The organism is Rhodobacter flavimaris (assembly GCF_021378075.1).
GTDB lineage: Bacteria > Pseudomonadota > Alphaproteobacteria > Rhodobacterales > Rhodobacteraceae > Rhodobacter > Rhodobacter flavimaris.
Window position 1 is genome coordinate 54,336 of record NZ_JAJUOS010000012.1, and the last position, 48,078, is coordinate 102,413.

47 protein-coding genes and 2 pseudogenes (1 of these 49 cut by a window edge) are annotated in these 48,078 nt (G+C 65.3%); 32 read left to right on the forward strand and 17 right to left on the reverse strand.

The window, feature by feature from the left end; genetic code table 11:
• Positions 1-1,435, reverse strand: the 5' end (the start) of a protein-coding gene (locus LZA78_RS14625; protein ID WP_233677662.1) for a monovalent cation/H+ antiporter subunit A. It extends 1,493 nt beyond the left edge of the window; the window shows 1,435 of its 2,928 coding nt (coding positions 1-1,435); it begins with the start codon at positions 1,433-1,435; its stop codon lies beyond the left edge, outside the window.
• Between the two features lie 461 nt (positions 1,436-1,896).
• Here LZA78_RS14625 and LZA78_RS14630 point away from each other — a divergent pair, with 461 nt between their 5' ends.
• From LZA78_RS14630 to LZA78_RS14645, 4 genes are read left to right on the forward strand one after another with little or no spacing between them, the layout of a single operon-like run.
• Positions 1,897-3,522, forward strand: a complete 1,626-nt coding sequence (locus tag LZA78_RS14630) for an OpgD/OpgG family glucan biosynthesis protein (protein ID WP_233677663.1) — start codon at positions 1,897-1,899, stop codon at positions 3,520-3,522.
• The gene (locus LZA78_RS14635; protein WP_233677664.1) at positions 3,519-3,734 is read left to right on the forward strand and encodes a hypothetical protein; all 216 of its coding nucleotides are present in this window, start codon (positions 3,519-3,521) and stop codon (positions 3,732-3,734) included. The genes LZA78_RS14630 and LZA78_RS14635 overlap by 4 nt, the downstream gene beginning before the upstream one ends.
• 4 nt (positions 3,735-3,738) lie before the next feature.
• Positions 3,739-5,526, forward strand: coding sequence for a glucans biosynthesis glucosyltransferase MdoH (gene mdoH, locus LZA78_RS14640; RefSeq protein WP_233677665.1), 1,788 nt, complete (start codon positions 3,739-3,741; stop codon positions 5,524-5,526).
• Positions 5,519-6,733, forward strand: coding sequence for an OpgC family protein (locus LZA78_RS14645; RefSeq protein ID WP_233677666.1), 1,215 nt, complete (start codon positions 5,519-5,521; stop codon positions 6,731-6,733). Before mdoH ends, LZA78_RS14645 begins: the two co-directional genes overlap by 8 nt.
• Here the strand turns inward: LZA78_RS14645 and LZA78_RS14650 are convergent, their stop codons facing one another.
• On the reverse strand, positions 6,734-7,651 hold the full coding sequence (locus tag LZA78_RS14650; protein ID WP_233677667.1) for a LysR family transcriptional regulator: 918 nt from the start codon (positions 7,649-7,651) through the stop codon (positions 6,734-6,736).
• An 80-nt stretch (positions 7,652-7,731) separates the two neighbouring features.
• Here LZA78_RS14650 and LZA78_RS14655 point away from each other — a divergent pair, with 80 nt between their 5' ends.
• From LZA78_RS14655 to LZA78_RS14710, 12 genes and pseudogenes are all read left to right on the forward strand, one after another.
• Positions 7,732-8,304 (forward strand): FMN-dependent NADH-azoreductase, encoded by a 573-nt coding sequence (locus LZA78_RS14655; RefSeq protein ID WP_233677668.1) that lies wholly within the window; start codon positions 7,732-7,734, stop codon positions 8,302-8,304.
• Positions 8,305-8,541: 237 nt separating this feature from the next.
• The gene (ffh, locus tag LZA78_RS14660) at positions 8,542-10,050 is read left to right on the forward strand and encodes a signal recognition particle protein (protein WP_233677669.1); all 1,509 of its coding nucleotides are present in this window, start codon (positions 8,542-8,544) and stop codon (positions 10,048-10,050) included.
• A gap of 3 nt (positions 10,051-10,053) precedes the next feature.
• A complete protein-coding gene (locus tag LZA78_RS14665) occupies positions 10,054-10,590 on the forward strand; it encodes a GNAT family N-acetyltransferase (RefSeq protein ID WP_233677670.1) in 537 nt (178 codons plus the stop codon).
• Positions 10,587-10,883, forward strand: coding sequence for a chorismate mutase (locus LZA78_RS14670; protein WP_218629906.1), 297 nt, complete (start codon positions 10,587-10,589; stop codon positions 10,881-10,883). Before LZA78_RS14665 ends, LZA78_RS14670 begins: the two co-directional genes overlap by 4 nt.
• Before the next feature lie 42 nt (positions 10,884-10,925).
• Positions 10,926-11,279, forward strand: coding sequence for a 30S ribosomal protein S16 (rpsP, locus tag LZA78_RS14675; RefSeq protein WP_218629907.1), 354 nt, complete (start codon positions 10,926-10,928; stop codon positions 11,277-11,279).
• A gap of 77 nt (positions 11,280-11,356) precedes the next feature.
• Entirely contained in the window at positions 11,357-11,866 is a 510-nt protein-coding gene (rimM, locus tag LZA78_RS14680) for a ribosome maturation factor RimM (protein WP_233677671.1), read from the forward strand.
• A complete protein-coding gene (locus tag LZA78_RS14685) occupies positions 11,863-12,672 on the forward strand; it encodes a hypothetical protein (protein ID WP_233677672.1) in 810 nt (269 codons plus the stop codon). The genes rimM and LZA78_RS14685 overlap by 4 nt, the downstream gene beginning before the upstream one ends.
• Positions 12,669-13,538 carry a tRNA (guanosine(37)-N1)-methyltransferase TrmD gene (gene trmD, locus LZA78_RS14690; RefSeq protein ID WP_233677673.1) on the forward strand — a complete coding sequence of 290 codons (870 nt, stop codon included), beginning with the start codon at positions 12,669-12,671 and terminating at the stop codon, positions 13,536-13,538. The genes LZA78_RS14685 and trmD overlap by 4 nt, the downstream gene beginning before the upstream one ends.
• 234 nt (positions 13,539-13,772) lie before the next feature.
• Positions 13,773-14,144 (forward strand): 50S ribosomal protein L19, encoded by a 372-nt coding sequence (gene rplS / locus LZA78_RS14695; RefSeq protein ID WP_233677674.1) that lies wholly within the window; start codon positions 13,773-13,775, stop codon positions 14,142-14,144.
• Positions 14,145-14,155: 11 nt separating this feature from the next.
• Entirely contained in the window at positions 14,156-14,377 is a 222-nt protein-coding gene (gene rpmE / locus LZA78_RS14700) for a 50S ribosomal protein L31 (protein ID WP_218629912.1), read from the forward strand.
• A gap of 112 nt (positions 14,378-14,489) precedes the next feature.
• Positions 14,490-15,010, forward strand: a pseudogene (locus tag LZA78_RS14705) (GFA family protein).
• A 135-nt stretch (positions 15,011-15,145) separates the two neighbouring features.
• Entirely contained in the window at positions 15,146-15,955 is an 810-nt protein-coding gene (locus LZA78_RS14710; protein WP_233677676.1) for a division plane positioning ATPase MipZ, read from the forward strand.
• A 6-nt stretch (positions 15,956-15,961) separates the two neighbouring features.
• Here LZA78_RS14710 and LZA78_RS14715 read toward each other — a convergent pair whose 3' ends face one another.
• Positions 15,962-16,126: a hypothetical protein gene (locus LZA78_RS14715; RefSeq protein ID WP_233677677.1), complete on the reverse strand. Its 165-nt coding sequence runs from the start codon at positions 16,124-16,126 to the stop codon at positions 15,962-15,964.
• A 134-nt stretch (positions 16,127-16,260) separates the two neighbouring features.
• A complete protein-coding gene (locus LZA78_RS14720) occupies positions 16,261-17,634 on the reverse strand; it encodes an aminotransferase family protein (RefSeq protein WP_233677678.1) in 1,374 nt (457 codons plus the stop codon).
• A gap of 168 nt (positions 17,635-17,802) precedes the next feature.
• On the opposite strand from LZA78_RS14720, the gene LZA78_RS14725 reads away from it, so the two are divergent.
• Positions 17,803-18,351, forward strand: a complete 549-nt coding sequence (locus LZA78_RS14725) for a cupin domain-containing protein (protein WP_233677679.1) — start codon at positions 17,803-17,805, stop codon at positions 18,349-18,351.
• Here LZA78_RS14725 and arsJ read toward each other — a convergent pair.
• From arsJ to LZA78_RS14760, 7 genes are all read right to left on the reverse strand, one after another.
• Positions 18,348-19,586: an organoarsenical effux MFS transporter ArsJ gene (gene arsJ, locus LZA78_RS14730; RefSeq protein ID WP_368861023.1), complete on the reverse strand. Its 1,239-nt coding sequence runs from the start codon at positions 19,584-19,586 to the stop codon at positions 18,348-18,350. The genes LZA78_RS14725 and arsJ overlap by 4 nt on opposite strands.
• Positions 19,583-20,581: an ArsJ-associated glyceraldehyde-3-phosphate dehydrogenase gene (locus LZA78_RS14735; RefSeq protein ID WP_233677680.1), complete on the reverse strand. Its 999-nt coding sequence runs from the start codon at positions 20,579-20,581 to the stop codon at positions 19,583-19,585. Before LZA78_RS14735 ends, arsJ begins: the two co-directional genes overlap by 4 nt.
• Complete coding sequence (locus tag LZA78_RS14740; RefSeq protein WP_233677681.1) at positions 20,578-21,387, reverse strand: arsenate reductase/protein-tyrosine-phosphatase family protein; 810 nt, start codon at positions 21,385-21,387, stop codon at positions 20,578-20,580. Before LZA78_RS14740 ends, LZA78_RS14735 begins: the two co-directional genes overlap by 4 nt.
• Before the next feature lie 92 nt (positions 21,388-21,479).
• Complete coding sequence (locus LZA78_RS14745; protein WP_233677682.1) at positions 21,480-22,154, reverse strand: hypothetical protein; 675 nt, start codon at positions 22,152-22,154, stop codon at positions 21,480-21,482.
• A 15-nt stretch (positions 22,155-22,169) separates the two neighbouring features.
• The gene (locus LZA78_RS14750; protein WP_233677683.1) at positions 22,170-22,556 is read right to left on the reverse strand and encodes a phage holin family protein; all 387 of its coding nucleotides are present in this window, start codon (positions 22,554-22,556) and stop codon (positions 22,170-22,172) included.
• 78 nt (positions 22,557-22,634) lie between these two features.
• Positions 22,635-24,341 carry a SulP family inorganic anion transporter gene (locus LZA78_RS14755; RefSeq protein WP_233677684.1) on the reverse strand — a complete coding sequence of 569 codons (1,707 nt, stop codon included), beginning with the start codon at positions 24,339-24,341 and terminating at the stop codon, positions 22,635-22,637.
• A 65-nt stretch (positions 24,342-24,406) separates the two neighbouring features.
• The gene (locus LZA78_RS14760; RefSeq protein ID WP_233677685.1) at positions 24,407-24,676 is read right to left on the reverse strand and encodes a helix-turn-helix domain-containing protein; all 270 of its coding nucleotides are present in this window, start codon (positions 24,674-24,676) and stop codon (positions 24,407-24,409) included.
• A gap of 314 nt (positions 24,677-24,990) precedes the next feature.
• Here LZA78_RS14760 and LZA78_RS14765 point away from each other — a divergent pair, with 314 nt between their 5' ends.
• A complete protein-coding gene (locus LZA78_RS14765) occupies positions 24,991-27,195 on the forward strand; it encodes an NADP-dependent isocitrate dehydrogenase (protein ID WP_233677686.1) in 2,205 nt (734 codons plus the stop codon).
• A 52-nt stretch (positions 27,196-27,247) separates the two neighbouring features.
• On the opposite strand, the gene LZA78_RS14770 is transcribed toward LZA78_RS14765, so the two are convergent.
• The 5 genes from LZA78_RS14770 to LZA78_RS14790 all read right to left on the reverse strand — a co-directional run bounded on the left by LZA78_RS14770 (position 27,248) and on the right by LZA78_RS14790 (position 33,110).
• Entirely contained in the window at positions 27,248-28,345 is a 1,098-nt protein-coding gene (locus LZA78_RS14770) for a flagellar basal body P-ring protein FlgI (RefSeq protein ID WP_233677687.1), read from the reverse strand.
• A complete protein-coding gene (locus LZA78_RS14775; RefSeq protein ID WP_233677688.1) occupies positions 28,345-29,358 on the reverse strand; it encodes a flagellin in 1,014 nt (337 codons plus the stop codon). The genes LZA78_RS14770 and LZA78_RS14775 overlap by 1 nt, the downstream gene beginning before the upstream one ends.
• Position 29,359: 1 nt before the next feature.
• Positions 29,360-30,814, reverse strand: coding sequence for a flagellar hook-associated protein FlgK (gene flgK / locus LZA78_RS14780; RefSeq protein ID WP_233677689.1), 1,455 nt, complete (start codon positions 30,812-30,814; stop codon positions 29,360-29,362).
• A 21-nt stretch (positions 30,815-30,835) separates the two neighbouring features.
• Positions 30,836-32,167: a flagellar hook protein FlgE gene (locus LZA78_RS14785; RefSeq protein ID WP_233677690.1), complete on the reverse strand. Its 1,332-nt coding sequence runs from the start codon at positions 32,165-32,167 to the stop codon at positions 30,836-30,838.
• Between the two features lie 100 nt (positions 32,168-32,267).
• Positions 32,268-33,110, reverse strand: coding sequence for a flagellar motor protein MotB (locus tag LZA78_RS14790; protein WP_233677691.1), 843 nt, complete (start codon positions 33,108-33,110; stop codon positions 32,268-32,270).
• Between the two features lie 116 nt (positions 33,111-33,226).
• On the opposite strand from LZA78_RS14790, the gene LZA78_RS14795 reads away from it, so the two are divergent.
• The 4 genes from LZA78_RS14795 to LZA78_RS14810 are packed head-to-tail and all read left to right on the forward strand — an operon-like array spanning position 33,227 to position 37,056.
• Positions 33,227-33,844, forward strand: coding sequence for a paraquat-inducible protein A (locus LZA78_RS14795; protein WP_233677692.1), 618 nt, complete (start codon positions 33,227-33,229; stop codon positions 33,842-33,844).
• Positions 33,820-34,458, forward strand: a complete 639-nt coding sequence (locus LZA78_RS14800) for a paraquat-inducible protein A (RefSeq protein WP_233677693.1) — start codon at positions 33,820-33,822, stop codon at positions 34,456-34,458. Before LZA78_RS14795 ends, LZA78_RS14800 begins: the two co-directional genes overlap by 25 nt.
• Positions 34,455-36,476, forward strand: coding sequence for an MlaD family protein (locus LZA78_RS14805; protein ID WP_233677694.1), 2,022 nt, complete (start codon positions 34,455-34,457; stop codon positions 36,474-36,476). The genes LZA78_RS14800 and LZA78_RS14805 overlap by 4 nt, the downstream gene beginning before the upstream one ends.
• Positions 36,477-36,489: 13 nt before the next feature.
• Positions 36,490-37,056: a PqiC family protein gene (locus LZA78_RS14810; protein WP_233677695.1), complete on the forward strand. Its 567-nt coding sequence runs from the start codon at positions 36,490-36,492 to the stop codon at positions 37,054-37,056.
• On the opposite strand, the gene LZA78_RS14815 is transcribed toward LZA78_RS14810, so the two are convergent.
• The gene (locus LZA78_RS14815) at positions 37,053-37,574 is read right to left on the reverse strand and encodes a flavin reductase family protein (RefSeq protein WP_438811085.1); all 522 of its coding nucleotides are present in this window, start codon (positions 37,572-37,574) and stop codon (positions 37,053-37,055) included. The genes LZA78_RS14810 and LZA78_RS14815 overlap by 4 nt on opposite strands.
• A 178-nt stretch (positions 37,575-37,752) precedes the next feature.
• On the opposite strand from LZA78_RS14815, the gene LZA78_RS14820 reads away from it, so the two are divergent.
• From LZA78_RS14820 to LZA78_RS14865, 10 genes and pseudogenes are all read left to right on the forward strand, one after another.
• Positions 37,753-38,400 (forward strand): helix-turn-helix domain-containing protein, encoded by a 648-nt coding sequence (locus LZA78_RS14820; protein WP_233677697.1) that lies wholly within the window; start codon positions 37,753-37,755, stop codon positions 38,398-38,400.
• 182 nt (positions 38,401-38,582) lie between these two features.
• Positions 38,583-39,470: a class II glutamine amidotransferase gene (locus LZA78_RS14825; protein ID WP_233677698.1), complete on the forward strand. Its 888-nt coding sequence runs from the start codon at positions 38,583-38,585 to the stop codon at positions 39,468-39,470.
• A gap of 3 nt (positions 39,471-39,473) precedes the next feature.
• A complete protein-coding gene (locus tag LZA78_RS14830) occupies positions 39,474-40,157 on the forward strand; it encodes a GXGXG domain-containing protein (protein WP_233677699.1) in 684 nt (227 codons plus the stop codon).
• Positions 40,158-40,168: 11 nt separating this feature from the next.
• Entirely contained in the window at positions 40,169-41,494 is a 1,326-nt protein-coding gene (locus LZA78_RS14835; protein ID WP_233677700.1) for an FMN-binding glutamate synthase family protein, read from the forward strand.
• Positions 41,495-41,552: 58 nt separating this feature from the next.
• The gene (gene glnT / locus LZA78_RS14840; protein WP_233677701.1) at positions 41,553-42,860 is read left to right on the forward strand and encodes a type III glutamate--ammonia ligase; all 1,308 of its coding nucleotides are present in this window, start codon (positions 41,553-41,555) and stop codon (positions 42,858-42,860) included.
• A 55-nt stretch (positions 42,861-42,915) separates the two neighbouring features.
• Positions 42,916-44,166, forward strand: a complete 1,251-nt coding sequence (locus LZA78_RS14845) for a sarcosine oxidase subunit beta family protein (protein WP_233677702.1) — start codon at positions 42,916-42,918, stop codon at positions 44,164-44,166.
• Positions 44,167-44,175: 9 nt separating this feature from the next.
• A complete protein-coding gene (locus tag LZA78_RS14850; RefSeq protein ID WP_233677703.1) occupies positions 44,176-44,466 on the forward strand; it encodes a sarcosine oxidase subunit delta in 291 nt (96 codons plus the stop codon).
• Positions 44,463-47,396: a sarcosine oxidase subunit alpha family protein gene (locus LZA78_RS14855; protein ID WP_233677704.1), complete on the forward strand. Its 2,934-nt coding sequence runs from the start codon at positions 44,463-44,465 to the stop codon at positions 47,394-47,396. The genes LZA78_RS14850 and LZA78_RS14855 overlap by 4 nt, the downstream gene beginning before the upstream one ends.
• Positions 47,389-47,955, forward strand: a complete 567-nt coding sequence (locus LZA78_RS14860; protein WP_233677705.1) for a sarcosine oxidase subunit gamma — start codon at positions 47,389-47,391, stop codon at positions 47,953-47,955. Before LZA78_RS14855 ends, LZA78_RS14860 begins: the two co-directional genes overlap by 8 nt.
• Positions 47,952-48,078 (forward strand): annotated as a pseudogene (locus LZA78_RS14865) (bifunctional methylenetetrahydrofolate dehydrogenase/methenyltetrahydrofolate cyclohydrolase); the annotation flags it as partial. The gene LZA78_RS14860 and the pseudogene LZA78_RS14865, both read left to right, overlap by 4 nt.

The following is a 48,078-nucleotide window of genomic DNA, read 5'->3' on the forward strand; positions in this document are numbered from 1 at the left end:
GCACGACCGGCCCGGCGAAGGTCATCGGCATCAGGCCGATCAGCACCACCAGAACGACAAGGAAGGCCGGGCTCAGCCACATGCCGAAATTCGGATCATGCGGCTTGTGCGGATAGTCGTCGCGCACCGGGCCAAAGAAGCCATGCACGATGAAGCGGAACGAATAGGCCGCCGAGAACAGCGCCGCGATCACCGCGATGAGCGGCACGAACCACGCCGCGCCCGCCCAGACGGTATGCGCGGCCTCCTCGAGCATCAGTTCCTTGGACAGGAACCCGTTGAAGAGCGGAATCCCCGCCATCGACAGCGCGGCGATGGTGGCAATGGTCGCCGTCACCGGCATCAGATGGCGCAACCCGCCGAGGCGCTTGAGATCGCGCGTATGGGTCTCGTGATCGACGATCCCGGCGCTCATGAACAGCGCGGCCTTGAAGGTCGCGTGGTTGATGATGTGGAACACCGCCGCGACCGCCGCCGTCTTGGTCCCAAGGCCGAGAAGGAAGGTAATCAGACCCAGATGTGAGACGGTCGAGAACGCGAGAAGCGCCTTCAGGTCATCCTTGAAAATCGCGATCTTGGCGCCGATCAGCATGGTAATGAGGCCGGTCGTCGCCACGATGTAGAACCACTCGGGCGTGCCCGACAGCACCGGCCAGAGCCGCGCCAGCAGGAACAGACCCGCCTTCACCATGGTGGCCGAGTGCAGATAGGCCGAGACCGGCGTGGGCGCCGCCATCGCATGTGGCAGCCAGAAGTGGAACGGGAACTGGGCGGACTTGGTGAAAGCCCCGCCCAGGATCAGGATCAGCGCCGGCAGATAAAGCGGGCTGGCCTGGATCGCGGCCTTCTGCGTCAGGATGACCGAGATGTCATAGCTGCCCGCGATATGGCCTAGGATCAGCATCCCCGCGATCATCGACAGCCCGCCAAGGCCGGTCACCGTGAGCGCCATCCGCGCGCCCTGGCGCCCCTCGGGCAAGTGCTTCCAGAAGCCGATGAGCAGGAAGGACGACAGCGAGGTCAGCTCCCAGAATACCAGCAAAAGCAGGATGTTATCTGAAAGGACGATGCCCACCATCGCGCCCTGGAACAAGAGCAGATAGGTGTAGAACTGCCCCGCCGGATCGGCCTTGGTCAGGTAGTAACGCGCATAGATGATGATCAGGATACCGATGCCGAGGATCAGCGTCGCAAACAGCATCCCCAGCCCGTCGATCATGAAATTGGCGTTCAGGCCCAGCGTGGGCATCCACTCAAACTGCGCCTGCACGACCTCGCCGCGCATCACTTCGGGCAGGTGCACCAGCAGCCCAAGCAACGCCAGCCCCGAGGTCAGCCCGGCCGCGAAAGCGGTATTCGAGCGACCCGTTCGGATCAGGATACCGGGCAGCAGGGCTCCGAGGAAGGGAAGGGCGGCGATAAGGGCAGGCGACATCTTTCTGGTCCGTTCTCCGGCGGGCCTTTGGAGGCGCACACTCCTGTCCGGATCGACAGGCCGCGCGCGCCAAGCCTGTGGCGCTATTGTTATCCCTAAGTGCGAAAGCCACCCCCCGCTGTCAAGCATAACCGCCATGAAATCGGCGCATGACATCCGCTAACATGGATCGCCCCCGGCGCGACTCAGTGCCCTGACGCGCCTGAACGCGCCGCGCGCACCCAATGAGGGCTGCCCCAAGTGGCGACAGAAAATGCCCGGAAAACGATCCGCCAAGCAATAAATCGCCGAGCTTTCGCTGCAGAGCGGCAACAACCCGCGAAAACCTGCAAGTCACATGCAGTTGACCCTTCTGTAACGCAATGCTCTCTTGCAAGTTTTTCAGCACTATGCGTAAGAAATTGGCGACAAGGCTGCCCATGGGTGGCCTTTAGAACTATCTGAGATACCTTGGAAAATAAATGTCTGCAGCCCGGCCCCTTTCCGCATCGCTCCTGACCCGTCGCCGCCTGATTGCGGCACTCAGCGCGGGCGGCGCACTTGCCTGCACCACCGCGCTTCCGCGCATGGCCTTCGCCCAGGAAACGCCGGCCCCGGCGCCTGTCGTTGCTGCGCCGCAGCAAGTGTTCAGCTTCGACGCCCTGTCCGAGGAAATGCGCGGGCTCGCGACGCAGCCTCCGGTTACCGTACAGATCCCTGAAAGCTTCCTGTCGGGCCTGACCTATGACGACTACCGCCTGATCCGCTTCAACCCCGAACGCGCCCGTTTCTCCGAGGTCGAGGGATCGCAGTTCCAGCTGCATGCCTTCCACATGGGCTGGCTCTTCAAAGAGCCGGTGCTGCTCTACGAGATCAACGACGGTCAGGCCCGCATAATGGGCTTCGACACCGATGATTTCATCTACGAGCGTGAGGCGCGCGACCATGTTCCCGAACATGCGCAGCTGCCCGGCGTCGCGGGCTTCCGCCTGCATCACCCGCTCAACCGCCCCGATATCTTCGACGAGCTGGTGGCCTTCCAGGGCGCCTCCTATTTCCGCGCGCTCGGCCGTGGCTCGGCCTATGGTCTGTCGGCCCGCGGTCTGGCGGTGAACACCGGCCTCGCCGTGGCCGAGGAATTCCCGCGCTTCACCCGTTTCTACATCGAGCGCCCGATGGGTGGCGCCGAGCAGATCGTGGTTCACGCCGCGATGGAAAGCGCCTCGCTGACCGGTGCTTATCGCTTTGTCATCACGCCCGGCGCCGAGACGGTGATGGACGTGACCGCGCGGCTCTTCTTCCGTTCGGATATCGAGCAACTCGGTGTCGCGCCGTTGACCTCGATGTTCCTGTTCGCCGAGCGCAACCGCCACGAATTCGACGACTTCCGCCCGAACGTGCATGACAGCGACGGTCTGGGCATTGTGCGCGCGGATGGCGACATGTTCTGGCGCCCGCTGTCCAACCCCGCGCGCCTCGCCTCGAGCTATTTCGCCGAGGCCGCGCCGAAAAGCTTCGGCCTCTATCAGCGCGACCGCGAATTCGACCACTATCAGGATGCCGCCGCCTTCTACGAAAAGCGCCCGTCCTGCGTGGTCGAGCCGATCGGCGACTGGGGCCGTGGCGCGATCCGCCTGGTTGAGATCCCCTCGGATCTCGAGGTCAACGACAATATCGTCGCCTTCTGGGTGCCCGAGGGTGCCGTAAAGGCCGGCGAGAGCCGCGAATTCTCCTACCGCCTGCGGTGGGGCGATCTGGCCTATGACGAGCGCGACGACCGCGCCCATGTGCTGGAAACCCGCGCCGGGATCGGCGGCGTCTCGGGCGTCGAGAACACCGAGGGCACGCGCAAGTTCGTCATCGACTTCAAGGGCGGGATGCTTGGCAACCTGCCGGGCGACGCGGGCGACGACCTCAAGATCGTGACCACCGTCACCAATGGCGAGATTCAGACCCAGACGCTCTCGCATATCTGGGGCACCGACATCTGGCGGCTCGTGCTCGACGTGGCCGCCCCCAAAGGCGCAACCGTGGAACTTTCCGCGCATATCGCGGGCTACGGCCGCAAACTGACCGAAACCTGGCTTTATCAATGGATCAAGGCATGACCGCACATACCCTCCCCTCGGCGGCTACCCCGATCGACTATCTGGCCTCTCTGACCCCGGCGGATCTGGTTGCCGGCCCCTGCGCGCTGCCGCAGGCGCCGATGGCCATGCCGCCGCAGGTGATCGAGGCCCAGATCGGCCTGATGCGTCGCCTCTTCGGCAGCCTGCTGCCGCACCACCCCGCAGCCCCCTCTGCCGGGACTGGCCTCTGAAACCATGACGCGGACCGCGCGCCTCGGGCTTTACGCCCTGCGCGGGCTTGCGCTCGCGCTCAGCCTGATTGCCGGGCTGGGTGCCTTTGTGCTTTTTCTGCAATTCGGCGATGCAGACGGGTTGGATGCGCTGGATATCCTGCGCGCGCTCTTGATCCTGATCTCGACGCTCTGGCTGGCCTGGGGCGCGGTGCAGGCACTGATCGGCCTGACCTCTTTCGCCCGCCCGCCCGCCTATGACCCTGCCGCGCCGATCCGTGGCCGCTCGATCGTGCTGGTGCCGGTCTATAACGAGGACCCACTGGCGACCTTCTCGCGCGTTGCCGCGATGGATGCCTCGCTTGCCGCGACGGGCGATCCGACGCAGGTCCATTTCGCCATCCTCTCCGACACCCGCAACGAGACCATCGCCCGCCGCGAGGTGCAGATGTTCGCGCATCTGGTACAGGACCGCGACGGGATGGGCCGTTTCTTCTACCGCCGACGCGAGCAGAACGTGGGCAAGAAGGCCGGCAATATCGAGGATTTCATCACCCGCTCTGGCAGCGCGTATGATTACGCCGTGATCCTGGATGCCGACAGCCTGATGGAAGGCGAGACGATCCTCCAGATGATCCGCCGGATGGAGGCCGAGCCGCGCCTTGGCCTGCTGCAAACCCTGCCCAAGGTGATCCGCGCACGTTCGCGCTTTGGCCGGGCGATGCAGTTCTCGGCCTCGTTCTTCTCGCCGATCTTCGCGCGCGGTCTGGCCATGATGCAGGGCGAGACCGGGCCGTTCTGGGGCCATAACGCCATCGTCCGCGTGCGCGCCTTCGCCGAAAGCTGCGGCCTGCCCGCGCTGAAGGGCAAACCGCCGTTCGGCGGCCATGTCATGAGCCACGATTACGTCGAGGCCGCGCTTTTGGCGCGCGCGGGCTGGATCGTGCGGCTTGATGACGACCTTGGCGGCAGCTTCGAGGAAGGCCCCGAGAATATCGTCGATCACGCCAAGCGCGACCGCCGCTGGTGCCAGGGCAACCTGCAACATTCGCGCATCATCGGCGCGCCGGGGCTGCGCGCCTGGTCGCGCTTTGTCTTTGCGCAGGGCATCATGGCCTATATCGCGCCGCTCTTCTGGCTTGGCTTCATCCTGGCCTCGATCGCGGCGCCGCTGATGGCCCCGCCGCCCGATTACTTCCCCGAGCCCTACTGGCCCTTCCCCTATTTCCCGCCCTCCGAAGCGTCGAAAGCGGTGGGTCTGGCCATCGGCATCTTCGGCCTGCTGCTGCTGCCCAAGATCCTGATCGCCGCCCGCGCCGCCTGGACCGGCCGGGCGCAGGGCTTCGGCGGGTCGGGCCGCGCCTTCGCCTCGACGCTGGCGGAACTGGGGTTCTCGTCGCTCACCGCGCCGGTGCTCTTGATGTATGCCACGCGCTCGGTCTTCCAGGTGCTTCTGGGCCGCGACGGCGGCTGGCCCACCAACAACCGTGGCGATGGCACGCTAAGCCTGCGCGACAGCCTTGCGGCCTCGCACTGGATCGTGCTGATCGGCCTTCTGGGCCTGATCGCCACCTATGCCTTCGCCCGTGGCCTGTTCCTGTGGCTGCTGCCGGTGGGCGGCCCGATGATTTTCGCGCCGGTGCTGCTGTGGTGGTCCTCGCGCCCCTCGACGGGCCAGCTGATGGGCGTTCCGACCGAATATTCCCCCGCACCGGTCATGCAGCTGCATGATACTATTTTCGAGCGCTGGACCGCCGCGCTCGACCAGATCGAGGCGCCCTCCCACACCGCGCCGGAGAAGATCCATGCCTAAGACCCACGCCCCCCTGCCGACCGGCGTCCGCGACCCGCGGCTTGATTTCTTCCGCGGCCTGTCGCTGGTGATGATCTATCTCAACCATGTGCCCGGCACGATCTACGAGACGCTGACCTCGCGCAATTTCGGGCATTCCGATGCGGCCGAGGGGTTCGTCTTCATGTCGGGCGTGGCCGCCGCGCTGGCCTATGGGCCCAAGCTGAAAGACGGGCTGAACATCCCCTCGTTCCGCAAGATCTGGGGCCGGTCCTGGCTGCTTTACATGGTGCATATCGTCACCGCGATGCTGGCCATCGCCATCGTGGCCACCGCCGCGAAATGGTATGGCGGCGAGGCGATGCTGACCCGCAACGCCTTCAAACCGCTGACCGAGGACCCGTTGTCTTTCCTGATCGGCATCGCCACGCTTGGCCACCAGCTGGGCTATGTGAACATCCTGCCGATGTATGCGGCGCTTCTGCTGGCCGCGCCCTTCCTGATCCGACTGGGTCAGCGTAACGCGATGGGATTGCTGGGCTTTACCGTCGGTTTCTGGGTACTGACGGGGATGCTGCGGCTCAATCTGCCGAACTACCCGTTTGAGGGCGGCTGGTTCTTCAACCCCTTCGCCTGGCAGCTTCTGTTCAGCCTTGGGATCCTGACCGGCCTTGCCCTGCGCAAGGGCGAGCGGTTCGTACCCGTCAAGCGCGGCCTCATCTGGCCCGCCGTCGCGTGGCTTGTGCTTTGCGCAATCTGGGTGAAATCCGACTACCTGATGGCCACACTCGGCCATGTCTCGTGGCAGCTGCGCCAATGGGACGTGCCCTTCTTCCTGGTGGATTTCGACAAGACCTTCGTGTCCGGCCCGCGCCTTCTGCATATTCTGGCGCTGGCCTATATGCTCAGCCTGCCCGGCATCGTGCCCGCCATCGCCGCCTCACGCGTCATGGCGCCGGTGCGCCTGATGGGCCGCCACGGCTTGCCGGTCTTTGCCATGGGCACGGTGCTAGCGATCCTCGCGCAGGCGATCAAAGAGGTGCACCCGGGCGGTTTCGTGCAGGATAGCGCACTGATCCTCGGCGGTCTTGGCCTGCAATACGGCTTTGCCCGCACCCGCGAATGGCTGCGCAGCACCGATCACGCCAAGGCCCCGACGCCCGCTACGCGCCCGGTGCTGGACGTACCCGCGACGACGCCGCGCTTTCGCGCCAAGCCTGCGCGCTGATCACAGCATATCGCAGCGCGTCGCCATTTCCTTGAGAACCTTCAGCGCCGCCTGAACCTTGGGCGTGCGGTGCAGGTCCACATGGGTCACAAGCCAAAGCGGAGATTCCCATTCCGGCCGCGGCCCCATCACCTCGACAAGGTGCGAGGCCGCGCGCGCCTCGATCGCTGGCAGAAAACCCAGCCCCACACCGTTGCGCACCGCGGCACGCTGGCCCTCCGGATCATTGGCGCGCAGCACCACCTGTTCGGGTGGGATATGCTGCGCCATCCACACAAAAAACGGGGCGCGACTGTCGCGCTCTTCAGCGCCGATGAAACGGTGATTGGCCAGCGTCTCTTCGGTCGGCATCCCGTTGCGCTCGATATACTCGTCGCTGGCATATAGCCCGACCAGATGCGCGCCAAGCGCCTGCACCACGTTGTCAGGCTCGGTCGGGCGCGAACCCGCGCGGATCGCCACATGCGCCTCGCCATATTCCAGCCGGAAGACGCGCTGGTCGGTCAGGTAGCGGATGCGCAGACCCGGATGCTCGGCCATCAACGCGCTCAGCGCGGGCAGAACGAAACCCGACACTGTCGGCAGCGAGGTCACGATCAGCTCGCCGGTGATCTCTTCGCCCGCGCCCGCAATCCGCGCGGCAAGTTGAGCAAACTGGTCCTCGGTCGCCTTGCCGACAGACAGCAACTGCTGCCCCGCCTCGGTCGGCGTGTAGCCGCGCGGGTGGCGCTGAAACAGCTTCGCACCCAAGCGGGCCTCCAGCGCATCGACATGACGAATGACCGTCGCGTGGTGCACGCCCAGCACCTCGGCGGCGCCTGAAACTGTCCCCACCCGCGCCACTTGATAGGCCGTCCGGATCTCGTCCCAATTCTCCAATGGCATCTGTGCACCCATGAACAAAGCAAGTGCAATCATGACAGTTGAGTTCATGAACGCAAGAGACAATCTTCTCTGCAGATGCAAACACCCCCCTCCCAGCCGAAAGACACACTCCCATGACCAACGTTCTGCGTATCGACAGCTCGATCAAAGGCCCCGCCTCGGTGACCCACAAGCTCACCGACTCGATCCTTGCCCGCCTCGGCGGCGAGGTGACCGAGCGCGACACCACCACCATTCCGCTGATCGACGGCACCTGGATCGGCGCCGCCTACACCCCGGCCGAGAACCGCACCCCCGAGCAGAAAGCGACCCTCGCGCTGTCGGACGAGCTGATCGCCGAGATCAAGGCCGCCGACGTGCTGGTGATCGGCATGCCGATCTACAACTTCGGCGTGACCGGCCCGCTCAAGGCGTGGATCGACCAGATCTGCCGCGTTGGCGAAACCTTCCGCTACACCGATAACGGCCCGCAGGGCCTTGCTGGCCCCAAGCGCGTGATCGTGGCCTATGCCTCGGGCGGCGTGCCGCTTGGCTCGGCGGTTGACCTCGCCTCGGCCTATATCAAGCAGGTTCTGGCCTTCATCGGCATCACCGACGTGACCTTTGTCGCTGCCGAAGGCGTGGCCGTTGACGAATCCGCCGCCGTGGCCCGTGCCGAAGCGCAGATCGAAAAGCTCTCGGCCTGATCTCCCCCGCGCCGCGCGTCCCCGCCATCCCGTGTTCAGCAGGCGGGGGCGGCGCGGCGCTGCAAAGCCCCTCGGTTGACTCCGGGGGGCTTTTTGCTTAAGGAACCCCAGATTCCCCGGAGGCAGATTCCTCCGGTCCCCGCATGAAGCAGGGATCGCCACCAGTCAGCGCGTTGCGCCCACTGGTGCGCTTGTCGTTTGTTCGCCGGGTTTGCCGGCCACCTGAAGGAGGTGCCGATGTTCGAAAGTCTCTCAGAACGCCTTGGCGGCGTGTTCGAGCGCCTGACGAAACAGGGCGCGCTTTCGGCTGACGACGTGCGCACCGCGCTGCGCGAGGTCCGCGTGGCGCTCTTGGAGGCCGACGTCTCGCTGCCGGTCGCGCGCGACTTCATCAAGGCGGTCGAGGCCAAGGCCACCGGCGCCGCCGTCACCAAGTCGATCACCCCCGGCCAGCAGGTCGTCAAGATCGTCCATGACGAGCTGGTCGCCATGCTCTCGGGCGATGGCGAAGCCGATGCGCTGAAGATCGACAACCCACCCGCACCGATCCTGATGGTCGGCCTTCAGGGCTCGGGGAAAACCACCACCACCGCGAAGCTCGCCCGCCGCCTGCGCGACCGCAACGGCAAGCGCGTGCTGATGGCCTCGCTCGACATCTACCGCCCGGCGGCAATGGAGCAGCTGGCGATCCTGGGCCAGCAGATCGGCGTCGACACCCTGCCGATCGTCAAGGGCGAAAGCGCCGTGCAGATCGCCAAGCGTGCCAAGCAGCAGGCGACGCTCGGCGGCTATGACGTCTACATGCTCGACACCGCCGGCCGCCTGCATATCGACGAAGTCCTGATGGACGAGGTTCAGGCCGTGCGCGACGCGGTCAACCCGCGTGAAACACTTCTGGTCGTCGACGGCCTGACCGGTCAGGTCGCCGTCGAGGTCGCGCAGGAGTTCGAGGACAAGGTCGGCATCTCGGGCGTCGTCCTGACCCGGATGGACGGCGACGGGCGCGGCGGTGCGGCGCTTTCGATGCGCGCCACCACCGGCAAGCCGATCCGCTTCGTCGGCCTTGGCGAAAAGATGGACGCGCTTGAGACCTTCGAGGCCGAGCGCATCGCGGGCCGCATCCTTGGCATGGGCGACATCGTGGCCCTCGTCGAGCGCGCGCAGGAAGTGCTGGAGAAAGAACAGGCCGAGCGCATGGCGAAGCGTTTCGCCAAGGGCCTGTTCAACATGAACGACATGAGGAGCCAGCTTGAGCAGATGCTCAAGATGGGCGGCATGCAGGGCGTCATGTCGATGATGCCGGGCATGGGCAAGATGGCCAAGGCCGCCGAGGACGCGGGCTTTGACGACCGTACCATCCGCCGCCAGATCGCGCTGATCAACTCGATGACCAAGCTTGAGCGCGCCAAGCCCGAACTGCTGCAAGCCAGCCGCAAGAAGCGGATCGCCGCCGGTGCTGGCCTTGAGGTCAGCGAGCTGAACCGCCTGCTGAAGATGCACCGCCAGATGGCCGACACGATGAAGAAGATCGGCAAGATGGGCAAGGGCGGCATGCTGAAACAAGCCATGGCCGCGATGCAGGGCAAGGGCGGCGGTCTTCCGGCCGCAGGCGAGATGGACCCCGCCAAGATGGAAGAGGCCGCCAAAGCCATCGGCAAGATGCCGGGCCTGGGCAAGCTGCCCGGCATGGGCGGCATGGGCCTTCCGGGCGGGCTTTCCGGCCTTGGCCTCGGCAAGAAGAAGTAAGCGATGATCGCGCTCTCTCCCACTCCGGTTCTCGAGACCGAGCGTCTCGTGCTCCGCGCGCCCGCCGCGCGGGACTGGGAGCATTGGCGCGATTTCTTCACGTCCGAGCGCGGCAACTGGATTCGCTCCGTTGCGCCGGAAGAGGCGCTGGCCTGGCGGGCCTGGGCGGGCGTCATCGGCCATTGGGTCATGCGTGGCTGGGGCAGCTTTGTAATCACCACCCATGACAGCGACCGCGGCCTTGGCATGACCGGTCCCTGGGCGCCGATCAACTGGCCGGAATACGAGATCGGCTGGACCATGTGGAGCGCCGAGAACGAGGGCAAGGGCCTGATGGCCGAGGCCGCCGCCGCCGCGCGCGACCACGCCTTCCGCACCCTCGGCTGGAAAACCGCCGTCAGCTATATCGCACCAGCCAATATCCGCTCGCGCGCGCTGGCCGAACGTCTGGGCGCCGTGATCGACCCGAATGCCGCGCCCTTCCCGGGCGATGCCGAGGCACTCGTCTACCGTCATCCCTGCCCGGAGGATCTCGCATGACCGATCCCGTCACCCGCGCCGCCGAGCTGCTGAAAGGGCATCGCGCCTCGATTGACCGGCTCGATGCGATCCTCGTCTATACCCTGGCCGAGCGGTTCAAGCACACCCAGTCGGTGGGCCGCCTCAAAGCCGAACACGACCTTCCGCCGTCCGATCCCACGCGCGAGGCGCAGCAGATCGAGCGGCTCGAACGGCTGGCGAAAGAGGCCGACCTCGACCCCGAATTCGCCCGCAAATTCCTCTCGTTCGTGATTTCCGAAGTGATCCGGCATCACGAGAATTTCCAGAAATGACGGGCTGTTAGCCCGCACCAAGCCATCCAAAGGAGAAACACCATGGCTATGAAAATCCGTCTCGCCCGTGGCGGCTCGAAAAAGCGTCCGCACTACGCGATCGTCGCGTCGGACTCGCGCATGCCGCGCGACGGCCGCTTCCTCGAGAAGCTGGGCACCTACAACCCGCTGCTGGCCAAGGACTCGGAAGACCGCGTCAAGATGGACATGGAGCGCGTGCAGTACTGGCTCGGCCAGGGCGCCCAGCCGACCGACCGCGTGGCGCGCTTCCTCGAAGCCGCTGGCGTTCTGGCCAAGACCGAGCGCAAGAACATGAAGAAAGCCGAGCCGGGCGAGCGCGCCAAGAAGCGTGCCGAAGAGAAAGCCGCCAAGGCCGCCGCTCCGGCCGAAGAATAATCTGGCCAAGCGCCTGATTTCGGCTAGAAATACGGGCCGGGCAGAAATGCCCGGCCCGCTCTGCTAGGAGGCTATACATGTCGCAATCCGATCGTGTCTGTGTCGGCGCCATCGCCGGAGCCTTCGGCGTTCAGGGCGAGGTGCGTCTGAAAAGCTTCTGCACGGAACCCGAGGACATCGCCTCTTACGGGCCGCTGTATAGCGAGGATGGCAAGCGCAGCTTCACCATCCGTCTGACCCGCCCGGTGACCGGCGGGCTTGGCGCGCGCCTCTCGGGCGTGACCACCAAAGAGGATGCCGACGCGCTGCGCGGCGCAACCCTTTGGGTTGACAGGGAAAAGCTGCCCTCTCTGCCCGATGACGAATTTTACCACACCGATCTGATCGGGCTGGAGGTCTTCGACGCTGGCGGCGCCCCCATTGGGCGTGTGCGCGCGGTGCAGAACTTCGGCGCGGGCGACATTCTTGAAATCTTCGCCCCCGGTCGTCGCACCACGCTGATGCTACCCTTCACCCGCGCCGTGGTGCCGACGGTCGATCTCAAGGCCGGACGGATCATCGCCGACCCGCCCGAGGATGTCGAATGACGCATGTCATCGTCCATGCGGGCTTTCACAAGACCGGCACGTCGAGCCTGCAAGACTACATGCGCGCCCATCGTGCCCGTCTGGCCGACCGCGTGACGATCTACCTCAAGGATGACTTCCTTGACGCGGGCAATGCCGCGCGGCGCTACGGGATGCGGCCGCACCCCTGGCGGATGTGGCGGTTTCGCCGTGCGCTGCGTGAGTTTCTGAACGCGATCCCCGAGGCCCCGGTGATCTTCCTGTCCTGGGAAGGGTTTTCTGGCGTCATGCCCGGCCATCGCCGCCCGCTAAGCGGCCCCGTGCGCGGCATGGCCCGCGCCGCCGTGCCGCTTGCGCGCGGGATCGTGACTGAGCTGCGCCACCGCTTTGGCCCCGCCGCGCGGATCGAGTTCCTCTACACCCTGCGCGAGGGCGAAAGCTGGCTGCGCTCGGTCTGGGGGCATATTACCCGCTCAATCCGCCTGACCGAGGATTACCCTGCCTTCCGCGCAGGATTTCGCACGCTGACCCCGCTGGATGCCGAGGCTGCGACGGTGGCACGCGCCATCGCGCCGGTGCCGGTGCATACCACCTGGCTCGAAGAGATCGGCACGCTGCCGCAGGGCCCGGCCACGCCCGCGCTGCGCCTGATGGGGTTCACTGACGCTGAAATCGCCGCCCTGCCCCGCGCAAGCCATGTGAACCGGGGCAACTCGGACACGGCCACCCAGACCTTTCTGCATCTCAACCGCACGCTGGCCGATCCGGCCGAGTTGAAACAGCGCAAGGACGCGCTGGCGCGCGACGACCATCGGAACCGCCCATGACCGACGACACCCCGAACCCAGCAAGCAAATCGCACGGACGGCTGAGCATCTCGGCCTCGTTCAAGCCCCGTGACCTGATGGCGGACATGCGTCTGAAGGGCGCCTGGACCGCCAAGATCGTCACCCTCTTCCCCGACGCCTTCCCCGGCGTGCTGGGGCTGAGCCTGACGGGCAAGGCGCTCGATATGGGGTTGTGGGCGCTGGAAACCATCGACCTGCGCCCCTTCGGCGTGGGCAAGCATCGCAATGTCGATGACACGCCCGCAGGCGGTGGCGCGGGCATGGTGCTGCGCCCCGATGTGGTGGGAGCTGCGCTCGATCAGGCCGCCATCGGCACGCCCGTCGAACGCGAGCGTTGGCCGGTGCTGTACATGTCGCCGCGGGGCAAGCGCTTCGATCAGGCCATGGCGCGGCGCCTTGCCGGAGCCGAGGGCATGACCATCCTGTGTGGCCGCTTCGAGGGCGTCGACCAGCGCGTACTTGATCACTACGGCATCGAAGAGGTCTCGGTCGGCGACTTCGTCCTGACCGGGGGCGAGATTGCAGCGCAGATCGTGCTTGATGCGACCGTGCGCCTGATCCCGCAGGTTCTCGGCAATGCTGCCTCGACCGAGGATGAGAGCTTTTCCTCGGGTCTGCTGGAATACCCGCAATACACCCGCCCGGCCGAATGGGAAGGGCGCGAAATCCCGGCGGTGCTGACCTCGGGCCACCATGGCGAGATCGAAAAATGGCGCAGGGCCGAGTCGGAAAAGATCACCCGCGAGCGCCGCCCCGATCTGTGGGATGCGCATCTGGCCAGCCTGCCCCCGGAAAAGCCAAAACGCCAGCGCAGAAAGGCCGATCCGGGCACCGAAGACGCTTGACCGACCCCGGCCGGGCCCGTATATCGCGCGGGTCCGGGGCAGAATCTGTCCACCGGACCCTTTCGCTATTGGCCGATGCCTCGGCACTTCCCCGATGACGGGCCAAAAGCAAGGGTTTCATAACGATGCCGCAACTCTGGCGGGCGGGCACTGACCCGGACCCGAGGGAAGACCGAGAGCTCTGAGGCGCGCCAGACCATCGCGGAACTACCGCGAGCATTGAAAGGACATGCGATGAACCTGATCGCGCAACTCGAGGCGGAACAAATCGCCGCCCTCGGCAAGACCATTCCGGATTTCAAGGCCGGCGACACCGTTCGCGTCGGCTTCAAAGTGACCGAAGGCACCCGTTCGCGCGTGCAGATGTATGAAGGCGTCTGCATCGCCCGCAAAGGCGGTTCGACCATCGCCGCTTCGTTCACCGTTCGCAAGATCTCGTTCGGCGAAGGCGTCGAGCGCGTTTTCCCGCTCTACTCGACCAACATCGACTCGATCGAGGTCGTTCGTCGTGGCCGCGTGCGCCGCGCCAAGCTGTACTACCTGCGCGACCGTCGCGGTAAATCGGCCCGTATCGCCGAAGACAGCACCTACAAAGCCAAAGCCTGAGGAGCGGACCGATGAAAGCCGATACCCATCCCGAATACCACATCATCAACATCAAGATGACGGACGGGACCGAATATCAGACCCGTTCGACCTGGGGCAAAGAAGGCGACACCATGTCGCTCGACATCGACCCGACCTCGCACCCCGCCTGGACCGGCGGCTCGGCCAAGCTGATGGACACCGGCGGCCGCGTGTCGAAGTTCAAGAACAAATACGCCGGCCTGGGCTTCTGATCCCCGCCGACTGTATCGCGAAGGGCGCCCCACCGGGCGCCCTTTTGCTTTGCCGCGGTCTCGGTCATCGCGTCACTTCGTGCTAGGCTCTCCCCGAACAACCAGAGAAGCTATGCATAGCGGTCGATGCCTCTGCGGCGCCATCAGCTTCACCGTCGCGGGGAAACCGCTCGACATCCTGATCTGTCAACGCGGGTTCTGCCAGCGCGCGACGGGCAGGGCGCCCTTGTCGAGACGATCTGCGGCAAGGAGCAACTCTCGCTCACGTCGGGCAGCCCCACCGTGTATCCGCACCGCAGCGAGGGCAACGGCAAGATCATCCATATCCATTTCTGCCCGACCTGCGGGACCAAGACTCACATGACCTTCGAGCGGTTTCCCGAGATCGTCGGCGTCTTCTCGGGCACCTTCGATGAAAAGGGCTGGTTCGGCCGCAACCCTGACAACACGCTCTATTTCTTCCTTGAGAACGCGCCGGATGGCAGGGTGATCCCGGCGGGGTTCGACGTGTTCGACGCGCATTACTGGGCCGCAGAGGGCACCCCCGCCCCGGCGCAGCGATTTACGCAGCACACCCTTGTCACCGTAGAGGTTCGCGATGCAGCACGGGCCCGATTGAAGAAGGGGATCTAGCGCCCCGCTAATGCCTCAGGCCCAGGTTTTCTTCGGCTTTGCGCCCACTTATGCATCCGCTCCCTTCCTTCGTGGCAGAAGGCAATCTATAGTGGCCCGCGACTGACAGGGCACAAGAAGCAGCGAGATTCGAGCGTGGCGCATATCATCGTAACGGGGAATGAAAAGGGCGGTTCGGGCAAGTCCACCACCTCGATGCATGTGGCCACCGCGCTGGCGCGCATGGGCTGGAAGGTCGGCGCGCTCGATCTTGACCTGCGGCAGCGCAGCTTTGGCCGCTATGTCGAAAACCGCCTGGCCTATATGGCCCGCGAGGGCCTCGATCTGCCCACCCCGGATTACCGCCTGCTGCCCGAGCTTGATGGCGCCAGCCTTGCCCCCGGCGAGAACCCCTACGATCACCGCCTCTCGGCCGCCGTGGCGGAGTTGGAGCCGCTATGCGATTTCATCGTGATCGACTGCCCCGGTTCGCATACGCGCCTCAGCCAGGTGGCGCATTCGCTGGCCGACACGTTGATCACCCCGCTAAACGACAGCTTCATCGACTTTGACCTGCTGGCGCGGATCGACCCGGAAACCTCGAAGGTCACCGGCCCCTCGATCTATTCGGAAATGGTCTGGGCGGCGCGGCAGTTGCGCGCCCGCGCGGGGCTCAAGCCCATCGACTGGATCGTCCTGCGCAACCGCCTCGGCGCACAGCAGATGCACAACAAGCGCAAGGTCGGCGAGGCGTTGGAGCAGCTCTCGAAGCGCATCGGCTTCCGCGTGGCGCCGGGGTTCTCGGAGCGCGTGATCTTCCGCGAGCTGTTCCCGCGCGGCATGACGCTGCTCGATCTCAAGGATCTGGGCGTCGATAACCTGAACATCTCGAACGTTGCAGCGCGCCAGGAGTTGCGTGACCTGCTCAAGGAATTGCGCCTGCCCGGCGTCGAGATCAACTTCTGACCGCGATCAGCGTGGCTTGCGGGCCGGGGCCTTGAACAGCGTGACCCGTCGCTTGCGCGGAATGAACCGCGCACGGCGCGTGGTCAGGGCGGCATAGCGATCGTCGAGGCCATCGTCCCCGGCGGGCGCGAAGAACCCCCACCGGGTCAGAAATGCGAAAGCACGGAGCATTTCGATCTCCACATGGTTGAGTTATTAACCATTCTTTCGCGTAAAATGCGACCAAACCGGGGCAAGCCTGCGAATTTGTCGCGACATCCCAACGGATGGAAGCGCCAGCCCGCGCGGGGCTGGCGCCAGTGTTATCAGCCAAAGACCGCGGTCAGGGCGCCGTCGATCGCATCGGTGATGCTGTCGATATCGTCCGCCGTGGCGATCAGCGCCGGGCTGAGGCAGAGCGTGTTGTTGAAGCCGGGGTTCGAGCGGTTCGTCACCCCGATCATCACGCCGCGCTTGGCGGTTTCGGCGACGACCTGCTGGGCAAGCTTCTCGGCCACCGGCTCCTTCGTCACGCGGTCGGCGACCAACTCGGCACCCTGGAACAAGCCCTTGCCGCGAACATCACCGATCACCTTGTGCTTCTCCATCAGGCCCTGAAGGTTGCCCATCAGCCGCTCGCCCATGGCCAGCGTGTTGCCCAGAAGATCCTCGTCCTCAATGATGCGCATGTTTTCCAGCGCCGCCGCCGGGCCCGAGGTGCAGCCGCCGAAGGTCGAGATGTCGCGGAAGTAGCTCATCGGGTCGCTCGGATCGTCCTTGAACATTTCGAAGACGCGCTCGGTCGTGACGGTGCACGAAATCGCCGCATAGCCCGAGGCCACGCCCTTCGCCATGGTGACGAAATCGGGCTCGATCCCGTAGTTCTGATAGCCGAACCAGACGCCGGTGCGGCCGACGCCGCAGACGACCTCATCGATATGCAGAAGGATATTGTATTTGCGGCAGATCTCCTGCACGCGCTCCCAGTAGCCTTTCGGCGGGGTGATGACGCCGCCGCCCGCGGTGATCGGCTCGAGGCAGAGCAGGCCCACGGTATCCGGGCCTTCGCGTAGGATCACCTCTTCAATGGCATCGGCGGCGCGCTCGCCGTAATTCTCGACGTCCCATTGCTTGCGGTATTCAAGGCAGTGCGGAACCTGCACGAAACCGTCCGGGTAGGGACCATACATCGCCGCGCGCTCGGCCTGACCGCAGGCGGCCAGCACGCCGATCGTGGTGCCGTGGTAGTCGCGCTCGCGGAACAGGATCTTGGACTTCTTGCCCTTGTGATGGCGGGCCGAGATCTGGCGCACCATCTTGAACACCTTCTCGTTCGCCTCGGACCCCGAGTTCGCGTAATAGACGCGGCTCAGGCCCGGCATCTTCTCCAGCAGGCGCTCGGCGAACAGCGAGCCGGGGATCGAACCGGCCGCGGCGGCGAAGTAGTTCATCTTGATCAGCTGGTCGCGCACCGCATTGGCGATGGTTTCGCGCCCGTAGCCCACGTTCACCGTCCAGACCCCGCCCGAGACGGCGTCGATGAACTGGTTGCCCGCCGCATCCCAGACGCGCATCCCCTTGCCTTCGATGATGACGCGCGGATCGGTGGTCTCCAGCGCCTTGTGCTGCATCAGGTGGTGCCAGATATGGGCGCGGTCGGCCTCGATCACGTGGCGCAGTTCGTTGGTGGTGATGTTCATGGGACGAATCCTGACAGGGCCGGGTCGGCCCGGCGGTTTCCATCCCCACTGCGCCATGCTTCGCACGTGCGCGCAATTCTGTTTCTTGCTTCGTGTAGGGCATTGAATTTACGCGCGGTTAGCATGCAGTATTGGCGAATACTGAACACCCTGAACGGAGCAGGTCGCATGGATGTCGATATTGGCGGGCGGCTGAGGGCGCTGCGCGAGGCGCGCAACCTGTCGCAGCGGGCATTGGCCAAGCGCGTGGGCGTGCCGAATTCGACCATTTCGCTGATCGAGTCGAACTCGATCAACCCTTCGGTGGGCGCGCTCAAACGCATCCTTGACGGTCTGCCGATCGGCCTGGCCGAGTTCTTCGCCTTTGAGCCCGACGCCCCGCGCCGCTTCTTCTTCGCCGCCGAAGAATTGATCGAGATCGGCAAGGGGCCGATCTCCTATCGGCAGGTCGGCGAGCCGCGCGCCGGTATGGCGCTGCAAATGCTGCGCGAGGTTTACCAGCCAGGTGCCGACACCGGTCGGGTGCCGCTGATCCATCAGGGCGAAGAGGCCGGGATCATCCTGTCCGGTCGGCTTGAGGTGACCGTAGAGGGCGAGCGCAAGGTGCTTGGCCCCGGCGACGCCTATGCGTTCGAGAGCGACCGCCCCCACCGTTTCCGCGCCATAGGGCACGAGCCCTGCCACGTCGTCAGCGCCTGCACCCCGCCCAGCTTCTAGGCCCGAAGCCGCGCGGCCCCAATCGCGCTAAAGCCCACCATCACCGCCGCCGTCGCAAGGCACAGCGCCAGTCCGCCAAATTGGTAACTCAGGCCCGACAGGACCGTGCCCACTAGCCGCCCCGCCGCATTGGCCATGTAATAGAAGCCCACATCCAGCGTCACGCGGTCCTCCTGCGTGAAGGCAAGGATCAGGTAGGAATGCAGCGCCGAGTTCACCGCGAAGATCGCGCCGAAGGCAAGCAGCCCGACGATCAGCGCCACCGTCAGCCAGGGCGCGGGCGCGCCCGCCCACCAGACCAGAGCCGCCAGAACGGCGGGCACGAAGCCAAGCGCCACGACCCAATGACGCGCCTCAGCGATGATCTCGGCCTCGGGGCGGGTGCGGGCGCGCAGCAGGCGGGGGGCAGCGGCCTGCACCGCGCCGTAAAGGATTATCCAGAGCGCCATGAAACTGCCGACGGTGAAGAAGGCCAGCCGGTTCCCCTCGGGCGAGCCATCCGAGATGACGGCCGCGAAATAGACCGGGATGCCGACCACAAACCACACATCGCGCGCCCCGAACAGGAAGAGCCGCGCGAGGCTCAGCCAGTTGATGTTGCGATTGGTCGAGAGCACCTCGCGGAACTTGGCGTCCTTGCGGCCGGCGGGCAGACCGACAGGCATCCGCAACAGCACCGCAAGCAGGATCACCGCCAGCACGCCCGCCATCCCCAGAACCGCCGCCTTGAACCCGGCCAGAGCCAGCAGCGCCGCGCCAAGCAGGAACCCCAACCCCTTGACCGCGTTCTTCGACCCCGTCAGCAGCGCCACCCAACGAAACAGCCCGCCGTCGCCTTTGGGGGCCAGCAGCTTGACGGCGGATTTGGCGCTCATCTTCGCCAGGTCCTTGGCCACGCCCGAAGCCCCCTGCACCGCCATCACATAGACGACCGACAGGCCCACGCCCCATGCCGGGTCCAGCATCGCCAGCGCCAGAAGTGCCGCGATCTGCAACCCCAACCCCGCATACAGCGTTGAGGTCAGCCCGAAACGCGCCGCGATCCAACCCGCCGAGAGGTTCGTCACCACCCCGGCGATTTCATACAGAACAAACAGATAGGCCAGCTGCACCGGCGAAAAGCCAAGCTCGTGGAAGTGCAGCAGCACCAGCATCCGCAGCGCGCCATCCGTCAGCATGAAGGCCCAATAGGCCGCCGTCACCGCGATATAGGCGGCAAGGCCGCGCTCGCTCACAGCGAGGCCCCTACCATCAGCGCCACATCGACCAGCCGATGCGCATAGCCCCATTCGTTGTCATACCAGGCATAGACCTTCACCTGCGTGCCATTGACGACCATGGTCGAGGGCGCATCGACGATGCTCGACCGCGGATCGTTCACATAATCGGTGCTAACCAGCGGGCGTTCCTCATAACCCAGGATACCCTTGAGCGGCCCTGCGGCGGCAGCCGCGAACAGCGCGTTCACCTCGTTAACGCTCGTCGGACGCGACACCTCGAACACGCAATCGGTCAGCGAGGCATTCAGCAGCGGCACCCGCACCGCATGGCCGTTCAGCTTGCCCTTCAGCTCGGGGTAGATCAGCGTGATCGCGGTCGCGCTGCCGGTCGAGGTCGGGATCAGCGAGTTCAGCGCCGAGCGCGCGCGGCGCAGGTCTTTCGCCGGACGATCCACGATGGTCTGCGTGTTGGTCACGTCATGGATCGTGGTGATCGAGCCATGATGAATGCCGATCCCCTCATGCAGCACCTTCACCACCGGAGCGAGGCAGTTCGTGGTGCAGCTCGCCGCCGTGACGATGGAATGGATCGTCGGGTCGTAATCGTCGTTGTTCACGCCAAAGACGATATTGGCGGTCGGCCCGTCCTTGACCGGGGCAGAGACGACAACCTTCTTTACCCCCGCCGCGAAATAGGGGGCGATCTTGGACTCGGTCTTGAAAACGCCGGTGCAGTCGATCACCACATCAACGCCTTGCAGCGGCAGACCCTCGATCCGGCGGGCATTGTGAACCGGCAGGCGGGTGCCGTCGATGGTGATGCTGTCGGCATCCGAGGCGAAATCCGCCGGCCAGCGGCCATGGACCGAGTCGAACTCCAAGAGATGCGCATGCATCGCCGGATCGCCCACGGCATCGTTGATCCAGGCGATCTTGGCGCCGCGCTCCAGTAGCGGGCGCAGGGCAAGCTTGCCCATCCGGCCAAGGCCGTTGAGTGCATAGGTGGTCATGTGGCTGTCTCCTCGAATTCCGCGGCGCCGATCTGATCGAGCGCCGCTTGCAAGCCCGCGCGGTCGAGCGCGTCGATCGGCAAGGCGGCCAGCGCGCGAATGCGCCGCTCCATGCTGTCATAGGTTTGCTGAAAGATCGCGCGGACCTCGGCGCCGGTCCCTTCGGCACGCACGGGATCGGGCAGGCCCCAATGCGCACTGACCGGCACACCGGCCCAAACCGGGCAATCCTCATTCGCGGCCTGATCACAGACCGTCAGCACGATATCCATCTGCGGCGCGTTTGCGCCCTGAAACTCGAAGAGCGATTTTGAACGCAACTCGCTTACCTCATGCCCCGCCGCGCGCAGCACCTCCAGCGCATGCGGGTTTGAGCGCCCGGCCGGATGGGTTCCCGCGGAAAAGACGCTAAAGCGATCCCCCGCAATGCTGCGCAGCAATTGCTCGGCGATCAGCGAGCGGGCCGAGTTTCCGGTGCAAACGAAAAGCACATTGGTCTTGAGCCGGTTGATTTCGGGCGGGATCGGGCAAAGATCGGCACGCCCCCGGCAACAATCGTTGACCAGAAAGCCGATCAACCCGCGCACCGCCGAAAGATCGACGCGGTAGAGCAGCGCCGTGCCTTCGCGCCGCTGCGCGACCAGCCCGACATCAAGCAGCGCCGAGAGATAGACCGACATCGTGCTGGGCTTGATGCCAAGCGCCTCCGAGATCTCGCCCGCGCGCACCTCATCGGGGTAGCGGCGCATCAGCAGCCGATAGACTGCAAGGCGACCTTCATGGCTGAGCGCGAATAATCGTTGCATTGATTCTTTTTCCATATTTCATGGATATTAGAAATATCGCAAGCAATCAAGTTCCGCGTTGATTTCTCTGTTTTTCGATATTTTTCCATTGGTTAAATGCGCGACCTGTGATGCTGCGCAGCCGCTCCGATTGCGGCACCCACCGCCAAACCAAGCGCAACCGTCACCAAAGGATGGTCTTGCGCGAATTTCTTCGCATCCGTTCCAGCCTGAACAGCGGCCTCTTGCGCCTTGAGGCGCGCCGCATAGGTAGCCTCGCGAGCGGCAATCACATTGGCGCGCGTATCTTCGCCCAAGCCCTCGAGCCCATCCGCGAAACGCGCCCGAAGATCCTGCGCAAAGGCGCCCATCATGTCGGCGCGCGCATCGGCAAGCTCGTGTGCGGCAGTCACACCGCTGGCCGCCTGGGCCTCAAGCGCACGCAGGGCCTCGGAGGCCGCGCGGCGGAGTGTGTCGATCTGCTCGGCCCAGCCATCCTCGGTCACATCCGCCTCCGGCTCGGCGGGGACGGGCTCGGCTTCGTGACGACCGAGCAGAATCCAGGCAAGCCCCGCTCCGACAAGCCCCGCCGCCAGCGGGTGACGGCGCAGGGTCGATCCTGCCTGCCGCGCCAGAGGCACCGCGTTTTCCTGCGCCAGCTTCAACGCCTGACCCGCCATGGCACCGGGCGCAACCCGACCCGCGACGGCTGCCAGCAGTTCGGTCAGTTCCTGACGCTGCTCATGCAATTCACGCTCAAGCTTTTCGATGCGGTCTTGCGAGGTCATGGCATCCCCTCCGCGTTATTCGTCAGCCGGGCGGCTGAGAGGGCGGTGAAACGGGCGGCGCGCCCGAACCAGCAGCCGCGACACGCGCAGCCCCATCAGCATCGCCACCAGCACGAACCCGCCCGAAGCCGCCAGCGCCGCATAGGCAGGGCTGAGCCCCCATGCGACCAGCCCCGCGATCAGCGCATCGCGCAGCGCCCCCGCGGCGGCAAACAGCGCCGCCGCCGCCAGAACCAGCCAAAGCGCGGCGCCGCGCAACGCACGCAAATGATCCTCGGCCTCGACCCGCCAGATCGCGAGTTCCAGCCGCACCATCGCCTGCGCACGCCGCAGCGCAAGCCGGATGAGCATTTCGGTCGTGCCCCGGACGCGGCTTTCCTGGGTCTGATCATCGTCTTGCATCTCGCGGCCCCCTTCTGTCGTTGCGCACCATTTTACGCCAAACCCGCGCCCCTCGCCACGGCGCCAAGGGACGCAGCCTCAGGCCGTGCTAAGGTCATCCAGATGCAGTTTGCGCACGGCATCCTCGATCCGGTTGGCGTAATGCACCATCGGCGGTTTGAGCCCGTGCAAGAACAGATCCTCGCGGATCTGGTGAGTCGTGCCGGTCAGGTAAAGCTGCACCCCGCGCCGCGTGGCTTTGTGCGCCAACCCCTCAATCGTATGCGCGGCGGTCGAATCCAGAAACGGCACAGCGCTGAAATCCACGATCAACGCGCGATGCGTATCGGCGATCCGGTCGAGCACCGAGCCGATCGACGCCGCAGCACCGAAGAAGAACGCCCCCGAGATGCGATAGACGACCACACCTCGATCGCTGGCCGCCGGGCCTTCAAGCGCGGGCAGCGTGGCGTCGGATTGATCCTGCCCGACGAAGGGCGCGTGCGTCTCGACCGCCGTAGTGTTCGACATGCGATGGATGAACAGGACCGAGCCGAGCGCGAAGCCGACCACGATAGCCTCGGTCAGATCGCGGAAGATGGTGAGGCCGAAGGTGATCAACAGCACCGCCGCATCCCCGCGTGAGGCGCGGATCAGCGTGGCAAATGCCTGTTTCTCGACCATGTTCCAGGCGACGATGGCCAGAACGCCCGCAAGGCTGGCTAGGGGGATAAAGCTGGCCAAGGGGGCCGCGACAAGAATGAACAACAGCAGGAAAACTGCATGCAGCATGCCCGCGATGGGGCCGCGCGCACCGGCGCGGACATTGGTCGCGGTGCGCGCGATCGTGCCGGTCACACAGATCCCGCCGAACAGCCCCGAGGCTACGTTTGCCGCCCCCTGCGCCACCAGCTCGCAGTTCGAGCGATGCCGCCGCCCGGTCATGCCATCGGCGACAACGGCGGAAAGCAGCGACTCGATCGAACCCAGCAGCGCGAAGGCAATCGCACTGGGCAGCACGGCTTGCAGCTTGGCCAAGGTGATCTCGGGCAGATGCGGTTGCGGCAGGCCGCTCGGGATGCCGCCGAATTTCGAGCCGATCGTGGCTGTATCGAGCCCCAACACCATCGCCGCGACCGAGGTCAGCGCCACCGCGATCAACATTCCGGGCCAGCCGGGGCGGAATTTTTTGAGGCCGGTGATCAGCAGAATGGTCGCGCCCGCCAGCGCGATCGTGACCGCGTTGGCCGTTGGCAGGGCATCCCAGAGCACGGGCAGCTTTTCGGCCAGCGGGCCGGGCTCGGGGACGCTGAGGGTCAGGCCAAGGAACTCCTTGATCTGGCTGGTAAAGATGATCACCGCGATGCCTGCGGTGAAGCCCACGGTCACCGGGTAGGGGATGAATTTGATATAGGTGCCAAGCTGCAAGAAGCCGATGGCCGCGAGGATCAGCCCCGACAGGATCGTCGCCAGGAACAGCCCGTCCATGCCGTGCATCTGAACGGTCGAGGCCACCAGCACGATGAACGCCCCGGCGGGGCCGCCGATCTGAAAGCGGCTGCCACCAAGCGCCGAGACCAGGAACCCGCCGATGATCGCCGTATAAAGTCCCTGCGCCGGGGTGGCGCCGGAGGCGATGGCAATCGCCATCGACAGCGGCAGCGCCACGATGGCCACCGTCAGCCCCGCCAGCGCATCGGCCTGCAAGTCGCGCAACCCGTAGCCTTCCCGCAGGACGGTCACGATCTTGGGCAGGAACAGCTCGGCGAAGGGCACGGGCGGTTGCTTGGTGGTCTGGCGGGTCATCTCCGGCGGCCTCTTGCAAGGCGGCGAACGCCCGGGGCGCGCGGGCCCCGGCTATCCGTCGCGGGTCATGAATTCGTCTTGGTTTCGGCAGGCTCCTTCAGACGCACCCCCCGGCCCGTACCAAGGCTTGGCGCGCCCTCGGCGATCAGCTCGATGCCAGCGCGGTCGAAAGCCTCGATCACCTTCATCAGCGTATCGACGACCCCGCGCACATTGCCTGCGCTGGCCTCCATCCGCTGGATCGTCGGCACCGAGACCCCCGCCATCTCGGCCAGGGCTTTCTGGTCGATTCCAAGCAGCGCACGCGCCGCGCGCATCTGGGCAGAAGTAATCATCACTATTCCGGTGCAGAAGCGAACTATTCCAGTAAATACCATGCAAGATCATGTTTCAAACATCATTTACTGCGCAGATGAGCACATTCGCGCGACCGCCTTGCGCAAATCGCTCAGGAAAATCCTGCAATTCGCACCGCCGTGAGCGCTGACATCCTTGCAGGAATGGCGATTCACCGGGTAAACACCCATCACACAGGGCAAATTCTGGCCGTCAAAGCTGGTTTTTCGCAGAATGCGCCTCGGCGCCTGCAACCAAGCCAGCCCCAGCCGGTCGATTAATTTCCGCGGCGTCACAGAAAGGCTGAGAGCACATGGCTGAATCGCAAACCCCCGACATCATCTATACCAAGGTCGATGAAGCGCCGGAGCTGGCCTCGGCCTCGCTTCTGCCGATTATCCGCAGCTTCGCCGCCGCGGCTGGCGTCTCGGTCGATACCCGCGACATCTCGCTGGCGGGCCGCATCATCGCCACCTTCCCGGAAAAGCTGACCGACGCGCAGCGCCAGTCGGACGATCTGGCCTGGCTGGGCGAGCTGGTGAAGACCCCCGAGGCGAACGTGATCAAGCTGCCGAACATCTCGGCCTCGGTCCCGCAGCTGGTCGCCGCGATCAAGGAACTTCAGTCGCAGGGCTATGACCTGCCCGATTACCCGGAAGCCCCCGCGACCGACGCCGAGAAAGACGCCCGCGCGCGCTACGACGCGATCAAGGGCTCGGCCGTGAACCCGGTCCTGCGCGAAGGCAACTCGGACCGCCGCGCCGCCGCCGCCGTCAAGAAATTCGCCCAGAACAACCCGCACCGCATGGGTGACTGGGTTGCCGACAGCAAGACCCGCGTGGCCGCCATGTCGGGTGGCGACTTCTTCTCGAACGAGGTTTCGGCGACCCTGCCGAAAGCCGCCTCGGCCAAGATCGTGCTGGAAACCGCCGCGGGTGAAACCGTCCTGAAGGACGGCGTGAAATACCCCGCGGGCACCGTCGTCGATGCAACCTACATGTCGGCCAAGGCGCTTGGCGCGTTCCTCGACGAAGAGATCGCCAAGACCAAGGAAGAGGGCGTCCTCTTCTCGCTGCACATGAAAGCCACCATGATGAAGGTCTCGGACCCGATCATCTTCGGCTATGCGGTCAAGGCCTGGCTCAAGCCCGTGTTCGAAAAATACGGCGAGCAGATGAAGGCCCTTGGCGTCAACCCGAACTCGGGCCTGGGCGACCTGCTCAACCGCGTCAAGGACAACGCCGAGATCATGGCCGCCATCGACGCGGTCAACGCGACCCGTCCGCCGATGTATATGGTGAACTCGGACAAGGGCATCACCAACCTTCACGTTCCCTCGGACGTCATCATCGACGCCTCGATGCCCGCGCTGATCCGCGCCGGCGGCAAGGGCTGGGGCCCGGACAACAAGGAACACGATTGCGTCTGCGTGATCCCGGACAACTCCTATGCGCCGGTCTATGACGCGACGGTCGAGTTCTTCAAGGCCAATGGCAAGCTGAACCCGGCCACCGCCGGCACCGTTCAGAACATCGGCCTGATGGCGCAGAAAGCCGAGGAATACGGCTCGCACCCGACCACCTTCGAGATCCCGGCCGATGGCACCGTCAAGATGATCCTCGACGACGGCACCGTGCTGCACTCGCACGCGGTCGAGAAGGGCGACATCTGGCGCTCGGCCTCGGCCCGCAAGGCGCCGATCGAGGACTGGGTCAACCTGGCCATCGACCGTCAGAAGGCCACCGGCTACCGCGCGATCTTCTGGCTCGATGCCGCACGCGGCCACGACGCCGAGCTGATCAAGATGGTCAAGCCGATCCTCGAAGCCAAGGGCGTTGCCGACAAGTTCGAGATCATGGCCCCCCGCGAAGCCACCATCGCCTCGCTCGAGACCATCACCAAGGGCGAGAACACCATCGCCATCACCGGCAACGTGCTGCGCGACTACCTGACCGACCTGTTCCCGATCCTGGAACTGGCGACCTCGGCCAAGATGCTGTCGATCGTGAAGCTGATGCAGGGCGGTGGCCTGTTCGAGACGGGCGCTGGCGGCTCGGCCCCCAAGCACGTGCAGCAGCTGATGGAAGAAAACCACCTGCGTTGGGACTCGCTTGGCGAATTCTGCGCGCTTGGTGAAAGCTTCCGCTTCCTCGCCGATGCCAAGGGCAACGCCAAGGCCCGCGTGCTGGGCGATGCGGTGGACGTGGCCACGCAGGGCATCCTCGATCACGACAAGTCGCCGGGCCGCAAGGTTGGCCAGCCCGACAACCGCGACAGCCACTTCTTCTTCGCCCAGTACTGGGCGCAGGCGATGGCCGCGCAGTCGGACGACGCCGCACTGGCCGCACATTTCGCGCCGATCGCCAAGGCCCTGACCGAGAACGAAGCCACCATCGTGGCCGAGCTTCAGGCAGGCCGTGGCAAGCCGGTTGATCTGGGTGGCTACTACCACGGCGATGCGGCCAAGACCGCGGCCGTGATGCGCCCCTCGGCGACCTTCAACAAGATCATCGGCTAAGCCTTCAGGCCCAGCCACGATCCTGGAAACCCGGCTTCGGCCGGGTTTCTTTTTAGTTCATCACGAATTCGGCGTGCAGCGCACCGGCAGCGTTGATCGATTTCAGAATGTCGATCATGTCGCGCGGGCTGACCCCAAGCGCGTTCAACCCCGCGACCACATCCGATAGCGAACTGGTTGACTGAACCTCGGCCATGCGAATGCCCGGGTTTTCCTCGATCGAGGCCTGAGTGCGCGGCACAACAACCGTGCTGCCCTCGGCAAAGGGGTTGGGCTGCACAACGACAGGCGCTTCCTCGACACGCAGCGTCAGGTTCCCCTGGCTGACCGCGACGCGCGAGATCCGCACATCCTCGCCCATCACAATCGTGCCTGAACGCTGATCGACGACGACGCGCGCGCGCCGTTCGGGCTCCACCGCGATATTCTCCAGCCGCCCGATCACATGCGCGGCCGAACGCATCGAGGTGCCGCCGATGCTGACCGCCACGGTGCCCGAGTCCTGCATGACAGCCACCCGCCGCCCGAACTCCGCGTTGATGGCCTGCTCGATCCGCCCGGCGGTCGTGAAATCAGGTGTGCGCAACGCAAGGCGGATGGTCTCCAGACTGTTGAGTTCAAAGGCGATTTCACGCTCGATCCGTGCGCCGCCCGGAATCGCACCCGAGGTCGGCACACCCTGCACAATCGAAGCACCCTGCCCCTCGGCCAAGGCGCCGCCCGCGAGGATCGCGCCCTGCGCCACGGCGTAGATCTCCCCATCCGCCGCGTTCAGCGGGGTCATCACCAGCGTCCCGCCAAGCAGGCTTTTCGCATCACCAATGGCCGAGACCGACACATCGATCCGCCCCCCTGCCCGCGCAAAGGGCGGCAGCGTCGCGGTGACCAGAACGGCGGCCACGTTCTTGGGGCGGAATTGCTCGCCCGTCACGTTCACACCTAACCGCTCGAGGATGTTCGACATGATCTCCTCGGTGAAGGGCGAATTGCGAATGCCGTCCCCGGTGCCATTCAAGCCAACAACAAGGCCATAGCCAACCAGATCGTTGCCCCGCACCCCGTCGAATTCGACCAGATCCTTGATCCGGATCGGCGCGGCACTGGTCAGCGCGGGCAACAACAGGAACAGCAGGGTCAGGACAAATCGCATCACAGGTAATCCGCCAGGCTCAGCGCCGAAAGGCGCGCGGTCAGTGTGTAGAGCGTTTCAAGCTGCGTCTCGACGGCCTGCAAGGCCGTGGCGCTTTCATAGGGATCGGCCCCGATCAACTCGATCCGGTCCAGTTCCAAAGACGACTTTTCGGCGCTGTTGCGCGTGCGCGCATCCTCGATGGCCGCCTCGGTGACCCCCAGATCGGCGCGGAATGAAACCAGCGCGCTTTCCGCCGACAGCAGATGCTCCCCCGCGGCCTGCGCCAAATCCGCGCGCAACTGATCGCCTTGCGGAACCATGTCGCGCCCGACAAGCGCCGCCATGGCGAAACCGGTTAATGTCTGCCGCAGGCCGGGGGTCGAGATCCGCAGATCGAGCGATATCCCCTCGCCCTCGGCAAGCTGAACCGGCCCGCTTGCGAGGTAGCTGCCGAGGTAGGCCGCATCCAGAAACCCTCCGCCGCCTTGCGGCGCATCGAACCACGCGGCGACCGCCGCCTCGATATCCGCTGCATTTGCAAGTCCCGCGATCTGGGTTGAGAGTGCCGTCAGGATGGCGTCAGCCCCCGCTACGGGCGTCGTGTCACTGGCCGCGCCCGCGAACAGATGCCGCCCCGCGACCTCGGCATTCAGGGCGAAAATCACCGCCTCGAACCGTTGCGCCGCATCGGCGAGCGCGGCCTGCACCGGCTGCGGGTTCGCGGCGCCGGACAATGCCAAAAGGCCCGTTCCCAAATCGGCCGCGCTTTCCTGCATCAGGCCAAGGGCGCCCTGCATCCCCGCGGCCCGCAGCCCTGCCTCTTTCGCGCTCAGATCATAGGCTTCGATCATGCTCAGCGTGCGGTCAATCGCGGCAAGCGGGCCGAAATTACCCCCGACAGCTTTAGCTGCATCCTGTTTCACGCCGGTCATGACCTCTTCGGTCAATTGGGTCATGACGGTCTTGAGTTGCACCCCGTGCCGGCGCAGCTGGTAGCTTTGGGCCATGTCACCCACGGAAACGTAGTTCATTTCACAACCCCAGAAGTTTCTGGATCAGCGTATCGACGGTCTGGATAACCTTGGCATTGGCGGCATAGGCCTGCTCGACCCGCAGCAGTATTTGCAGTTCGTAATCGCTATCGACCCCATCGGCGAGCGACAGCTCGGTCAGCGTTTCCTGCCGGGCAAGGCTGTAACTCTCGATGCTTTGCGCGCTCAGCCGGTCCGAGGACACCCGCGACAGCAGCTCTGCCGCCAACCCCGAAGCCGAGCGCGAGGCCGCCCCGAAATCGCCCGATGCCGGAACGCGCGCGCGCTCAAGCGCCTCTGCCAGCGCCGTTAACTGCCCAGAGGCGCCCACCGGCCCTTGCGCGGTGGCCCCGATGCCATCGCGCAGCCGCCACAGATCGCCCCCGCGATCGGGATCCACCGCGGCATTGACTGCGATACGGCCCGCAAGCCCCACCTCAAAAGCCGGATCGAAGCTGCCCGATCCATCCGTGAACAACCCCGCCGCCCCGGAGGCAAGCGTCGGGTCGGTTGCCGGATCGGCGAAACGCTCGATCAGATCGCGAGCGACGGCATCGATACGCGATTGCGCCTGCGGGGCAAGTTCACCGCGCACGGCAAACAGCGCCCCGAGCCTGCCGCCCCCCATCACCCCGTCGTCGCCGGGCGAGATCGCCATGCCGTTCAGCGTCAGGCCGGACAGATCGCCATTCTCATAACTCATGTCGGCGCTGATCGCGCCCGTTGCCGAAAACCCGACCCGAACCGGAATATCCTCCAGCAGCACCGCACCCCCGGTCGTGAACAGCGCGACCTGATTGTTGTCGCGCGTGACCTGCCGGATCGGCACGATCTCGGCCACCAGATCGACTAGGGCCTGACGCTGGTCCATCAGCGCGGTGGCATCGTGGCCCGCCGCGCGCTGCGCCAGGATCTGCGCATTCAGATCGTCGATCTGGGTCAGCGCCTGATTCAGCGCATCGACCTGTTCCGCGATCTGCGCATCGGCCTCTTGCCGCATCTCCCCGACCGAGGCCGACATGGTATTCAACTGAATGGCCACCCCGATCGCGGCATCCAGAACACTTGCCAGACGTGCTTCGCTCTCAGGTTGGCTGGCGGCCTGAACAAAGGCCGCCTCAAGCCCCGAAAGGCGCGACGAGAGCGACCCTGCCTCGCCCGGCTCGCCGATCATCTGCTCGATGCTCTCAAGGAACGTCACGCGCGTCGTCGCATTGCTGGCCGCCGCATCGGCCAGACGGCGGTCTTGCAAGACCCCCTCATTGACCACGCGCTGCACCCCGTCGATCTGCACACCCGCCCCGACACCGCCCAGGGACTGCGCCGACAATGACAACTCGCGCCGGGCATATCCTTCGGTCAGCATGTTGGCCGTGTTCGAGGCCACGACATCCGCCATCCGGGCCGCAGCATTCAGCCCGGACAAGGCGTTCGATAGCGATGTGGATATGCCCATGGCTCAGTCTCCGTCGGGTGCTCAGCGTTTGATGTTCGTCGTCTCCTGCAACATCTCGTCCACGGTCTGGATGACCTTGGCATTCGAGGAATAGGCGCGTTGCGTCTGGATCAGATTGGTCAGTTCCTCGGCGACATCGACGGTTGAGCCCTCGCGCGCATAGCCCTGGATGCCCCCGGTCGGCCCGTCCCCCGCATCCCACAGGAAGAACGATCCCGAGGTCGGCGAGACCTGGAACGTCTGGTTGTCGAGCGCGTTCAGCCCGTTCGGGTTGGGCACGTCAATCACCGGGATCTGATAGACCGTGCGGATAAAGCCCGTGTCGTAGGTCGCCTTGATATAGCCCTTCTCGTCAATCTCGATCGCGGTCAGGTTCCCCACCGGCGAGCCGTCCTTGGTGATCGAACTGGGCGCGAAAGAGGATGAAAGCTGAGTCAGCCCGTTGGTATCGCCGATCTTGCCGATCGTGACCGACAGCGGCCCGCCGCCCACGGTCAGATCAAGCGCCCCCGTCACCGGATCGTATGCCCTGCCCGACACCACGTTGACCGAGGCCAGCGTGCCGCCATTGCCGCGGCTGTCGTCGAAGGTCAGCTGGTATTCGCCGATCACGCTTTCATCCGCGGCCGTCGCCGGATCATCCTGCGTGGCGGAATCGCGGATCACCATCGTCCAGGCGTTCGACGCGCCACTGGCGGGCACGCTCGGCGTGAAGGAGATGTTCAGCGTCTCGGAATTACCGAGGTTGCCGAAATACTCGACCGTCAGGGGCAGCGTCTCGCCGCTCTCGCCCGCCTCGGTCGCGGTGGCGGGCAGATTGACACCAAGGTTCATCGTGGTGGTCGGATCGCCCGCCGTCTGGTTGGCGTTGATCACCACCGGCACAAGCCCGGTCACCGTGTCGCGCGGCATGTTCGGAATGTTGCCATCGGCATTCGCAGGCCACCCCAGCAGTACCAGCCCCGAGGCGGTACGCAGAACGCCTTCGCTGTCGGTATGAAACGAGCCGGTCGTGGTCATCATCAGGGGCTGCTCACCCAGCGTATTGCTGAGCGAGGCCGAGGTCGCCACCGGCAGAAAGCCGCGGCCCGCGACCGCGATATCCATCGCGTTCGAGGTCGAGACCAGCGCGCCGCGCTCGTCGATCAGCCGCCCGGTGGAAGTGCGCACCCCCCCGGCGGAGTAGGTGCCTGCGTTGCTCGACTGGCTCAGAACCAGGTTCTCGAAATCCGATGTCGCGCGCTTGTAGCCATAGGTCGCCGAGTTGGCGATGTTATCTGAGATGGTTGCCAGTCGCGTCGCGTTCGCCGCCAACCCGGCGACGCCCGCATTGAGCGAAGAAGAAATGGACATGAATGCGCCTTTCTGCTGCTGCGTCCCTTGATCAATCCGCAGCGTGGCGCACGCGCCCTTAACATCGCCCTAACGACTCAAATTAAGGGGATTTTGCGCCTCAGTTGCGCAGCAAGATCAGCTCAAGCCGGTTGTTGCGCACCGACATCGGCAGCCCGCTTGAGGGCTTGCGATCGGCGAACCCGCTGACACGCTGCACGCGCTTACGGTCGAACCCGGCCCCCTCCAGCAAGCCGCGCATGGCCTGCGCCCTCGCCAGAGACAAATCCCACATCGGGTTATGGCGCAGCACCTCGGGATAGGCGCGGGTATAGCCGTTCAGTGCCACTTCGTTTCGAACAATGCCGAAGACGCGCACCAGCATGGCAGCGATTTCGCGCGTAACAGGCTCGGGCTCGGCGGTTTCGGGGGCAAAGAGCGGCGCGTCGGGCAGATCGAAGAACTCGACAATCAGCCCCTCGTCGGTGACGCGGGTGACGATGTGGCGTGCCAGCTGATCGCTGACCATCGTCTCACCGCCCACACCCATCAGCGCCTGCTCGATCTTCTGCGCGACCCAGTCGAATTCCTCGCGCGCGGGATCCTTCGCGACATCGGCGCCCTCTTGCCCGCGCGCCTGCCGCTCGGTGCTGGGGCGGTGCTGCGAGGCGCCCGTGCCGGTCTGTGCGATCTGCTGCTCGGAGAAAACCGAATCGCCGCCGAACGCCCCCTCGCCCCCGCCCGAGATGCGGTTGATCGGGATCGTCGGGTTGAAATAATCGGCGATGCCCTTACGCTGTTTCTCGGTCGTTGCGTTCAACAGCCACATGAGCAGGAAGAACGCCATCATCGCCGTGACGAAGTCGGCATAGGCCACTTTCCAGGCCCCGCCATGATGCCCGCCACCCGCGACAATCTTCTTGCGCTTGATGATGATCGGGGCCGCGTTATCGCGCGCCGTCATGTGCCACCTCGCTTTCACCCGGCCTCCGGTCTAGCAGCGTGGCATTAATGCGCGCTTAAGCGCCGAAGTTTGTCCAATGCCTTTGCGAAGCACGCCCGCGGCACTATTGTCCCCCCATGCACGAGACCCCGATTGACCAGTTGATCGCCTGCCCCAAATGTGACGCGCTGCATCAGGCCCGCCATTTGGGAGAGAACGAGCGCGCCGCCTGCGCGCGCTGCGGCACGCTGCTGATCACGCCGCGCGCTCGGTCGTTCCTTCATGTCATCGCGCTCTCGTTCACGGCCATGATCCTGATGATCGCGGCCATCTTCTTTCCTTTCCTGAAGATCTCGGCGCAGGGTTTTTCCCATGCCAGTTCGGTCTTCGAGGTCGCCATGGCTTTCTCCGACGGGCTTCTCGCGCCGCTGTCGCTGGTGGTGCTGATGCTGATCGTGGGCCTGCCGGTCGTGCGCTTTGGCGCGCTGATCTACACGCTCTGGCCGCTGGCCAATGCCCGCCCCGCCTGGCCCCACGCCCGGCGCGTCTTTCGCCTCGCCGAAGAGCTGGAGCCCTGGGCCATGGCCGAGATCTTCATCATCGGCACGGCCGTCGCGCTAGTAAAGATCGGGGGATTGGCCTCGGTCTCGCTCGGTCCGGCCTTCTGGGCGTTTTGCGCCCTGATCATCGTGAATGCCCTCAAGAACGCCTTTCTGAGCCAGTGGACGATATGGGACGCAATCGGGCAGAAGTAACCATTCAAACCGCGCGTGATGCGGGACTGGTCGGCTGCACGCGCTGCGGCAAGGTCTGGCCTCAGCAAACCCACGAATGCGGGCGCTGCGGGGCTACGCTGAAGCGCGTGGACAACGCCGGGTTGCAAGCGGTCTGGGCCTGGTGGCTTGCCGGGCTGATCTTTTATATTCCCGCGAACCTCTACCCGATGCTGCGCACCTCAACGCTCGCCGGAAGTCAGCAGAACACCATCATCGGCGGCGTGGTCGAGCTGGTCACGCATCACAGCTATTTCGTCGCCGCCGTCGTGTTTGTGGCCTCGGTCGTCATCCCGGTGTCAAAATTCATCGCCATCGCCTATCTTGCGCTCGCCGTCGGGAACGAGCGCCGCGCGGGCTCGCACCGGCACCTGCACCTGTTCGAGGTGGTCGAATTCATCGGGCGCTGGTCGATGGTGGACGTTTTCGTTGTGGCGATCCTGTCGGCATTGGTGCAATTGGGGGCAGTTGTCTCGATCCACCCCGGCCCGGCTGCCGCCGCATTCGCGCTTTCGGTTGCCCTGACCATGCTCTCGGCGCAAAGTTTCGATCCCCGCCTGATCTGGCGCGGACCCGCAAGAACGACAGGATCATGACCGACGAACTCCGCCCCGCAGATCTTGAAACCAGCCCCGCCCCGAACCCGATCTGGACGCGCCTGTCGGTGATCTGGCTGGTGCCGCTGGTGGCGCTTGCGATCACGCTTGGCATCGCCTGGCAATCCTATGCCGACCGCGGCACTCTGATCGAGATCGACTTCGCCGATGCAACCGGCGTGCGCCCCGGCGAGACCGTGCTGAAATTCCGCGAGGTCGAGGTCGGCCGCGTCGAAACCGTGGGCTTCAACCCCGATCTCAGTTCAGTCCGCATCGGTGTGCGGGTCAACAAGGAGGTCGCGCATTTCGTCGACAACGAGGCGCGATTCTGGCTGGTGCGGCCGCAGGTCTCGGCCCAGGGTATCTCGCGGCTCGACACGGTGCTGTCGGGCACCTTCATCGAAGGTTACTGGGATGCCGAAAGCGCGGGCCAGCAGACATTGTTCCAAGGCCTCGACAAACCCCCCGTCACTCCCGACCCGACCAAGGGCACCTGGATCGAGCTGCGGGCCGAGGATGCCGGCGGTCTGGCCGAGGGAGCGCCCGTGCTGTTTCGTGGCATCACCGTGGGCCGCATCCAGAACCTGCGCCTGAACGACGCCGATTCCGGCGTGATCGTGGACGCGTTCATCGACTCGCCGCATGACCGGCGCCTGACCACCAACACCCGGTTCTGGGATACCTCGGGTATCTCGGTCTCACTCAGCGCCTCGGGGGTCAGCCTCGACATGCGCTCGCTGGCTTCGCTGGTACAGGGCGGGATCGAGTTCGACACCTTCACCACCGGCGGCACCTTCATCCAGAATGGCTTTCCGTTCCGCCTCTATTCCACCGCAGAAGCCGCGCGGACCTCGATCTTCGGCGCTGGCCTTGCGGAACCCGCACGCTACACGCTGCTTTTCGACGACGCGATCGAAGGCCTCCAGCGCGGCTCCAAGGTGCAGTTCCGCGGCGTCGAGGCGGGCGAGATCACCGATCTGTCGATCAAGGTGCAGACCGACAGCACTGGCACGCGCTTTGCCCAGCAACAGGTCGTCATCGCGCTTTCGCCTGAACGCCTTGGCCTTGCGCGCGGGACCGAGCAGGAGATCGTGAACGAATTCCTCGCAACCGAGGTCGATTCCGGGCTGCGCGCCCGTGTCGCTGGTGTGGGCCTGCTCGGCTCGACGCTGGTGATCGAACTGACCGATGTGCCCGATGTGCCGCCCGCCGTGATCAACCGTTCGGCTAAACCCTACCCGACCCTGCCCACCACCGACGCCAAGACCAATGACCTCGCCGCCTCGGCCGAGGGCGTCTTCAAGCGCATCGACGCCCTGCCCATCGAAGAGCTGATGGCCTCGGCGATCCGCACGCTCGACAGCATCTCGGCCGTGGCCGAGAGCGAGGACACCCGTGCCGTTCCGGGCGAGCTTGCCGGGCTGCTGGAGCAACTGCGCACATTGACCGACGGATTGAACCAGCGCGGCGCCTCGGAGAAAGCCGTGGCCGCGCTTGACGGGATGACCGAGGCGGCCTCGACCGTGATGACCGAGTTCGAGGGGCTGGCGGAAACACTGGCCTCGACCGACGCCGCCGCGCAGGCCGTGGCCGAGATGCCGCTTGGCGAGATCGGCAACAAGATCGACGGCATTCTGGCCGATATCCGCACCATGCTGGGATCGGAAGATGCCGAGCGCCTGCCGCGCGCGCTGTCGGATACGCTTGAGGAATCCGCGGCCCTGCTGGCAGAGCTGCGCGAAGGCGGCGCCGCCGAGAAGATCAACGGCACGCTGCTGGCCGCGCAGGATGCCGCCACCGCCATCGAAAGCGCCTCCGAGCGCCTGCCCGACTTGACCGCGAAGCTTGAATCGCTTGTGACCACGGCGGAACGGCTGGTGGCGTCTTATGGCGAGCGGTCGGCCTTCAACGCCGAGGTTCTCGATACGATGCGCGAAATGCGCCGAGCGACGGCGGCTTTCGGCTCGCTCGCGCGCATGATCGAACGCAACCCCCGCGCCTTCATTCTGGGCCGCTGACAGGAGACATATGATGATCCGCCCGTTCCTGCTAAGCCTCGCCTGCGGCCTCGCGCTCAGCGCCTGCTCCGATCCCGCCACCACCGCGCGCTATGCGATCGCGCCGCAACCGACCGAGACAACCCTGCCCAACCGTCTGGGTCAGGCCGAGCTGCGCGAGGTCTCGCTACCGCAATACGCCTCCGGGCAGGAGATCGCCTATCAGACCGAGGACGGTGCGCTGCGCTCAACCCCGGACAATATCTGGGCCGACGATCCGCCGCGCGCGGTGACGCTGGCGCTGGCGCGACAGATCTCGGCCGTCTCGGGCGCAACGGTAATCGCCGAGCCCTGGCCGCTTTCGGAAGGGCCGCAGCGCCGGATCGAGGTGCGGGTCGAGCAGTTCCTGGCGCGCGCCGATGGTGTCGTGCAGCTGACCGGCGTCTATTTCGTCACCCCCGCGGGGCTGACCAGCGGGCGCGATGTGATGCGCAGCTTCGATGTGACCGTGCCGATCGCCGAGGCGGGCCCCGCGGCAATCGCGCAGGCACAGTCTGCGGCTATCGCCGAGCTGGCCCGGCGCATCGCTCAGCTGGATTAATCGAGCGCGGTGATGCGGCCGTAGCCGCCCCGGAAGAAGGTCAGCGGCTCGCCTTGCCCAGCCTGAAAGCGCACCACGCGACCGATGATGATCGTGTGGTCGCCGCCTTCATGGGTGGCCTCGGTCACGCATTCGAACCGCGCCAGCGCGCCATCGAGCAGGGGCACATCATGTTCGTTGCGCAGGAAATCCAGCCCCTCGAAACCGTGGCCGCGGCGGGTGAAGCGATCCGCAAGCGGCGCCTGATCGGCCCGCAGCACATGGATCGCAAAGGCAGGGGCCGCCGAGAAATGCTGATGGCGCAGCGATGAGCGCGCCGCCGACCACAGCACCAGCGCCGGATCGAGCGAGACCGAGGCGAAGCTGTTGACGGTGATTCCCACCGGCGTGGTCGAGCCCGCCTCGCAGGCGGTGATCACGGTCACCCCGGTCGCAAAGCAGCCCAAGGCATCGCGCAACTGGCGCGGCTGTGCCGGGTCGGGCACATGGCCTAGGCCGGATTTCTCGGCCCGCGTCATCGCCGCTTCGATTTCGTCGCTTTCCCGCATCGCTCTCCCCTTTCCCCCACAGATACGCGCTGGCGCGCAAAGGGCAACCCTTGGGGCGCGAAGACATGGCCCGGTCGAACAATCTGTTGCGCCCGATGCCCGGACGGGCAACAAAGGCAAGAGAGCAGACGAGTACCGGAACGCACCCATGACTGAAAGCCGCAAGGACACCGTTCCGCGCCTGACCCAGAACCCGCACGAAACCCGCGAGAGCCGCGAGAAGAACCTCGAGGTTGCCATCGGCCGCCAGGTGCGCGAGTTGCGCAAACGCCAGCGAATGACCGGATCGGATCTGGCGACGCAGACCGGCCTCTCGGTCGGCATGCTGTCGAAGATCGAGAACGGGGTGATCTCGCCTTCGCTCAACACGCTGCAAACGCTCGCGAACGCGCTGCGCGTGCCGCTGGTGCAGCTGTTTACCGGCTATGAGGAGCCGCGCGGCGCGATGCATGTCAAGGCAGGCGAGGCCGTCGAGGTCGAACGCGCGGGCACCCGCGCCGGGCACCAGTATCACCTGCTTGGCCATATCGGCTCGAACAACTCGGGCGTCGTGGTCGAACCCTACATGATCGTCCTTTCGACCCAGAGCGACCGCTTCCCGACCTTTCAGCACGAGGGGATCGAGTTGCTTTACATGCTTGAGGGCGCAGTCGATTACCGCCATGGCGATCAGATCTATCGGCTGGAGCCGGGCGACAGCCTGCTGTTTGACGCTGATTCCCCGCATGGCCCCGAGACGCTGCTCGAATTGCCCGCCAAATACCTGTCGATCATCACCTATCCGCAGGCGAAATAGCCCCTTCCTGCCCGATTTCGCGGCACCACGACCGTCAGACCATCCGAAAGCGCCCAATTTGCGGGCGCTTTTTTCATAGGCAATTAATTTTCCCCACCGGAAATGAATTATCTTGTGAGGCAATTTCATTTCCTGCTAGTTAATCCGTGACGGCACTCGGCCGAAACTGAACGGAGAGGACTATGTGTGGCATCGTTGGCCTGTTCCTGAAAAAGGAAGACCTGCGCCCGCAATTGGGCACCCTGTTGACCGATATGCTTATCACCATGACCGATCGGGGCCCCGACAGCGCGGGCATCGCGATCTATGGTGATGAGGCTGGCGGTCTGAAAATGACGATCCAGTCGGACACCCCGGCGCAGACCTTTGACGGTCTCGACGCGGCGCTGTCCGCGGCGCTCGGCGCGCCGGTGACCATGAAGATTGTCGATACCCACGCCGTGCTGAGCCTGCCCGAGGGCAGCGAGGCCGATGCCCGCGCCTTCCTGAAGGAAAAGGGCATTCGCGTCATGGGCGCCGGTGTCTCGATGGAGATCTTCAAGGAGGTTGGCCTGCCCAAGGACGTGGCGGCGCGCTTCGGCATCCGCGCGATGGGCGGCAGCCACGGCATCGGTCACACCCGCATGGCGACCGAGTCGGCGGTGACCACGCTTGGCGCGCACCCGTTCTCGACCGGCGATGACCAGTGCCTCGTGCATAACGGCTCGCTGTCGAACCACAACGCGATGCGCCGCGTGCTGACCGAGAAGGGCTTTGCCCCGCAGACCCAGAACGATACCGAAGTGGCCGCCTGCTACATCTCCTCGCGGCTGGCCGAGGGCGCCAACCTCGGGGAGGCGCTGGAAGGCACGCTGGAAGACCTCGACGGGTTCTTCACCTTCGTCGTCGGCACCAAGAACGGCTTTGGCGTCGTGCGCGACCCGATCGCCTGCAAACCCGCCGTGATGGCCGAGACCGAGGATTACGTGGCCTTTGGTTCGGAATACCGCGCCTTCGCCAAACTGCCGGGGATCGATACCGCCCGTGTCTGGGAACCCGAGCCCGCCACCGTCTACTTCTGGGAGCGCTGAGACATGCAGACCATCGACATGGCCACCACCCCGCTGCGCGAGCTGAACGCCGCGTTGCAGGCTCAGGCCCAGCAAACCAACCAGACCCAGTGGGTCATCGAGAACCCCAAGGGCGCGCATGCCGTGGCCGTGGGCCTCGACGCGCCGATCGAAGTCACCGTGAGGGGTTCGACCGGCTATTACTGCGCCGGGATGAACAAGCAGGCCACCATCAACGTGACCGGTTCGGCCGGTCCGGGCGTGGCCGAGAACATGATGTCGGGCACCGTCGTGATCGAGGGTGACGCCAGCCAATATGCCGGGGCCACCGGCCATGGCGGCCTCTTGGTCATCAAGGGCAATGCCTCCTCGCGCTGCGGGATCTCGATGAAGGGCATCGACATCGTCGTGCATGGCAATGTCGGCCACATGTCGGCCTTCATGGCGCAGTCGGGCAATCTCGTGGTTTGCGGCGACGCGGGCGACGCGCTCGGCGACAGCCTCTACGAGGCGCGGCTTTTCGTGCGCGGTTCGGTCAAGTCGCTCGGTGCCGATTGCATCGAGAAGGAAATGCGCCCCGAGCATATCGAGATCCTTAAGGATCTGCTGGCCCGCGGCGGCTGCGACGCCAAACCCGAAGAGTTCAAGCGCTACGGCTCGGCCCGCAAACTCTACAACTTCCACGTCGATCACGCCGGCGCGTATTGAGGACCTGAGAGATGGACAAGACCCCCCAAACCAAGCCGCGCGACAGCTGGACCTTCTCGCCCGAGATCAACGCCGAGATCCGTCGCGCTGCCGAAACCGGTATCTATGACATCCGCGGTGGCGGTGCGAAACGGCGCGTGCCGCATTTCGACGACCTGCTGTTCCTGGGCGCCTCGATCTCGCGTTACCCGCTCGAGGGCTACCGTGAGAAATGCGACACCTCGGTCACGCTCGGCACGCGCTTTGCGAAGAAGCCGATCGAGCTGAAGATCCCGGTCACCATCGCGGGCATGTCCTTCGGCGCGCTCTCGGGCCCGGCGAAAGAGGCCCTTGGCCGTGGCGCCACGATGGCCGGCACCTCGACCACCACGGGCGACGGCGGCATGACCAATGAGGAACGCGGCCATTCGGAAAAGCTGATCTATCAGTATCTTCCGAGCCGCTACGGCATGAATCCCGATGACCTGCGCCGCGCCGATGCGATCGAGATCGTCGTGGGCCAGGGCGCCAAGCCCGGCGGCGGCGGCATGCTGCTGGGTCAGAAGATCACCGAGCGCGTCGCAAACATGCGCAACCTGCCCGTGGGCATCGACCAGCGCTCGGCCTGCCGTCACCCGGATTGGACCGGCCCCGATGACCTCGAGATCAAGATCCTCGAGATCCGCGAGATCACGAACTGGGAAAAGCCGATCTACATCAAGATCGGTGGCGCGCGCCCCTATTACGACACCGCGCTTGCCGTGAAAGCCGGGGCCGATGTCGTCGTGCTCGACGGTATGCAGGGCGGCACCGCGGCGACGCAGGACGTGTTCATCGAGCATGTCGGCCAGCCGACGCTTGCCTGTATCCGCCCGGCGGTGAAGGCGCTGCAAGACCTCGGTATGCATCGCAAGGTTCAGCTGATCGTCTCGGGCGGCATTCGCACCGGCGCGGACGTCGCCAAGGCGCTGGCGCTTGGCGCCGACGCGGTGGCCATCGGCACGGCGGCCCTTGTGGCGCTTGGCGAAAACGACCCGAAATGGGCCGCGGAATACACCAAGCTTGGCACCACGGCCGACGCCTATGACGACTGGCACGAGGGCAAGGATCCGGCGGGCATCACGACCCAGGACCCCGAGCTGATGAAGCGTCTCGATCCGATCGAGGCCGCGCGCAAGCTGCGCAACTACCTCGCGGTGCTGACGCTCGAATGCCAGACCATCGCGCGCGCCTGCGGCAAGAGCCACGTCCACAACCTCGAACCCGAGGATCTGTGCGCGCTGACCATCGAGGCGGCAGCCATGGCGGGTGTTCCGCTCTCGGGCACCAACTGGATCCCCGGCCAGGGCGGGTTCTGACAGACAGACGGGCGGGGCCATGGGAACCCGCCCGCACACACCAACAGGGAATGAACCAATGACCGATCTTGCCGCCTTCGCCCGCGAAAAGGGCGTGAAGTATTTCATGATTTCCTACACCGACCTGTTCGGCGCGCAGCGGGCCAAGCTGGTCCCGGCCTCGGCGATTGCCGACATGCAGGTCGATGGCGCGGGCTTTGCGGGCTTTGCCACGCATCTCGACCTGACGCCCGCGCACCCCGACATGCTGGCCGTGCCGGATGCGCCCTCGGTGATCCAGCTGCCGTGGAAGAAAGACGTGGCCTGGGTGGCCTCGAACTGCGTCATGGCGGGCGGCGATGCGCTTGATCAGGCACCGCGTAACGTGCTGGCCAAACTGATCGCCGAGGCCGCCGAGATGGGCCTTGAGGTCAAGACCGGGGTCGAGCCCGAATTCTTCCTGCTTACCCCCGACGGGCTGCAAATCTCGGACCCAGCCGATACCGCCGCCAAGCCCTGCTATGACCAGCAGGCCGTGATGCGCCGCTATGACGTGATCGCCGAGATCTGCGATTACATGCTGGAACTGGGCTGGGAGCCCTACCAGAACGACCACGAGGACGCGAACGGCCAGTTCGAGATGAACTGGAAATACGACGAGGCCATGGCCACCGCCGACAAGCACTCGTTCTTCAAGTTCATGGTGAAGTCGGTTGCCGAGAAGCACGGCCTGCGCGCCACCTTCATGCCCAAGCCGATCATGGGCCTGACCGGCAACGGCTGCCACGCGCATATCTCGGTCTGGGAAAAAGCGACCGGCAAGAACGCGTTCTCGGACCCGACCAAGGAACTCAGCCTGTCGGACAGCGGCCGCCACTTCCTCGGCGGGATCATGAAGCACGCCTCGGCGCTGGCCGTGATCACCAACCCGACGATCAACAGCTACAAGCGGATCAACGCGCCGCGCACCATCTCGGGCGCGACCTGGGCGCCGAACACCGTCACCTGGACCGGCAACAACCGCACCCACATGGTGCGCGTGCCCGGCCCCGGCCGGTTCGAGCTGCGCCTGCCCGATGGCGCGGTGAACCCCTACCTGCTGCAAGCGGTGATCATCGCGGCGGGCCTGTCGGGTCTGCGCTCCAAGGCCGATCCGGGCCCGCGCTACGACATCGACATGTATGCCGAGGGCCACAAGATCGAGGGCGCGCCCAAGCTGCCGCTGAACCTGCTGGACGCGATCCGCGCCTACGATGCCGATGACGAACTGAAGTCGATCATGGGCACCGAGTTCTCGACCGGCTATCTCAAGCTCAAGATGCAGGAGTGGAACAGCTTCGTGAACCACTTCTCGCATTGGGAACGTGACAACACGCTCGACATCTGACCGATGCGGGCCCGGATCGTCCGGGCCCGTCCCCTACTCTGGATGATCTCACATCATGCGCTTCTCCGGCTTTCGCGTCGTCAAGGAGGCTCTGACCGGCCACAAGGGCTGGCGTCCCCTCTGGCGCAATCCCGCCCCTCAGCCCGCCTATGACTATGTCATCGTCGGCGGCGGCGGGCACGGTCTGTCCACCGCCTATCACCTGGCCAAGGTCTTCAAGGGCAGCCGCATCGCGGTGCTCGAAAAGGGCTGGCTTGGCTCGGGCAATATCGGGCGCAACACGACGATCATCCGCTCGAACTACCTGCTGCCGGGCAACGAGCCGTTCTACGAGTTCTCGATGAAACTCTGGGAGAACATGGAGCAGGAGTTCAACTTCAACGCCATGGTCAGCCAGCGCGGGATCCTGAACCTGATCCATACCGATGCGCAGCGTGACGCCTATCGGCGGCGCGGCAATGCGATGTTGCTTGCGGGGGCCGATGCGGAACTGCTGGATCGCGACGGCGTGCGGGGCATGTATCCTTGGCTCAACTTCGACAATGCGCGCTTCCCGATCAAGGGCGGGCTGTTGCAGCGTCGCGCGGGCACCGCGCGCCATGACGGCGTGGCCTGGGGCTATGCGCGCGGCGCCGACCTGCTGGGTGTCGATCTGATCCAGAACTGCGAAGTCACTGGCTTCCGCATCGAGAACGGCCGCGTTCTGGGGGTCGAGACCTCGCGCGGCTATATCGGCGCGAAGAAGGTCGGCGTGGCGGTCGCGGGTTCGTCTGGCCGCGTGATGCAGATGGCGGGCATGCGCCTTCCCATCGAAAGCCACGTGCTGCAAGCCTTCGTCTCCGAAGGGCTCAAGCCTGTCGTGGATGGCGTCATCACCTTCGGCGCGGGCCATTTCTACGTCAGCCAGTCCGACAAGGGCGGGCTTGTCTTTGGCGGCGACATTGACGGCTACAATTCGTATGCGCAACGCGGCAACCTTCCGGTGATCGAGGACGTGGCCGAGGGCGGTATGGCTCTGATGCCCGCGATCGGCCGCGCGCGGCTGTTGCGCGCCTGGGGCGGGATCATGGACATGTCGATGGACGGCTCGCCCATCATCGACCGCACGCCGATCGAGGGCCTCTATCTGAACGCGGGCTGGTGCTATGGCGGCTTCAAGGCCACGCCCGCCTCGGGCTACGCCTTCGCGCAGCTTCTGGCCACCGACGCGCCTCACCCGACCGCCAGCGCCTACCGGCTCGACCGGTTCGCGCGCGGCTATGTCATCGACGAAAAAGGCATGGGCGCACAGCCCAATCTGCACTGAGGTCCCCCCATGCTGATCCCCCATCCCCTTCTTGGCCTGCGCGACGCACAGGAATTCACCTATCTCGGCGATGCCGCCCTGCTGAACCGTCCCGACGGGATGGCCGAGGGCGCGGCCGAAGCCTTCAACGACTATGTCTATCTGCGTGACAACCCGGCGGGCGTTCACCGCGAACTGTGGTTCCACGAGCAGGGCGACCGCAGCTGGCTGATCGTCACCCGCAACACCGTGACCCATGAGATTCTCGGGGCCGAACTGGCCCGCGATGTGGCGCTGGCCGCGAAAGGGGGTGCGCAATGACACGTCTCTCCGGCGGGTTGATCGACCGCTCGCAAACGCTGCGCTTTACCTTCGACGGCAAAAGCTACACCGGCCATCCGGGCGATACGCTTGCCTCGGCACTTCTGGCCAATGACGTGCGGCTGATGGGCCGCTCGTTCAAGTATCACCGCCCGCGCGGCGTTTTCACCGCCGGTTCCGAGGAGCCGAACGCGCTGGTCGAGCTGCGCACGGGCGCGCGGCAGGAACCCAACACCCGCGCCACCATGGCCGAGCTGTTCGACGGGCTCAGCGCCAACAGCCAGAACCGCGTCGGTTCGCTGAACTTCGACCTTCTGGCCGTGAACGACCTCGCCTCACCCTTCTTCGCGGCGGGTTTCTACTACAAGACCTTCATGTGGCCGCGCGCCTTCTGGGAAAAGCTCTACGAGCCGATGATCCGTCGCGCTGCGGGCCTTGGTAGCCTGTCGATGCAGGCCGACCCCGATGCGTATGACAAGGGTTTCCTGCATTGCGACCTGCTGGTGATCGGGGGCGGGGCTGCGGGCCTTGCCGCCGCGCTGACCGCCGCGCGCAGCGGTGCCCAGGTAATCCTGGCCGATGAAGACTTCCGCCTTGGCGGACGGCTTCTGTCGGAAAGCCACAGCCTGAACGACGCCCCCGCGACCGACTGGATCGCCGCGCTCGAGGCCGAGTTCGCCAGCCTGCCGAACCTGCGCGTGATGCGCCGCACCACCGTTTTCGGCACCTTCGACCACGGCATTTACGGCGCGGTCGAGCGGGTCTCGGACCACCTCGCGGCGCCGTTTGCCGCCGTGCGCCAGACGCTCTGGCGCATCACCGCCAAGCGCGCAATCCTGGCCGCTGGCGCGACCGAACGGCACATCCCCTTCGCCAATAACGACCGGCCCGGCATCATGCTGGCGGGCGCGATGCGCAGCTATGCCAACCGCTTTGCCGCCAGCCCCGCCGACCGTGTCGCCATCTTCACCAACAATGACGACGGCCACCGCACGGCGCTGGATCTTGCCGCGAAGGGTGTCGAGATCGCGGGCGTGATCGACAGCCGCGCGGGCGTGCGCGCGCTTGGGCAATATCCGGTCTTCGCGGGTGCCATGGTCAGCGACGCCAAGGGCCGCCTTGGCCTGACCCGCCTGCAGGTCACGCGCGATGGCCAGTCGCATTGGCTCGACTGCGGCGCGCTTGGCATCGCGGGCGGCTGGAACCCGAACGTGCATCTGGCTTCGCATCACCGTGGCCGCCCGGTCTGGGATGAAACGCTTCTGTCCTTCGTTCCGGGCCAGGACGGCCCCCCGGTAATGAGCGTCGCGGGAGCCGCCGCGGGCAAGGGCTCGACCCACGCCGCGCTGACCTCGGGTGCCGAGGCCGCGCTGGCCGCGCTGTCGGAGCTTGGGCGCACCGCCACCCTTCCCGATCTGCCGCGCGCCGAGGATGCGCCGATCAACCAGCAGGCCTTCTGGCATGTGCCCGGCAAGGGCCGCGCCTGGGTCGACTTCCAGAACGATGTTACCGTCAAGGACATCAAACTGGCCCATCAGGAGAACATGCGTCCTGTCGAGCACCTGAAACGCTGGACGACGCTTGGCATGGCGACTGATCAGGGCAAGACGGCGAACGTCACCGCGCTGGCGGTGATGGCCGAGCTGACCGGCAAGTCGATCCCCGAGACCGGCACCACCATCTTCCGCCCGCCCTATACCGGCGTTGCCCTCTCGGTTCTGGGCGGCGGCGATACGGGCAAGCATTTCCGCCCGACCCGCCTGACCCCGACGCATGACTGGGCCAAGGCGCAAGGCGCGGTCTTTGTCGAGGTAGGTCAGTGGATGCGCGCGCAATACTTCCCCCGCGCAGGCGAAACCACCTGGCGCGAGACGGTTGACCGCGAGGTTCTGGCAACCCGTGCGGGCGTGGGTCTGTGCGACGTGACCACCCTTGGCAAGGTCGATGTGCAGGGCGCGGACGCGGGCGAGTTCCTCAACCGACTTTACGCCAACGCGATGGCCAGCCTGAAGGTTGGCATGGTCCGCTATGGCCTGATGCTGCGCGAGGATGGCCACGCCTATGATGACGGCACCTGCGCCCGTCTGGCCGAGGATCATTACGTTGTCACCACGACGACGGCGCAGGCAGGTCCGGTCTATCGCCACATGGAATACGCGCGCCAGTGCCTCTGGCCCGAGCTTGACGTGCAGCTGATCTCAACCACCGATGCCTGGGCGCAGATCTCGGTCGCCGGCCCCAACGCGCGGGCGCTGCTGGAGCGGATCGTGGACGGGTTCGACCTGTCGAACACCGCCTTCCCCTTCATGGCCTGCACCGAACTGACCGTCTGCAAGGGCCTGCGCGCGCGGCTCTTCCGGATCTCGTTCTCGGGTGAGCTGGCCTATGAAATCGCCGTGCCCGCCCGCTACGGCAACGCGCTGATGGCGCAGATGATCGAGGTGGGGGCGGATCTGGGCGCGACGCCTTACGGCACCGAAGCGCTTGGCGTTCTGCGCATTGAAAAAGGCCACGCCGCCGGGAACGAGCTGAACGGCCAGACCACCGCGCAGATGCTGGGCATGGGCAAGATGGTCTCGACCAAGAAGGACGCCATCGGCGCGGTCATGAGCCGCCGCGAGGGGCTGAGCGCCGAGCGCCGCATTCTCGTGGGCCTGATGCCGGTCGATGCCAGCCAGCCGGTCGTCGCGGGTTCGCACCTCTTCGCCCCGGATGCCGAGCAGAAGACCGAGACCGATCTGGGCTGGATCACCTCGGCCTGTTTCTCGCCGCACGTCGGATCGGGCATCGGCCTTGGCTTCCTTGCCGATGGCACCGCCCGCATCGGCCAGGAGATCATCGCCGCCAACCCATTGCAGGGCCAGAGCGTGCGGCTGCGCGTCGTCTCGCCCCATTTCGTCGACCCTGAAGGAGGACGCCTCCGTGACTGACCTTTCCCCGATCACCGCGCTTGGCGGCGCCGTGCCGCGCTCTGTCAGCTTCGGTGCGCTGAGCCTGTCCGAGAATACGGGCCTTGCGCTGGCCTCCCTCAGTCTGCGCCGCGGCGCGTCCCAACCCGTTCCGATGGGCCTGCAATTGCCCGGCCCGGGCGGCTGGACCGCGGGCAATGGCGTCGCCGCCTTCTGGACCGGTCCGGGTCAGTGGATGCTCGAGGGGGAAGGCCGCGCCGAGGAAAGCTTTGCCCGCGAGCTGAAATCCCGCGCGCCTGATTGCTCGGTCACCGAACAGACCGACGGTTTCGTCGCGATCGAGATCGCCTCGGCCGCCGGACCCGAACCTATCCGCGCCCTGATGCGCAAACTCGTCAACATCGATGCGGCGGGCTTTGGCCCCGGCTGCGCCACCCGCACGGGGCTTGAGCACATGACGGTCTTCGTCATCCGCCGTGCCGAGGACCGCCTTGCCATCATCGGCATGCGCTCGCTCGCGGGCTCGCTCTGGCACGCCCTTGCCCAAGCCGCCGCACGACTGGAAGGAGAACCGGCATGACCGCCATGATCATCGACGGGAAGGCCTTTGCGGCGGGTGTGCGCGCGCAGGTTGCCGAGCAGGTTGCGCGGCTGAAGGAAGTGCATGGGATCACGCCGGGTCTGGCGGTGGTGCTGGTAGGTG

What these genes read in the sequence shown, in the direction of transcription:
- LZA78_RS14770 (WP_233677687.1), bottom strand. Translation starts at nt 28,345, where the DNA reads ATGCGATTTGTCCTGACCCTGCTGTTCCTGTTGTTGCCCGCGCTGACC.
- LZA78_RS14630 (WP_233677663.1), top strand. Translation starts at nt 1,897, where the DNA reads ATGTCTGCAGCCCGGCCCCTTTCCGCATCGCTCCTGACCCGTCGCCGC.
- LZA78_RS14685 (WP_233677672.1), top strand. Translation starts at nt 11,863, where the DNA reads ATGACGCATGTCATCGTCCATGCGGGCTTTCACAAGACCGGCACGTCG.
- LZA78_RS14745 (WP_233677682.1), bottom strand. Translation starts at nt 22,154, where the DNA reads ATGACCTCGCAAGACCGCATCGAAAAGCTTGAGCGTGAATTGCATGAG.
- LZA78_RS14655 (WP_233677668.1), top strand. Translation starts at nt 7,732, where the DNA reads ATGACCAACGTTCTGCGTATCGACAGCTCGATCAAAGGCCCCGCCTCG.
- LZA78_RS14825 (WP_233677698.1), top strand. Translation starts at nt 38,583, where the DNA reads ATGTGTGGCATCGTTGGCCTGTTCCTGAAAAAGGAAGACCTGCGCCCG.
- LZA78_RS14855 (WP_233677704.1), top strand. Translation starts at nt 44,463, where the DNA reads ATGACACGTCTCTCCGGCGGGTTGATCGACCGCTCGCAAACGCTGCGC.
- LZA78_RS14760 (WP_233677685.1), bottom strand. Translation starts at nt 24,676, where the DNA reads ATGATTACTTCTGCCCAGATGCGCGCGGCGCGTGCGCTGCTTGGAATC.
- LZA78_RS14755 (WP_233677684.1), bottom strand. Translation starts at nt 24,341, where the DNA reads ATGACCCGCCAGACCACCAAGCAACCGCCCGTGCCCTTCGCCGAGCTG.
- LZA78_RS14720 (WP_233677678.1), bottom strand. Translation starts at nt 17,634, where the DNA reads ATGAACATCACCACCAACGAACTGCGCCACGTGATCGAGGCCGACCGC.
- LZA78_RS14715 (WP_233677677.1), bottom strand. Translation starts at nt 16,126, where the DNA reads ATGCTCCGTGCTTTCGCATTTCTGACCCGGTGGGGGTTCTTCGCGCCC.
- LZA78_RS14650 (WP_233677667.1), bottom strand. Translation starts at nt 7,651, where the DNA reads ATGATTGCACTTGCTTTGTTCATGGGTGCACAGATGCCATTGGAGAAT.
- rpsP (WP_218629907.1), top strand. Translation starts at nt 10,926, where the DNA reads ATGGCTATGAAAATCCGTCTCGCCCGTGGCGGCTCGAAAAAGCGTCCG.
- LZA78_RS14800 (WP_233677693.1), top strand. Translation starts at nt 33,820, where the DNA reads ATGGGACGCAATCGGGCAGAAGTAACCATTCAAACCGCGCGTGATGCG.
- LZA78_RS14740 (WP_233677681.1), bottom strand. Translation starts at nt 21,387, where the DNA reads ATGCAACGATTATTCGCGCTCAGCCATGAAGGTCGCCTTGCAGTCTAT.
- LZA78_RS14845 (WP_233677702.1), top strand. Translation starts at nt 42,916, where the DNA reads ATGCGCTTCTCCGGCTTTCGCGTCGTCAAGGAGGCTCTGACCGGCCAC.
- ffh (WP_233677669.1), top strand. Translation starts at nt 8,542, where the DNA reads ATGTTCGAAAGTCTCTCAGAACGCCTTGGCGGCGTGTTCGAGCGCCTG.
- glnT (WP_233677701.1), top strand. Translation starts at nt 41,553, where the DNA reads ATGACCGATCTTGCCGCCTTCGCCCGCGAAAAGGGCGTGAAGTATTTC.
- LZA78_RS14815 (WP_438811085.1), bottom strand. Translation starts at nt 37,574, where the DNA reads ATGACGCGGGCCGAGAAATCCGGCCTAGGCCATGTGCCCGACCCGGCA.
- LZA78_RS14820 (WP_233677697.1), top strand. Translation starts at nt 37,753, where the DNA reads ATGACTGAAAGCCGCAAGGACACCGTTCCGCGCCTGACCCAGAACCCG.
- trmD (WP_233677673.1), top strand. Translation starts at nt 12,669, where the DNA reads ATGACCGACGACACCCCGAACCCAGCAAGCAAATCGCACGGACGGCTG.
- LZA78_RS14735 (WP_233677680.1), bottom strand. Translation starts at nt 20,581, where the DNA reads ATGACCACCTATGCACTCAACGGCCTTGGCCGGATGGGCAAGCTTGCC.
- flgK (WP_233677689.1), bottom strand. Translation starts at nt 30,814, where the DNA reads ATGGGCATATCCACATCGCTATCGAACGCCTTGTCCGGGCTGAATGCT.
- LZA78_RS14725 (WP_233677679.1), top strand. Translation starts at nt 17,803, where the DNA reads ATGGATGTCGATATTGGCGGGCGGCTGAGGGCGCTGCGCGAGGCGCGC.
- LZA78_RS14805 (WP_233677694.1), top strand. Translation starts at nt 34,455, where the DNA reads ATGACCGACGAACTCCGCCCCGCAGATCTTGAAACCAGCCCCGCCCCG.
- LZA78_RS14850 (WP_233677703.1), top strand. Translation starts at nt 44,176, where the DNA reads ATGCTGATCCCCCATCCCCTTCTTGGCCTGCGCGACGCACAGGAATTC.
- rplS (WP_233677674.1), top strand. Translation starts at nt 13,773, where the DNA reads ATGAACCTGATCGCGCAACTCGAGGCGGAACAAATCGCCGCCCTCGGC.
- LZA78_RS14810 (WP_233677695.1), top strand. Translation starts at nt 36,490, where the DNA reads ATGATCCGCCCGTTCCTGCTAAGCCTCGCCTGCGGCCTCGCGCTCAGC.
- LZA78_RS14635 (WP_233677664.1), top strand. Translation starts at nt 3,519, where the DNA reads ATGACCGCACATACCCTCCCCTCGGCGGCTACCCCGATCGACTATCTG.
- mdoH (WP_233677665.1), top strand. Translation starts at nt 3,739, where the DNA reads ATGACGCGGACCGCGCGCCTCGGGCTTTACGCCCTGCGCGGGCTTGCG.
- LZA78_RS14775 (WP_233677688.1), bottom strand. Translation starts at nt 29,358, where the DNA reads ATGAACTACGTTTCCGTGGGTGACATGGCCCAAAGCTACCAGCTGCGC.
- LZA78_RS14670 (WP_218629906.1), top strand. Translation starts at nt 10,587, where the DNA reads ATGACCGATCCCGTCACCCGCGCCGCCGAGCTGCTGAAAGGGCATCGC.
- LZA78_RS14795 (WP_233677692.1), top strand. Translation starts at nt 33,227, where the DNA reads ATGCACGAGACCCCGATTGACCAGTTGATCGCCTGCCCCAAATGTGAC.
- rimM (WP_233677671.1), top strand. Translation starts at nt 11,357, where the DNA reads ATGTCGCAATCCGATCGTGTCTGTGTCGGCGCCATCGCCGGAGCCTTC.
- LZA78_RS14765 (WP_233677686.1), top strand. Translation starts at nt 24,991, where the DNA reads ATGGCTGAATCGCAAACCCCCGACATCATCTATACCAAGGTCGATGAA.
- LZA78_RS14830 (WP_233677699.1), top strand. Translation starts at nt 39,474, where the DNA reads ATGCAGACCATCGACATGGCCACCACCCCGCTGCGCGAGCTGAACGCC.
- LZA78_RS14785 (WP_233677690.1), bottom strand. Translation starts at nt 32,167, where the DNA reads ATGTCCATTTCTTCTTCGCTCAATGCGGGCGTCGCCGGGTTGGCGGCG.
- rpmE (WP_218629912.1), top strand. Translation starts at nt 14,156, where the DNA reads ATGAAAGCCGATACCCATCCCGAATACCACATCATCAACATCAAGATG.
- LZA78_RS14790 (WP_233677691.1), bottom strand. Translation starts at nt 33,110, where the DNA reads ATGACGGCGCGCGATAACGCGGCCCCGATCATCATCAAGCGCAAGAAG.
- LZA78_RS14665 (WP_233677670.1), top strand. Translation starts at nt 10,054, where the DNA reads ATGATCGCGCTCTCTCCCACTCCGGTTCTCGAGACCGAGCGTCTCGTG.
- LZA78_RS14645 (WP_233677666.1), top strand. Translation starts at nt 5,519, where the DNA reads ATGCCTAAGACCCACGCCCCCCTGCCGACCGGCGTCCGCGACCCGCGG.
- LZA78_RS14750 (WP_233677683.1), bottom strand. Translation starts at nt 22,556, where the DNA reads ATGCAAGACGATGATCAGACCCAGGAAAGCCGCGTCCGGGGCACGACC.
- LZA78_RS14835 (WP_233677700.1), top strand. Translation starts at nt 40,169, where the DNA reads ATGGACAAGACCCCCCAAACCAAGCCGCGCGACAGCTGGACCTTCTCG.